This window comes from Thermocatellispora tengchongensis, assembly GCF_014202315.1.
Classification (GTDB): Bacteria; Actinomycetota; Actinomycetes; order Streptosporangiales; family Streptosporangiaceae; genus Thermocatellispora; species Thermocatellispora tengchongensis.
Genome location: NZ_JACHGN010000006.1, coordinates 516,868 through 568,882, shown reverse-complemented (window position 1 = coordinate 568,882; position 52,015 = coordinate 516,868). Strand labels below are relative to the sequence as shown.

The window sequence follows — 52,015 nt, the reverse complement described above, 5'->3', positions numbered from 1 at the left end:
GGAGGTCTCGGCCGACTACATCACGGTGATGAACGACGACGGCACCCGCACCACGTACCGGGTGGCCAAGTTCAAGCGCTCCAACCAGGGCACCTCGTTCAACCAGAAGCCCATCGTCTCCGAAGGTGACCGGGTCGAGGCCAACCAGGTCATCGCCGACGGCCCCTGCACCGACAACGGCGAGATGGCGCTGGGCAAGAACCTGCTGGTGGCGTTCATGCCGTGGGAGGGTCACAACTACGAGGACGCGATCATCCTGTCCCAGCGTCTGGTGCAGGACGACGTGCTCTCCTCGATCCACATCGAGGAGCACGAGGTCGACGCCCGTGACACGAAGCTGGGCCCGGAGGAGATCACCCGCGACATCCCGAACGTCTCGGAGGAGGTCCTGGCCGATCTCGATGAGCGTGGCATCATCCGGATCGGGGCGGAGGTCGTGCCGGGTGACATCCTGGTCGGCAAGGTCACCCCGAAGGGTGAGACCGAGCTGACGCCGGAGGAGCGGCTGCTGCGTGCGATCTTCGGTGAGAAGGCCCGTGAGGTGCGTGACACCTCGCTGAAGGTGCCGCACGGTGAGCAGGGCAAGGTCATCGGTGTGCGGGTGTTCTCCCGTGAGGAGGGCGATGAGCTGCCGCCGGGTGTGAACGAGCTGGTGCGCGTGTACGTCGCGCAGAAGCGGAAGATCACCGACGGTGACAAGCTGGCCGGCCGTCACGGCAACAAGGGTGTCATCTCCAAGATCCTGCCGGTGGAGGACATGCCGTTCCTGGAGGACGGCACTCCGGTGGACATCATCCTCAACCCGCTGGGCGTGCCCGGCCGGATGAACGTCGGCCAGGTGCTGGAGACACATCTGGGCTGGATCGCGGCCAGAGGCTGGGACATCTCCGGGGTTCAGGAGGCATGGGCCGAGCGACTGCGGGAGAAGGGCTTTGAGAAGGTCGAGCCCTTCACCAACGTCGCGACCCCGGTCTTCGACGGCGCCCACGAGGAGGAGATCGTCGGCCTGCTCGGCAACACCATCCCCAACCGCGATGGTGACCGGCTGGTGCAGCAGAGCGGCAAGGCCCGGCTGTTCGACGGCCGCTCCGGCGAGCCGTTCCCGTACCCGATCTCGGTCGGCTACATCTACATCCTCAAGCTGCTGCACCTGGTGGACGACAAGATCCACGCCCGGTCCACCGGCCCCTACTCCATGATCACCCAGCAGCCGCTCGGCGGTAAGGCCCAGTTCGGCGGCCAGCGCTTCGGTGAGATGGAGGTGTGGGCGCTGGAGGCCTACGGCGCCGCGTACGCGCTGCAGGAGCTGCTGACCATCAAGTCCGACGACGTGACCGGCCGCGTGAAGGTCTACGAGGCCATCGTCAAGGGCGAGAACATCCCCGAGCCGGGCATCCCGGAGTCCTTCAAGGTGCTGATCAAGGAAATGCAGTCGCTGTGCCTGAACGTCGAGGTTCTGTCCAGTGACGGCATGTCCATCGAGATGCGTGACACCGACGAGGACGTCTTCCGCGCGGCGGAGGAGCTCGGCATCGACCTGTCCCGGCGCGAGCCGAGCAGCGTAGAAGAGGTCTGACGGTCCCCTGCGCGACCTGCGGGCGCCGGTCCGCGCCGGAAGGAAGGCGATCACCTTCCGGTGCGGGCCGGCCGGGCTCGGTGCGGTGCGTTACCCCCCGCCGCGAGCCCGCCGCCAGCCCCCCACGGTCCCTACGCGGTCCGCCGCGGTCCCGGCCGCCGTCGCCCTCGCCTCGGCGCGCGATCAGCCGCGCCGCGGGGTGACGAGGCCGGATTCGTAGGCGAACACCACGAGCTGGGCGCGGTCCCTGGCGCCCAGTTTGGTCATCGCCCTGCTGACGTGCGTCTTCGCGGTGGTCGGGCTGATCACCATGTGGGCGGCGATCTCGTCGTTGGACAGGCCGCGGGCCACCAGCGCGGTGACCTCGCGCTCGCGGTTGGTCAGCACGTCCAGGCCCTCGGCCGCGGGCGCGGGGCGGCGGGCGACGTACTCGCCGATCAGGCGGCGGGTGATCGCGGGGGACAGCAGCGCGTCGCCGCGGGCCGCGACCCTGACGCCCTGCACCAGGTCGGCGGGCTCGGTGTCCTTGACCATGAAACCGCAGGCCCCGGCGCGCAGCGCGTTGAAGACGTACTCGTCGAGGCCGTAGTTGGTGAGGATCACGACGTGGACGCCGCTCAGCCGCTCGTCGGCGGCGATCAGCCGGGTCGCCTCGATGCCGTCCATCACCGGCATCTGGATGTCCACGAGGGCGACGTCGGGCCGGTGCTCACGGGCGAGCGCGACGCCCTGCTCGCCGTTCGCGGCCTCGGCCACCACCTCGATGTCGTCCTCGATCTCCAGCAGGGCCCGGAAGCCGCCGCGGATGAGCGCCTGGTCGTCCACGAGCAGCACGCGGATCACGATCGTTCTCCAAGGGGAAGCTCGGCGCGTACGGTGAAGCCGCCCTCGGGGCGGGGCTCGGCCTTCAGCCGGCCGCCGAGCGCCGCGACGCGCTCGCGCATGCCGAGAAGGCCCGTGCCGGGCACGGGCGGCGCGTCCGGGTCGGCCTTGCCGTCGTCGTCGATCTGGACGACCAGTTCCTCGTCCGCGTAGTCGATGCGGACCGCCGCCGCCGCGTCGCCGGCGTGCCTGGAGACGTTGGTGAGCGCCTCCTGGACGATCCGGTACGCGGCCCGGTCCACCTCGGCCGGCAGCTCCCGACGCGTGCCGGAGATCGTCACCGTCGCCGGCAGCCCGGTGGAGCGGGCCCGCTCCACCAGATCGTCGAGCCGGTCGAGCCCGCTGGCCGGAGCCTCGTCCTCGGAGTGGCCGGGGTCGCGCAGCACCTCCAGGGTGGCGCGCAGCTCGCGCATGGCGTCGCTGCTGGCCTCCTGGATGGCGAGCAGCGCGGGGGGCACCTCCTCGCCGCGCCTGCGTGCCAGGTGAACGGCCACCCCGGCCTGGACCTTGATGATCGAGATGCTGTGCGTGAGGGAGTCGTGCAGTTCCCTGGCGATGCGCAGCCGCTCCTCGCCCGCGCGGCGCCGGGCCACCTCCTCGCGGGTGCGCTCGGCCTCGGCGGCCCGCCGCTCGGCCTCCTCCAGGTACGCCTGCCGGTGCCGGGTCACCGTCGCGACCACGCCGGCCGCCACGAACCAGCCGACCAGCAGGGTGGTGTTCTGGAGAATCTGCCCGGCCCCGCCGGCGCCGGGCAGGTTCACCACCAGGTCGGCGCCCAGGAAGACCGCGCCCGCCAGCGCCGCGGCCGGCCAATGACCGGCCCTGACCGCGGCGAACACCGACACCAGCACGGGAGAGGCCGCCAGCGGGCCCGGCTGGATGCGCGCCGCGACCACGAGCATGCAGGCCGTGCTGACGAGCAACGACACCAGCGGCGCCCGCCGCCAGGCGACGAGCGCGAGCGAGCCGGCGAGGGCGGCCGCGAGATCCAGCGCGCCGGCGCCGGGCGTGGCGAACACGATGACCGACAGCAGGATGGCCGTCGCCACGGCGAGCAGGCCGTCCTGGGCGAGCGGCGGCAGCCGGTCCAAGAACCTCATTTCACGTAGGTTAGGGGCTTTTCCGCCGAGGGTCCTCCGCAGGATGTCGTAATAATCCACTACTCCCTGGGATGTAGTCGGGCCGCCGCTACTTCCCAGGTGCCAGGCGGAGGAGTCTTCCCGGGCACGATGACCGCCCGCCTGCCCGGACACCACGATGTCCGGCATGCACACCATCCGAGTCAAGGGCGGGTTCCGCCATGTGAGCCCGCAGAGCCGCCGGCCGTCACCCCCTCGCACCGGAACCCGGCACGAGCGGGTCGTCGGCCACGCGGAGCCGCAGAGGACTGAGCGGCGTTGACGAGCAGAGAGTCGGTGACCGGACGACCGGTCAGCGAGCCGGGTGCTCGGCCGGGGCTCATCCTCGCCGCGGTGGCCGTCGTGCAGTTCATGGTGTCGCTGGACCTGTCGGTCGTGAACGTCGGGCTCCCGCGGATCGCCGCCGGCCTCGGCTTCGGCGCGGCGGGCCTGACCTGGGTGATCCACGCCTACGCGCTCACCTTCGGCGGGCTGCTCCTCCTGGGCGGCAAGGCCGCCGACCGGTACGGCCGCAGGCGGGTCCTGCTGCTCGGGCTCGGCCTGTTCGGCCTCGCCTCGCTCGCCGGCGGCTTCGCCCAGGAACCCGGCCATCTCGTCGCGGCCCGCGCCGTGCAGGGCATCGGGGCCGCCGCACTGGCCCCGGCCGCGCTGGCGCTGCTGACCGCGACGTTCCCCGCGGGCAGGGCCCGCGTCCGGGCCTTCGGCGTATGGAGCGCGGTGAACGCCGCCGGGGGCGCCCTCGGCGTCCTGATCGGCGGCCTGCTCACCGAGTACGCGAGCTGGCGCTGGGTGATGTTCGTGAACGTGCCGATGGCCGTGTGCGCGCTGGCCCTGGCCTGGCGGGCCGTCGCCGCCGACCCGCCGCCGGTTCGCGGCGGCCGTCCGGACGTCCTCGGCGCCGTCCTGGCCACCTCTGGCATGACCCTGCTGGTGTTCGGTGTCGTGCGCACCGACCAGTACGCGTGGACCTCGCCGGTCACCCTGGCGACCCTGGCGGTCGCCGCCGCGCTGCTGGCCGCCTTCGTCCACGTCGAACGGACCACCACCCGCGAACCGCTCGTCCGGCTCGGCCTGTTCGCCAACCGCTCGGTCGCCGGCGCGAACGCCTTCATCCTCCTGGTCGGGGCGGCCATGGCCTCGGCGTTCTACTTCCTGTCGCTCTACCTGCAACAGGTCCTCGGCACGGGGCCGGCCCTGACCGGGATCATGTTCCTGCCGTTCGCCCTCGGGGTGATCGCCGGCTCCGCGCTCGCCGTGAAACTCGGCTACCGTCTCGCGCCGCGGACCCTTCTGGTCATCGGCGGGCTGCTGACCGCGACCGGGTTCGCCTGGTTCGGCCTGATCAGCCCGGACGGAGCCTTCACCACCGACGTCCTCGGGCCCTCGATCCTGGCGAGCACCGGGTTCGGGCTCTGCCTCGCACCGGTCGTCTCCGTCGCCACCGCCGGCGTCGCGCCCCACGAGACCGGCATCGCATCGGGCCTGCTCAACAGCTCACGCCAGATCGGCGCCTCGCTCGGGCTGGCCGCACTCGGCACCGCCGCCCACAACCGCACCGGCCGGACCGCCACGCCCGAGGCGCTCAACGACGGATACGCGCTCGGCCTGACCCTCGGCGCCGTGCTCCTGCTCGCCGCCGTCCTCATCGCCCTCGCCGTCCTGCGCCGGAGCAGCCCGCCGTCACGGGCCGGGCAGGCCGGCGAGCCCGATGCACACCCCACCCCGCCCGCGCCGGCGGCGACGAGCGACCCTCCGCCGATCCAGGCGGCCGGTGGTCCGGCCGGGGCAACGCGGCCACCGGCTCGGCCACGGGCCTGGTCGCGACGAGACTGACGAAAGACGGGAGAGCCATGACCACCACCGGCCTCGCCCAGGCGAGGAAGCCGTCCACACCACCAGCGGACGCCGATCCCGCGGCGGGACAGAGCATGGCGGGGCTGTTGCGCCCGCACATCGGGAGTTTCGCCGCCGTCGTCATCCTCCAGGTCATCGGCGCCATCGCGGGGCTGGCGCCGCTGCTGGCGGTCGTCGAACTGGGGCGTACCCTGCTGTCGCCCGGCCCGATCGATCACGGTCACGTCTGGACCGTCGTGATCGCGGGCGCGGCCGGCCTGCTCGTACGGCTGCTGTTCACGGCCGCGTCCTCCGGGATCGGGCATGTCCTCGACGGCCAGGTGCAACTGTCGTTCCGCAGGCGGCTGGCCGCGCGGCTGGGACGCGTGCCGATCGGCTGGTTCTCCCGGCGCCGTACCGGCGAGCTGGCGAAGGTGGTGGGCGAGGACGTCAGCGCCGTGCACCCGTTCATCGCCCACACCCCCGGCGAGCTCGTCGCCGCATTCGTGGTGCCGCTGGTGTCGCTGATCTACTTGTTCGGCATCGACTGGCGGCTCACGCTGATCACGTTGATCCCGGTGGCGCTGGCGGTGGCACTGGTCCCGCTGATGATGACCCCCTCCCGGCTGCGCGAGCAGGAGGAGTTCGACGCGGCCATGGGACGGATCGCGAGTTCCGTCGTCGAGTTCGTACAGGGGATCTCGGTGGTGAAGGCGTTCGGCGGGTCCGAGCGCGCCCACCGTAGGTTCCTGACGGCCGTGGACGATTTCGTGCGCGTCTTCTACCGGTGGGTGCGCGGTGTCTCCGTCATCGCCGCGGGGATGCAACTGGCGCTGTCGCCGCCGTTCGTGCTGCTGGTCGTGCTGATCGGCGGTGCGACCCTGATCACGTCGGGTGGCATGGCCCCGGCCGACCTGCTGCCCTTCCTGCTGCTGGGACTGGGGCTGACCGCTCCGGTGGCGGCCCTCGGCCACGGCTTCGACGACATGCAGGCCGCCCGGCGCGCGGTCGGACGGATCCGGGACGTGCTCGCGGTGCCGCCGCTGCCGGAGCCCGCGAACCCGGTCGCGCCGCGGGGGCACCGGGTGGAGCTGCGCGGCGTCCGCTTCGGTTACGAGCCCGGTCACGAGGTGCTGCGCGGGATCGACCTGGTGCTCGAACCGGGGACGGTCACCGCGATCGTCGGGCCGTCCGGAAGCGGGAAGTCCACGCTGGTTCGACTGCTGCCGCGGTTCTTCGACCCGGCCCACGGCTCGGTCCTCCTGGGCGGCGTCGATCTGCGCGAGCTCGGCAGCCGGGAGCTCTACCGGATGGTCTCCTTCGTCTTCCAGGACGTTCGGCTGCTGCGCGCGTCGGTCGCGGACAACATCGCCCTGGCGGTGCCGCATGCCGGCCGCGATGATGTGGTTCGCGCCGCCCGGCTGGCGAACATTCACGATCGGATCCTCGAACTGCCGCGCGGATACGAGACGGTGATCGGGGAGGACGCCGAACTGTCGGGCGGCGAGGCACAGCGGATCTCGCTCGCCCGCGCGCTGCTCGCCGACACGCCCGTTCTGGTGCTCGACGAGGCGACCTCCTTCGCCGACCCGCAGACCGAACAGGCGGTGCGCCGGGCACTGGCGACGCTGGGCGGCGATCGTACGATCCTGGTCATCGCCCACCGTCTGGAGACCCTCGCCGACGCCGACACCGTGGTGGTGCTGGAGAACGGGTCGATCGTCGAGCGGGGCGCTCCCGCCGAACTGCTGGAGCGGAACGGGAAGTTCGCCGCGTTCTGGCGATCCCACCGATCGGCGATCACCGCTGAGGCCGCGACCCGCGGTGGCGTACTGCAAGGAGACGAGCCCCGATGATTCGAATGCTGCTGCGCGTGCTCGGACACGAGTACGCCCGGCCGATGCGCCGCACCATGGCCCTGATGACGACGACCGCGATAGCCGAAGGTCTGCTCTACGCGCTGCTGGTGCCGGTGCTGCGGGCGCTGTTCGGGCCCGAGCCCGGAGATGCCCGGCCGTGGCTGGTCGCGTTCGGAGCCGCGGTCGCGGTCTACGCGGCGCTGCGCTACATCAGCGATCTGAACGGTTTCCGCGTCGGGACCACGATGTTGCGGGGGGTGTATCACCGCCTCGGCGACCACCTGGCCCGGCTGCCGATCGGCTGGTACGGCGCCGGCCGCGTCGGGGAGGTCTCCGTCCTGGCCAGTCGCGGCGTCCTTCAGGCGATGTCCGTGGTGGTGCATCTGCTGGCGCCGTTCATCTCCGCCTGTGCGACCCCCCTGACGATCGTCGCCGTGATGCTCGCCTTCAACTGGCGGATGGGGCTGGCCGCGTTGGCCGCCGCCCCGATCGTGGCGGCGATCCAGGTCTGGACCGCTCGCTCGACGGCCGCCGCCGACGCGGAGCGCCACGAACGCGACCATGAGGCGAGCGCGCGGGTCATCGAATATCTCCAGGCCCAGCCGGTGCTGCGGGCCGGCGGCCGGACCGCCGAACGCTTCCGGCTGCTCGACGACTCGCTGCGGCACGTCCAGCGCGCGTCCCGCCGTACCGTGCTGGCGACGCTGCCCGGCGTAGTGGGCCTGACGGTCACGGTGCAGGCGATGTTCACCGTGCTGCTCGTCCTGGGCGCCTACCTCGCGCTCGGCGGGAACATCGGCGCGGCGGAGGTCCTGGCGATCCTGGTGCTCGCCGCCCGCTGCGCCGATCCGCTGCTGTCGCTGGCGGACATCGGCGGCAAGCTCCGCGCCACGCGGTCCGAGCTGGCCAGGCTGGACACGCTGTTGCGCACCGAGCCGCTGCCGGAACCCCGTGAACCGATCCAGCCGGTACGCCATGACCTGGAGTTCGACTCCGTCACCTTCCGGCACGGCGACCGCACGGTGATCGACGACCTGTCGTTGTCCGTGCCGCAGGGACAGCGGCTCGCCATCGTCGGCCCGTCGGGTGCGGGCAAGAGCACCTTGCTGCAGTTGCTCGCGCGGTTCTACGACGTGGACGCGGGCGCGGTGCGCGTGGGCGGCGTGGACGTGCGCGCGATCGACACCGAGGTGCTGATGGCGCGGATCGCCGTGGTCTTCCAGGACGTCTATCTCTTCGACGGCACGATCGAGGAGAACATCCGCCTCGGCCGTCCCGGGGCCGGCGAAGCCGAGGTGCGGGCGGCGGCGACCGCGGCGCGGCTCGACGAGGTGATCGAGCGGCTGCCCGGCGGATGGCAGGCCGATGTCGGCGAGGGCGGCGCCCTGCTGTCGGGCGGTGAGCGCCAGCGTGTCTCGATCGCGCGAGCGCTGCTGAAGAACGCGCCCATCGTGCTGCTGGACGAGGTCACCTCCGCCCTGGACCCGGTGAACGAGGCGGCGGTCCACGAGGGCATCGAGCGCCTGATGGCGGGCCGGACGGTGGTGATGGTGGCGCACCGGATGCGAACCGTCCAACGCGCCGACCGCATCGTCTTCCTGGACGGCGGCCGGATCGTGGAGGAAGGCGGCCACGACGACCTGCTGCGCCGCGGCGGCCGCTACGCCGGCTACTGGAACATCTCCCTGACCCCGGCGGCGAGTGAATGAGTCGCCGCTTGAGCCGTCGCCGGCCGTCAGCGGACGCGGGACCGCCCCCGAACCCGCCGGACGGCCGGGGGGCCGTGTTGCCGGCATGGCCGCAGGTGGCCAGTATGCCCTTCGACGAAGGGCGGGACACAGATGGCGCGGCAGGACACCAGGCGGGCTACCGAGCATTCTGCCCGGCGCTTGTCCGCGCGCACCGCGCGGATCGCCGCCGCCGCCGGCTGCGTGTTCGCCTACCTTGTGATGGCCGCGTACGTGCTGGTGGCGGTGAACCTGCCACCGGAGGTGCGGCCTGCCGGGTACGGCGGGGCGGAGTTGCTGGCCCCTGGTCTGTGCGCGTTGCTGGGCATGCTGATCGTGTTCCGCCGGCCGCGGCTGCTCGTGGCCTGGCTGCTGCTCGCCTTCGGCGCCTGCTCCGCGCTGCGCTGGCTGATGGGCTCGCTGGCCGGATTGGTCGAGCTCGCCGGCGATCCGCCGTGGGCGCTCCAGGCGGTCACGACCGGTGGGGTGGTGAGCCGGACCGCCGGCTATCTGCTCTGGCTGCTCATCCCGCTGCTGTACCCGGACGTATCCCTGCGGCGATCGCGCTGGCGATGGGTGTGCCTCGCCCTCGCCGTGTGGTGCCTGGGGCAGATCGTGGTGCTGACCCTGGCCCCGGTGCCGTCCGGCGGGATGGGGCCGCCGCCTTGGGCCGTGCTGGAGCCCGGCCCCGCGCTGGCGGTGGTGCTCGACGTGATGCGCCAGGTCAACGTCGTGCTGCCGTGGCTGAGCCTGGTGCCGTTGCTCATCCGATTCCGGTACTCCGGCCCGGACGTACGCCGCCAGATCGGCTGGCTGCTGCTCGCCATGGCCATCGGGGCCGTGCCCACCTACGAGTCCGGCCACCTGTGGCCGACCGTGCTGAGCGAGGCGGCCGTGCCCGTCGCGATCGCGGTCGCGGTGCTGCGCTACCGCCTGTACGCGATCGACACCCTGGTCAGCCGGGCCGTGCTCGGCGCGGCGCTGCTGGGGTTCGTCGCCGTGGCGTACCTCCCCGCGAGCGCGCTGACCGGCGTCGTGCTCTCCGGGCGGGGCGAGGTGGTCGCCGCGGTCGCGGGCATCCTCGCCGGGCTGGCCTTCCGCCCGGTGCACGCCACGTTGCAGCGCGGTCTCGACCGCATGCTGTACGGCCGCAGCGGCGACCCGCGCACGCACGCGCGGGCGCTGCAACGACAGATCCAGCGGGCCGGCCCGGCCGAGGCCCTGGCCGCCGCCGTGCAGGCCGTGATGAACGGACTGGCGGTCACCGGCGCCACGGTGACGGCGGGCAGGCAGGTGGCCTGCGGGGAACTCGGCCCGTCGCCGCGTGAGATCCCCCTGGTCTGGCATGGCGAACAGGTCGGCACGCTGTTGATCGGCGCGCCCGGACGGCGGCGTTTCCCGCCCGCGTACGAGCGCCGGATGCTCGCCGTCCTGGTCCCGATCGTGGCCGACGTGGCCCATGCGGTCAGGCTGGCCGAGGACCTGCGACACCATCGGGAGCGCGCGGCCGTGGCGCGCGACGAGGAGCGCCGCCGCCTGCACCGCGATCTGCACGACGGCCTGGGCACGGCGCTCACCGCGATGGCCATGTCCCTGGACGCCGCCCGCCGCTCGCTGGACGACTCGCCGGAGCACGCCTACCGCCTGCTGACGGACCTGCGCCTGAGCATGAACAGCGTCACCGCCGAGATCCGCGCCCTGGTCTACGACCTGCACCCGCCGGGCCTGAAGGAGCTGCGCCTGGAGGCGGCGGTACGGTCGCTGGCGGCCGAGGCGGGACCACCCGCCGACGTGCGCGCCACGGGCGACCTGACCGCTCTGCCACCCGCGATCGAGACCGCCGCGTACCGCATCGTGCAGGAGGCCGTGACGAACGCCCGGCGCCACGCCGGAGCGAGCAGGATCACGGTGGAGCTGAGCGGCGACGCCGAGCGGGTGCGGGTCCGGATCGCGGACGACGGAACCGGCCTGCCGGAGCGCCCCGTCCTGGGCGCCGGCCTGACGTCGATGCGCGAGCGGGCGGCCGAACTGGGCGGCACCTGCCTGATCGCGCCGGGCGAGCAGGGCGGCACAGTGGTAGAAGCGGTCATCCCACTGCCTCCGGGCCGGCTCACCCCGCCCGACGATCGCACCGCCGCCCCTGACGTCCGCCGCGCGCCGCCTCCCATCCGAGACATCTCGTCACCCGAACTTCTCACTTCCGAATAACCGGACGGCCCTCTCCACTTACCCGGTTAGTGTGGTCCCGGCCGGAGGAAATGACGTCAGGGAGGGCGTATGGGTCTCGGTGTAGCGTTGACGAAGCGCGTGGTCGGTGGGTTCAACTCCTGGATGGTGGCTCTGCGCTCCTCTCCCCGGTGGGGCCGGTTGGTCAGCCGGCACCTCACCGTCATCACCTACACGGGCCGGCGGTCAGGACGGACCTTCAGCACCCCTGTCGCCTACCAGCGCGAGGGCGACATCGTCCGGATCCCCGTCGCCCTGCCCGACGTCAAGAAGTGGTGGCGCAACTTCACCGGCGCCGGTGGCCCGATCTCGCTGGAGCTGGGCGGAGCCCATCACGCGGGGCACGCCGTCGCCCGGCGTGATGACAGAGGCCGCGTCACCGTGACCGTGCGACTGGACGGCTGACCGGATCGCGCTCCCGGTCAGGCGAGCCTGCCGAGATCCTCCCGCCGCACCTGATGCAGCAGCGGCCGCCCGGTGAGATAGCGCTTCAGCTCGGCGACGACGAGAGCCCCGAGGCGCTGGGTCTCGGTGCCGAGCGATCCGCTGATGTGCGGCGTGAGCTGGACGTTGGGCAGCCCGAACAGCGGCGAGTCCGGCGGGAGCGGCTCCGGGTCGGTGACGTCGAGGATGGCGTGGAGGCGACCGGTGACCAGCTCGCGTACGAGGGCGTCGGTGTCCACCAGCCCGCCGCGGGCGGTGTTGATGAGGGTGGCGCCGTCGGGCATCAGGGCGAGACGACGGGCGTCGATCATGTGCCGGGTCTCGGGCAGCAGCGGGGCGTGGAGGGAGACGATGTCGCTGCGCCGTAGCAGCTCGTCCAGGCCGGCCAGGGTGAAGCCGGGAGCGGGGACGGCATAGGGATCGGCGACGAGCACCTCGAAGTCGAAGGGGCGCAGCAGTTCCAGGACCCGGGCCCCTACCCGCGACAGGCCGACGAGCCCGACGACGCGGCGGTGGTTGGAGGCCGAGGGCACATGGACGCGGCCTTCCCACGCCCGGCCGGGACAGGCGGCGTACGTGCGGGTGTACCAGGGGATGCGCTTGCCCGCGTACACGATCGACGCGAGGGTGAACTCCGCGACGGGTACGGCGTTGGCCGCGGCGGCGGACACGACGACGATGCCGCGGTCCCAGCAGGCGTCGGATATCAGGCCGCGGATCGAGCCGGCGCCGTGGAAGACGGCGCGGACCCGCGGGGCCGCGGCCACGTCCACGGGCGGGCTGCCCCACGTGGTGATCATGATCTCGGCCTCGCCGGGAGTCGCGACCAGGGTGGTCAGCGAGCGCAGGGTGGCGTAGGAACGCTCGTCGAAGAGGCGGCGCACGGTCACCTCGTTCATGGCGAGGAACGTCTTCACCCCTTCACCGCCCCGAGGAGCACGCCCTTGGCGAAGTGACGCTGCAGGAAGGGGTACACGAGCAGGATCGGCACGAGGCTGACGACGAGGATGGCCATCTGGAGGGCCTGCTGCGGCGGAGGCAGCTCGGCGGCGAGGTTGAGCTGGTCGGCTCCGAGCGCGGCGTTGTCCACCACGTAGGTCCGCAGCACGAGCTGCAACGGCCACTTGCTGGTGTCGTTGATGTAGAGCATCGCGGTGAAGAAGCTGTTCCAGTAGGCGACGGCGTAGAACAGGCCGACGACCGCGAGCACCGCCTTGGACAGGGGCACCACGACCCTGAGCATGATCTGCAGCTCCCCGGCGCCGTCGATGCGGGCCGAGTCGATCAGCTCCCGCGGCAGGTCCATGAAGAACGCCCGCATGACGACGACGTTGAAGCCGTTCACCAGCACGGGCAGGATCAGCGACCAGTAGGAGTCGAGCAGGCCGAGCTGCTTGACGATCAGGTAGCTCGGGATGATGCCCGGCGAGAAGAGCAGCGTGAAGAGCACCGTCAGCAGCAGCGGCCGGTGGGCGAAGCTGCCGGGCCGGGACAGCGAGTAGGCCAGGCAGGCCGTGGCCGTGAGCGACAGCAGCGAGCCGACGACGGTGATCCCGATCGAGACCAGCAGCGCCCGGGTGACCACTCCCCCGGCGAAGATGGCGCGGTAGGCGTCCAGGCTGGGCTGCCGCGGCCAGAGCACCAGGCCGCCCGCCTCGCTGATCTCCTGCTGGCCGGCCAGGCTCGTGGAGATCACCGACATGAAGGGCAGGATCACGACGGCGCAGCACACGAGCAGCACCACGCCCTTGAGCGCGCGTACCGGCAGCGAGGGCGGGACGATACCGGTGACGGCGGCGCGGCGGGATCGCCGCCCGGCAGCGAGGATGATGCTCATCGAGCCTCCTTGGAGTACACACCGCGCTCCCCGAGCATGTGCGCGATCTTGTTGGCGCCGAGCACCATGGCCACCCCCACGAGACCCTTGACCAGGCCCACCGCGGCGGAGACGCCCCAGTTCCCGCCCAGGACGCCGTTGGTGTAGACGTAGGTGTCCAGGACCTCAGAGGCTTCCAGGCCGACGGCCCGCTGCTGGAGGATGATCTGCTCGAAGCCGACGGTGAGCACGTCGCCCAGCTTGAGTATGAGCAGCAGCACGATGACGCCCCTGATGCCGGGCAGGGTGATGTGCCACAGTTGCCGCCCGCGCGAGGCGCCGTCCACGGCGGCGGCCTCGTACAGGTGCAGGTCCACCCGCGAGAGGGCGGCCAGGAAGAGGATCGTGCCCCACCCGGCGTCCTTCCAGATCACCTGTGAGGTGATCAGCGCCTTGAACAGCGACGGATCGCCGATGATCTGGAAGCCCTCCAGCCCGCGGGCCCGCAGCCAGGTGTTGAGCAGGCCCGCGTTGCCGAGCATCTGCTGGAAGACGGCCACGACGATCACCCAGGACATGAAGTGCGGCAGGTAGAGCACCGACTGCACGGCGCGCTTGAGCCGTTCCGACAGCAGCGAGTTCAGCAGCAGCGCCAGCGCGATCGGCACCGGGAACACCAGCACGACCTGGATGAAGGAGATGATCAGCGTGTTGGCCAGCGCGTTGAGGAAGTCCGGGTCGCCGTTGAAGATCACCCGGAAGTTCTCCAGCCCCACCCACGGCGATTCCAGGATGCCGATGAAGGGCTGGTAGTCCTTGAACGCGATGACGTTGCCGAGCAGCGGCACGTAGTGGAACAGCACGATCACCGCCAGGCCCGGCAGGCCGAGCCAGAGCAGGAAGCGATCCCTGCGCAACGCGCCGCGCCGCGGCATCCGGTGCGTGACGGACATCCAACCCTCCATCGTGAACGGTCAGCGGGCGTGCGAGCCCATGACGATCGCCTTGGCCGGCTCCACGATCCCGGCCGTGTCGATCGAGCGGTAGCCGACGACCGTGGCGTCGCCGGGGTTGATCGTGAGCCCGCCATCCGGTACTGCCTGCCAGCCCGAGCCCTGGCCGACGATGCGGTACTCGGTCCGGGCCACCGCCGCGCCGTTGTACGCCTCGGCGGTGAAGCGGACGTGATCGGCGCCGGTGACCACGGCCGTCGTCTCCGGCGGGCGCCGGGCCGGGTCGGGGCCGAGATCCACCAGCTCCGCCTGGTCGAGCAGGAAGGCGGTGGCGCTGTTGGCCCAGAAGCGGACGCTGATCCTGGCGGCGCCCGCCGGAGGCACGAACTCGAGCTGCCGGGTGGTGTACTGGCCGGTGGGCGACGCGTCCGCGATGATCTTGCTGCCGGCGTGGCCGTAGGCGTCATCGACGGCGTAGGTCCAGAAGCGGACCGAGCCCGGACCGTCCACGCGGAAGCGTGCCGTGAGCCTGTAGCGGTTCTCGTCGCTGATCGTGACCCACTCCTGGTCGACGCCCTTGCCCGCCGCCGGGCAGGACACCCGCTGAACGCCGCCGGCGAGCGTGACCGTCGCCTGGCTCCCCTTGCTCCACCCGTCGGCCAGGCCGTCGGCGTCGGCGTCCCTGGTGAAGTCTCCGTTGGCCAGGAGGCTGGGGGCGGGCAGGGCGGCGGGGTCGGGGAAGGCGTTGCGCGCGAGGTAGCCCTTGAGGATCAGCTCCCGGTCCGTGGGCTGCGTGGCCTTCGCGGCCAGCCGGTTGGCATCGCTGGTCATCTGCTCGGTGTACTCGACGTCCCAGCCGTGCCACTCGGTGAAGGCGTGGTAGGTCCAGCTCCAGCCGTACTCCTCGAACAGCTCCGTGAGGTCGTTGATGTAGCCGGCCGCGCCGGGGGCCCAGCGAATGGCGCTGTACTCGCCGACGTAGATCGGCACCCGGTACTTCGACTGGATCCTGCGTATCGGCTTGAGCAGTTCCCTGAGGCGGTCCTTGTCCCAGTGCGCGTCGCCGTAGGGCTCCTTGAGGAGGCCCGGGTACGTCCTTCTGTCGGGCCAGTCAGTGGCGGCCGGCGCCTTGTTGAAGGTGCTCAGGCCCTGGTGGGTGTAGGAGTGGGGGTCGTAGACGTGCGGGCTGTAGATGACCTTGGGGTCGTTCAGCAGCGGGAAGTCACCCTGGTACAGGACCGGGTAGCCGGGTCCGGCGTCGATCCACTCGTTCTCGATGAAACCCCGCGGCAGCGCTCCCGGTCCCGGTTCCAGCACGATGGGAGTGGCGGTGTCGCGGGTCCGGATGTCGTCCGTGATGGCCTGCGCCCAGGCGGGCCACTTGCTCGCGCCCAGGGGCAGTTCGGCGCGGTTGTGCGGCTCGTTGAGCAGGTCGTAGCCCCAGATGTAGGCGCGATACGGCGTGACGCGCTCGACGATGTCACGCCACGCGTTGACCAGGACGTCCAGGTTGGCGTCGTCGGCCCAGAACTCCGGCCGCTGCGCCGCGATCCGGTCGGGGTTGGGCGGCTCGTGCAGGTCGATGACGCTCCACAGGCCCTGCCGGGCCGCCTCCCGCACGGCCGACTCCAGCGAGTCCAACTGCGACTGCCATGCCTGTGCCACCGTGGTGCCACGCGATGTCGCCACCGACTGCGGGTTGAGGTAGTAGCGGACCGCGTTGACGCCGAACCGGTTCCTGGCCCGGCCGAACTCGCTGACGCGTACGCAGTTGACGCCGCGGATCCGGGGCGGGTGGAAGCCCTCGCGCAGCGGAGCCGCGTACGCGGTGCCGGTCTGGTGGGCGAGGGCACCGCCGACGGCGACGGCGCCGCTGAGCTGGAGGAAGCGCCGCCGGCTCGTGCCGGTCATCCGTTGGCCTCCTCATACGCCTTGGCGAACTCGGCCTTGATCTGGTCGCCGCCCCTGCTGCGCCACTCGCGGACCGCTTCGTCCCAGGCGGAGAAGGGCTTGCGTCCTGCGTAGATGTCGCGCAGCGTGTCGGTGTAGTGCTTGTCCAGTTGGGCGAGCTTGCTGTTGAGCGTCTCGGAGAACAGCCCGATCGAGGGGTCGGGTACGGCCAGCGCCACGAGCTGCTGCTGGAAGGCGTGCTGGGTCTTGGTGAGGGCCGGCATGCCGGGCGTGTAGAGCACCTGCGGCGAGTCGGTGAGGTAGTTGATCGGCACCGTGACCTCCGTCTTGCCCAGCTCGGTGAGCGTCAGATCGGAGCCGCTCGGCTCGTGGTGCACTCCCTGCACGCCGTACTTGCGGAACCTGTGCTCGGCCGTGCCGAACGGCGCCGCCAGCCAGTCGCAGATGCGCAGCAGTTCGGCGATCCGCTCCTTGCCGGCCTTGCGCAGGGAGATGAGGCCCAGCGCGCCGCCGCCCGCCCAGTGCACGCCCTGGCCGCCGTCGCGGCCGGGAGGCAGGATCGCGCCCACGTAGTTCTCCGGGTCGGTGACTCCCGCGGGCGCGTTGCTCGCCCACGCGGCGAAGCCGTCCCGGTTGACGGCGATGGAGCCGCCCTGGAGCCACTGCTTGACCTGGACGGTGTCGGAACCGATCGAGTCGGGGTGGAACACGCCGTCCTTGAACAGCGTGAGCATGTCGCTGATCGCCTGCTTGGCCTGCTCGGTCTCGTAGTGGTGGGTGAACGTGCCGTTCTCGACCTGCCACATGTTGGGCGCACCGCTCATCTGCTCCAGGAAGGGCAGCAGGGTGTCCGGCTGGCCGAGCGCCCAGCGGTTTCTCTTGGTGTCGGTGAGGGCCTTGCACAGCTCGCGGAACTCCTCGAAGCTCCCCGGCTGGCGCTGCAGCCCTTTCTCGCGGATGAGGTCGTCGCGGACGAACATGACCGTCCCGACGATGCCTCGCGGCACGGGGATGCCGTAGATCCCGCCGTTGAAGGTGACGTTGCGCCAGCTCGGTGTGGGGATGTTGGCCAGGAAGGGGTACTCCTTGACGGCGTCACCCCCCAAGAATTCCGACAAATCCTGAAATTTCGCGCGGAGGAGCGCCGGGAACTGCGGTGGCTTCAACGCGGCGAAGAAGAACACCATGTCCGGCAGGTCCCCTCCCGCCACCACCGTGGTCAGCTTGTTGGCGTAGTCCGCGTTGGGGACGATGTTGAGGTTCAGGGTGGCGCCCAGGCGCTTGTTGAGTTCCTGCCAGTAGGCGTTCTGGCCGACGGCCGGCGGCACGGCGCCGTAGGTGAGCGTCATGGCGGTGACGGTGCCGCCCCGGCCCGGCGGCTGCGTGATGGCCGCGGCCGGATCGGCCGGGTAGGTCAGATACCCGGCGTCCACGCCGTTCGTGGTGGGCGCCAGGTCCGGCTTGACCCCCGCGTACGGAAGGTGGGACGGCAACCTGACCTTGGCGTTCGAGGACGGCGCCGAGGTTCCGGCGGGCTGGGTGGAACAGGCGGCCAGCAGCGGGCCCGGCAGGGCCGCGAAGAGCGCGGCGCCACCCAGGCCCCGGATGAGGGAGCGGCGGGTCACGTGGGGGGACATGACGGGTTACCTCCTGGTGAGATCCCACGGGAAGCGGGTTCGGCCGAGCTCGGTGAGCGCGGCGCGGAAACGGTCATCGGTGGCGAACAGGACATGGCATTCGGCCGGCGGCGCCCCCTCGCCGCGGACGAGCTCGATGCGGATTTCGTTCCAGCCCTCGCGCAAGCCGACCGGCCCCGACGAGCCGGGCGTGCCGCGGTGGCAGGGCCGGATCTCCCGTGGGCCGGGCGCCTCGGCCACCAGCGCGCCGTTGGCCCACAGCCGTACGGCGCAGGTGGCCTCGACCGCGAGCCAGGCGTCCACGGCCCGCGGCGCGTGCGCGAAGGTCTGCAGATACCGCACGCCGGGATCCACCGGCACCGCGTTGCCGGTCGCGTACACCTCGCGCCAGCTCCGGTCCTGGCCGCTGACCCGGTAGGCGGAGGCGCCGAGCAGCACGATCGGCACGGCGGGAGGCTCCGGCCTGCCGGCCGGGGACAGGCTCAGGAAGAGCCGGTTGCTCACGTCGAGCACCGTCCGGTCCGGCGCCTCCACCTGCCAGGTCAGGGTCGCGCTCGCGCCGGCCGGCAGCTCCACCTCCTGCCGGCCGGGCGCCTTCCAGCCGTCGGGTACGGCGAGCGCCGCCCGGACGGTGATCGGCACGCGGCGCGTGTTGCGCACGACGGTGGTCAACTCCTTGACCTGGCCGGGGATCACTACCGGGCCGTCACCGTGGGCGACGGAGACGTGCACGTCGGGCCCGGAGTGCACGACGGTGGTCGGGCTGCGGTTCCACAGGTCGGCGATGGAGGAGTCGGCGTAGAGGTCGGCCTCCGGCGTCCGTACCACCTGGCCGTTCAGCCGCAGCGCGACGGCCCGGATCCGCTCGGTGAGCTCGGTCAGGGTGTCCGGAACGAGCCCGGCCAGGCCACGCACGCCGCCCCACGACTCGTTGGTGGCGATCTGCTCGCCGAGCGGCGCGGTCCACTTCTCGGGGAGTCCGGACCGTCCGGCCAGGATGCCCAGGAAGGCGCCGACCGCCGCGCCCGAGGAGTCGGTGTCGTAGCCGCAGTTGACCGTGGTGCACAGCGCGTCGCCGAAGTCGTCGCCGTACAGCAGGCCGATGACCTGGAAACCGAGGTTGATCGGGGAGTACTGGGCCACGTGGTGCGGCGCGGCGGCGATGACCCGCCGCCGGGTCTCCAGCCGATCCAGCCCCGCCTCGAAGCCCGCCACCGCCGCGCGGATGGCCGCCGCCGTCCTGCTGGACTCGGGCACGTAGGACAGGCCGATATCGACGAGCTTGCGTCTGTCGCCGACCACGAACGCGGCCGACTCCAGCGCGGCGTTGAACAGCTCGCCGTAGACCGACTCGCCCCCGGCGTGGTCCAGGATGGCGTCCTGGAAGGCGTAGCGGGCGGCGGTCCTGGGCGCGCCCGGCGCGACGCAGGCCCAGATCTCGGCGCGGATCGGGCAGCCCATGCAGTCGGCGAACCAGTTGTTGTGACTGCCGGTCAGCGGCGGCTCCAGGCCCAGCCTGAGGTTGGCCTTGGCCATGCCGTACTCGTCGAAGTTGTAGCCGACATGGTCGAGCCAGTAGCGGGCCAGGTCCCGAGCGGTGAGCGCGGGTCCCACCTCTTCCAGCGCCAGCAGCCAGATGAGCTGTAACTCCAGGTCGTCGTTGGGGATGCCGCCCTCGCGCAGCTCGGGATACCAGCGCACGTCCAGCGGTTCCGGCCGGCCGTACAGTTGCTCGACGGGCGCGCCGAGCGTGCCGCCGGCGTTCTTGCCGAGCCAGCATCCGTGCACCTTGTCGGCGTACAGGTCGCCGCGAAGGTCGATTTCCAGCATGGGACTCCTCAAGGGGTGCGGAAGGTCCAGGCCCCGGTGCCGAAGGCGACCGCCTCGCCGCCGGGGCGAGTGCGTGGTCCGAGGCTGGCCGGGCAGGGAGGGCTGGTCATGGGCCGGATCCCGTCTCAAGGAAGTTCACGCACCGGTAACCGTCATCACATTCCGGCGCAACACGGACAGTAGAAATAACCGCCTAACCTGTCAAGGCATCAGGCCATCAGGCAATGGCATCGCGAGCAGATAACCTGCTAACCTGTCGCCCATGACAGCGACCTCCCCTGGTGAAGGCCTGCCGCTGTATCGGCAGATCGTCAACGAACTGCACGCGGCGATCCTGCGGAACGAGTACGTGCCCGGTAAGCCGTTCATCTCGCAGCGCGAGGTGTGCGAGCGATTCGGCGTCAGCACCGCGACCGCCGTGCGCGCGCTGAACGAGATGGTCGGCCAGGGCATCCTGATCAGGCAGCGCGGCCGCGGCACGTTCGTCGCCGAGCGGGACGTCCGCGCCGCCGCGACGCCGGGCGAGCGCGAGACGGCCACCATCGCCTGCGTGCTGTTCGGCCTGGGCAGCGGTCATGTGAGCGGGATGCTCAGCGGGGTCGAGGCGATGTGCAAGGAGATGGGATACCGGCTCCTGCTGTCCAACTCCGAATGGTCGCCGGAACAGGAACTCCTCGCGCTGCGGCAGGCTCGGCAGGACGGAGTGTCGGGCATCGTCCTGTTCCCCGTCGAGGGGAGTTCCAACGCGCTGGCCATCGAGGAGATCCGCCAGTCGGGCATCCCCGTGGTCATGGTGGACCGCTACCTTCCCGAGATCGCCACCAGCGCGGTCACCGCCGACAACGTGGCCGTCGGCTACCGGGTCACCGAGAAGCTCATCGAGCAGGGGCACCGGCGCATCGCGACGCTCTGGGACGAGATCGACTGCACCAGCGTCCGCGACCGGCTCACCGGCCACAAGCAGGCGTTGGTGTCCTACAAGGTGCCGGAGGACCCCGAGCTCACCGTGCTCCGCTCCTACCAGAAGATGCCTGAGGCGACTCGGCGGCAGTACCTCGCCGGGCTGCTGGACGGCCCCGAACCCCCCACGGCGCTGCTGTGCGCGCACGGCTACGCCCTCGCCACCGCCATGCAGGACCTGCGCGACCTGGACCCCGCCCTGCTGGACCGGCTCGCCCTGGCGAGCATGGACGACGTCGCGCCGTTCGACATCGTGCCCTTCATCACCGCGGCCGCGGTCCTGCCGTCCAAGGAGATGGGCCGGGCAGCCGTCGAGCTGCTTCAGGAGGACGGGGCGCGGCACATCGTTCTGCCCATCGAGGTGCGCGAAGGCGCCCGCTGACCTCTCCCGCGAACGGAGGAACATGCACGACGACCGCAAGCTGATCGAAGGACGTCTCGAACGGGTCTTACGCGAACGCATCCGCCCAGCGGTCCACCGATCCCCCATCCCCATGGAGATCGCGCTGTGGACGTCGCCGGACGGGCCGGTCCCGGTCGCCGCGGGACTCTCGGCCCCCTACCGTCCCGCGTCCGCGGGCGAGCCCTGGGGCGCCCCCTGGGCGACCGCCTGGTTCCGTTTCACCGGGCTGGTGCCGGAATCCTGGCGCGACCGCACGGTGGAGGCCATCGTCGATCTCGGCTTCGCGATGGACCGGCCCGGTTTCTCCGCAGAAGGGCTCGCCTACCGGCCGGACGGGACACCGATCAAGGGGCTCAACCCGCGCAACACCTGGCTCAGAATACGGCCGGCGAGCGACGGGCGCGTGCGGTTCCACGTCGAAGCGGCCGCCAATCCGCTCATCGAGGGTCCGGTCACGCGTCTGGGCGACCCGCTGACCGCCGGTGACGAGCCTCTTTACCGCATCGTCCGCGCGGACCTGACGCTCTTCGACGAGACGGTCTGGCACCTCGTCCAGGACCTGGAGGTCCTCGGCCAGCTGATGCGCGAGCTCGACCTCGCCGATGCCCGGCGATGGACGATCCTGCGCGCCATCGGCGACGCCCTCGACGCCGTGGATCTGGACGACGTGCCCGGCACCGCGGTTCTCGCACGTCATCGGCTAGAGGGTGTGCTGTCGGCCCCGGCCCACGCGACCGCGCACCGGATCTCCGCGGTGGGTCACGCGCACATCGACTCCGCGTGGTTGTGGCCGGCCCGCGAGACGGTGCGCAAGGTGGCGCGCACCGCGGCGAACGTCACCGCGCTCATGGACGACCATCCCGAATTCGTCTTCGCGATGTCGCAGGCGCAGCAGTTGGCCTGGCTGCGGGAGCACCGGCCCGAGATCTACACGCACGTCAAGAAGAAGATCGCCTCCGGGCAGTTCGTCCCGGTCGGCGGCATGTGGGTGGAGTCCGACACCAACCTCCCCGGCGGCGAGGCCCTGGCCAGGCAGTTCGTGCACGGCAAGCGCTTCTTCCTGGAGGAGTTCGGCATCGAGACCCAGGAGGTCTGGCTGCCCGACTCCTTCGGCCTCTCGGGCGCCCTGCCGCAGCTCATCAAGCTCTCGGGGTCGCGCTGGTTCCTCAGCACCAAGCTGTCATGGAACACCACCAACCGCTTCCCCCACCACACGTTCCGCTGGGAGGGGATCGACGGGACCCGGGTCTTCGCCCACTTCCCCCCTGTCGACAACTACAACTCCGAGCTTTCCGGAGCGCAGGTGGCGCATGCCGCGCGCAACTTCGCCGACAAGGGCGTGGCCTCCCGGTCGCTGGCGCCCTTCGGCTGGGGCGACGGCGGAGGCGGGCCCACCCGGGAGATCCTGGCCCGAGCCGCGCGGCTGGCGGATCTGGAGGGCTCACCGCGCGTGACGGTCGAGAGCCCGGCGGCGTTCTTCGCCGCGGCCGAGGCCGAGCACCCGCAGGCACCGGTGTGGGTGGGTGAGCTGTACCTGGAGATCCACCGCGGCACCTACACGACCCAAGCCAAGATCAAACAGGCCGGCCGCCGCACCGAGCACCTTCTGCGCGAAGCGGAACTCTGGTCGGCGACCGCGGCCGTCCGCGCCGGTTTCGCCTACCCCTACGCCGCCCTGGACCGGCTGTGGAAGACACTGCTGCTCCACCACTTCCACGACATCCTGCCCGGGTCGTCCATCAGATGGGTGAACCGGGAGACCATGGAGCACCTCACCGCGGCCCAACAGGAGCTGGAGGGCATCATCGGTGACGCCCTGCGGGCGCTCGGCGCCGGACGCGGGCGGGTTCCCGTCGCCTTCAACGCCGCCCCGCATCCCAGGAACGGCGTCGCCGCGCTCGGCGCGTCCACCCCACGGGCCGGTGACCACGCCCAGGTGCGGGCGGAGAAGCCGCCCGGCGGCGGGTACGCGCTGGACAACGGGCTGGTCCGCGTCACCGTGGACCAGCGTGGGCTCATCGTGTCGATCGTGGACGCGGCCACCGGGCGGGATGCCGTGGCCCCGGGACAGGCGGCCAACCTCCTGCAGATCCACCCCGACCTGCCCAACGAGTGGGACGCCTGGGACATCGACGCCCACTACCGCAACGTCGGGCACGACATCACCCACGTCGCGTCCATGACGCTCCTCGATGACGCGCTGCGGGTGGAGCGGACGCACGGGGCCTCCGCCTTCACGCAGGTGATCTCGCTGCGCCCCGGGGAGCGGACCGTCTTCCTGGAGTGCGAGGTGGACTGGCACGAACGGGAGAAACTGCTCAAGGTCGCCTTCCCGTTCGACCTGCACGCCGAACGCTCGGCCGCGGAGACCCAGTACGGCCACATCCACCGCCCCACCCACACCAACACCTCCTGGGAGGCCGCCAAGTTCGAGATCTGCGCGCACCGGTGGATCCACGTCGGAGAGCCGGACTGGGGGGTGGCCGTGGTGAACGACTCCACCTACGGCCACGACGTCACCAGGGATCGTCGCGCTGACGAGGGGACGACCACGACGGTCCGGCTGTCCCTGCTCCGCGCCCCTCGCTTCCCGGATCCCGAGACCGACCAGGGGCGGCATCGCTTCCGCTACACGGTGGTCCCCGGCGCGGGCATCGGCGACGCGGTCCGCGAGGGCTACCGTCTCAACCTGCCGGCTCGTCATGTCCTGGGGACGGGAGAGGTCGAGCCGCTGGTGAGCGTCGGCCACGACGCCGTGATCGTCGAGGCCGTGAAGCTGGCCGACGACGGCTCGGGCGATCTGGTGGTGCGGGTGTACGAGGCCCACGGCACCCGGGCGCGCGCCCATCTCCACGTCTCGGCCGCGATCCGGTCGGCCGCCGAGACCGACCTGCTCGAACGCCCCATCGCGGATCTCGTTCACGACCGCGCGGGCATCCCGCTCACGCTGCGCCCGTTCCAGATCCGCACCCTGCGCATCAGGAGGGCGGCGTGAGCGAGGCGGCCGCCGTCATCCGGGCGCGGCTGCTGGCCGCGTTACGCCAGGAGGAGCCGGGAACACCGGTCACACCCCCCGCCGGCGACGGCACCTGGCCCGACATCGACTACACCGACCGGAGCGTGGCCACGTGGGCTCCCTTCGAGCACGTGACCAGGCTCGCCCACCTCGCGCGAGACCGGCCCGGCCAGGCGATGCGGGCCCTGGACGCCTGGCTGCGGCTCGACCCCGTCTGCCCCAACTGGTGGTACAACCAGCTCGGCGTCCCCCGTCGCCTGGGCGACGCCGCCCTGCTGCTCCATCCCCGTCTGACGGCCGCCCAGCGTGAACGGGTGGGCGAGCTGCTCGGCAGGGCGACCTGGGACCGGATGACGGGTCAGAACCTGCTGTGGACGGCCCAGGTCGCCATCCGCCGCAGTCTGCTCGCCGAAGACCTCGCCGGCCTGGCCGAAGCGTTCCGCCGCGCGGCGGGCCTCCTGGTCACCACGTGCGAGGAGGGCATCCAGCCCGACTACAGCTTCCACCAGCACGGCGCGCAGCTCTACTCCGGTGGGTACGGCCACACCTTCGCCATGGAGACGGCGGCCCTCGCCGCGCTGTGCGCCGGCACACCGCTGGCGTTCTCCGGCGAGGCGCTCGCCGTGCTGTCGGACTTCCTGCTCGACGGGCAGCGGTGGATGGTCCATGCCGGCCGCTACGACATCACCTGCATGGGGCGGGAGAGCTCGCGCGAGGGCAACGCGGCGCACGCCGCCCGGCTCGCCTCGGCGGCACGGGCGCTGGCCGACGCCGGCGCGCCCCGCGCGGACGAGCTGCGCGCCTTCGTGGAAGGCGGGCACCCGCCCACGGGCACGCGCGCCTTCTGGCGTTCCGACTACCTGGCCGTCCACCGTCCGGCCTGGTCGGCGGCGGTCAAGGTGTCCTCGTCCCGCACCGTGCTCTCCGAGGCCGGCAACGGCGAAGGGCTGGCCGGATGGCACCTGTGCGACGGTGTCTGCCACCTGTGGCGCACCGGCGAGGAGTACCACGAGCTCTGGCCGGTCCAGGACTGGCGGCACCTGCCGGGCGCCACCGTCGCCTACCGCGGCGGGCCGTTGCCCTTGAGCGACTTCGGCGACCACACCGGGGGCTCGGAGTTCGCGGGCGTGCTCTCCGACGGCCGGTACGGCATGGCCGCCATGCACCTGCGGCGCGACGGCGTGGAGGCGCGCAAGGCATGGTTCTTCTTCATGGAGGAGTTCGTGGCGCTCGGCACCGGGATCACCGGAACCGATGCCGGCACCCCCCTGCACACCACCATCGACCAGACGGCTCTGCACGGCGAGGTCCGCCACACTGCTCAGGCGATCCACCACAACGGCGTCGGCTACCGGTTCCCCGAGCCGGCCCCGGTGACGATCCGGGCCGGCCTGCGGTCGGGCAGTTGGGCCGGCATCAACCGCTCCCAGTCCGGCAGGCAGGTCTCCGCCCGGGTCCTGGAGATGTGGATCGACCACGGTCCCCGTCCCGACGGGGCCACGTACGCCTACCTCACGATCCCCGGCATCCCGCCGGAACGGATCGACGAGCCCAGGCCGGTGACCGTGCTCGCCAACACGCCAAGGGCGCAGGCCGTACGGCACGGCGGAGCGGACGTCACGCAGATCGTTTTCCACCGGCCGGGGACGCTCGGCCTGCCGGGCGGGGACGCGGTCACCGTCGATCGGCCGATCCTCCTCCAGTTCTCGGGAGCCTCGGACATCGCCGCCGCCTGCCCCATGGCCAGGGGCGGCGGCCTCGTCATCGACGCGCGCCGCGGCGGGAAGCGGCGAGAGGTCCGCCTCGACCTTCCCGACGGGCCCGGCGCGGGAGCCACGGTCCACGCCAGGTGGTGATCGCAGGAACATATCAGCGGATCGTGCAAAGATTCGTCGCACCGTCAATGGCCCTGCGCGGCGCCCGGACCCAGAATCCTGGTAACACCCACGTCTTCGGCACGTAACCAGTGAGCCATGACGGCGCTGGTCACGGCGCCGAATCCCGGTCTGAGATTGGAGTCCTGTGACCGTCAACACAGGCCAGCCGGCACCCGCGGGCATCGACGGCGATTCGTCGAATGCCGGCATCGCAGAGACCGAGCTCTGCGACCGCTACGAGCAACTGTTCACCGCCGCGGTCAACGACGTGCTGCGCGAGAAGGGCCTGCTCTGCCAGGCGCTGCCGCCGGCCATCCTGCCGCTGCGGCACGGCACCAAGGTCGCCGGCCTGGCCTTCACCGTCAAGGGCGCCAAGAGCCCGGTGCTCGATGACGAGATGCGGCAGCGGGCGGAGATGCTGGACGCCATCCCGCCCAACGCGGTGTGCGTCTGGGACACCGGCGGCGACGACACCTCGGCGCAGTGGGGCGAGGTCATGACGATGGCGTCGCGGCAGCACGGGTGCCGCGGCGCCGTGATCGACGGTGGGGTCCGCGACACCGACCGGGTCCTGGACATGGGATTCCCGATCTTCTGCCGCTACCGGACGTCCAACGGGATGCTCGGCCGCTTCCGGGTCACGGATTGGCAGATCCCGATCCGCATCGCCGGCGTCACCATCCACCCCGGCGACCTGATCTTCGGGGACGTGGACGGCGTCATCGTGGTCCCCCGGCGCCTCGCGGTGGACGTGCTGCTGACCGCCGAGCGGGTCAGGGCGAAGGAGGAGGAGATCAAGCAGCTCATCCTGGACGGGCTGTCCCCGTCCGAGGTCGTCGCTCGCGGCGGGTACTTCTAGGGGGGCGCGTGGTGGACGCACGTGACGGCACCACGTTGCGCGGGCGGCGCATCGTGGTCACCGGAGCCACCGGAGGCATCGGAACCGAGCTGTGCACGCTGCTGGCGCGGGCCGGTGCCCGGCTGGCCCTGACCGCTTCGTCTCCCGCCAGGCTCGCGGCCCTCGTTTCGGGGCTCGCGCGCGCCGAGCCGGCGGAAGCGCCAATCCATCGCGCCGCCGACATCACCGACGAGGCTGAGGTGTCGGCGTTCTTCAAGGAGGTCGGCGACCGTTGGGGCGGCGCCGACGCCCTGGTCAACCTGGCCGGCCGCGCCGATCCGGGCCGGATCGCCGACACCACCGCCGAGGCTTTCCACCGCGGCCTCGATGTCAACCTCGCCGGCACCTTCCTGTCCTGCAAGCACTTCGTCCCCCTCGTCCATCCCGGGACGGGCGGGCTCGTCGTGAACGTCGCCTCGATGGCCGCCAAGCGCGCCAACCCGGTCGCGCCGCTGTACTGCGCCGCCAAGGCGGCGGTGGCCATGTTCTCGGAGGCGTTCGCGCTTCAGGTCCGGGAGCGCGGCATCCGGGTCACCACCGTCAACCCGGGCGGGGTGGACACCGCGTTCTGGGGCGACCGGGCGGTGGATCGAACCCGCATGCTGGCCGCGGTCGATGTCGCGGAGGTGGTCGTCTTCGTGCTCACCCGGCCCCCGTACATGTCCGTGCACGACATCTCCTTCGAGTCCGCCGGGAGGCGCAGATGAAGCCGCTGGATGTCGCCTACGGCCTTTACGATCACTACGCGTCCCTCGCCGAGGTCAAGCACTATTACGGGCTGCTGGCGATATACGCCCTCGCCCGGGCCGCGCAGGCCGGCGAGGACGAGGCGTCGACGCGGCGGTGTGAGGCGATCCTCAGCCGCTTCCCCGATGAGATCACCCATCCCGTCTACAACTTCCCGAACTACACCATCGGCGGGATCCCGCAGGCGTTCCTGGTCGCCGAAGGCCGCATGCCGCACCGGATCGGGGTCGTGCGCGAGTACGCCGAGGAGATGCTCACCGCGCCGCGCGACCCTGCGGGGATCATGAAGCACCCCTGCGACAGGGACGCCGAGAAGATCTGGATCGATACAGCGATGGCCGTCTCTCCGTACCTGCTGTACGCGGGGCTCGCCCTCCGGGACGAGCGCTACCTCGCCGAGGCGGTGTGTCAGGCCGTCCGGCTGCATGACGAGTTGCTGGATCCGGAGTACGGCCTGCTGCACCAGTGCCGCGGCTTCGTGGCGCCGGGTGCGTATTCGCGGGATCATTGGTCGCGCGGCAACGGCTGGGGGTACTTCGCCCTCGCCGAACTGGCCCGTGGACTGCCCCCGGAGTCCGCGCACCGTGCGGAGGTGACGAAGCGGTTCACCGGCCTGTCCGCCGCGCTGCTGCCGCATCAGTCCCGGCGTGGCCTGTGGCGCCAGGAGATCCCGCAGCCGCTGTCGTATGAGGAGTCCTCCGGCACCGGTCTGATCCTTTACGGCATCGGGGTCGGCATCCGTCACGGCCTGCTCGACCCGGCCACCTACGCCCCGGCGTTCCGGCGCGGCGTCGAAGGGCTCGCGCGGGTGTGCGTCAACGACGACTTCTCCACCGAGCGCAGTTGCCCCGGGACGCTGTGCCCGGGCGAGGGAGACGAGAAGGGCACCGTCGCGGCGTACATGACCTTGTGCCTGCCCTACCGGGACGAGCCCCACGGCTGCGGCCCGCTGATGCTGGCGATGGTCGAAGCCCACCTGGCCGGCATCGCCGATGTGTCGCTGCGGGCCGCGGCCGAGGAGTCACGATGATCAGCCTCGTCACCGGCCAGGACGTGCAGCGCGTGCGCGACGAGGTGGCCCGCGGCGGCAAGGCCGCCGAAATCCGGCAGGCACTGCGCCGGCGCGCCGAACGGCTCGTCCGGCGGCCCGGGGTCGTCGCGCGCGATGAGCCGGCGGGCTGGTGGCACGTCGTCTCCCAGCGGCTGTGCGACGTCGCCTTCGCCCATCGCCTCAGCGAGGCCGAGGAGGAGCCCGAGGAGGCCGAGGCGTACGGGCGGTGGCTGCGCACCGAGGTCCTCGCGATCTGCGACCGGCCGGCCGATGACTGGATCGGCCCGGACTTCCGGCCGCGCACGTCACCGTCGCTGGGGACTCTGGAGACCGCCCACATCGGGCTGGCCGTCGCGGAAGCGGTCTCGCTCTGCCCGGACCTGTTCACCGCCGGCGAGCACGACCGAATCCGCCGCGTGCTGCGGGACAACTGCCAGGCGCCGTGCCGACGCGCCCTGGACCTCCGCGTGGCGGACCCGTGCAACTGGTTCATGGTGTTGCTCGACGGGTACGGCACCGTGTCGGCGTTCCTGGGCGACGCCGAAGCGGTGGCGCGGACCGTGGAGCGCCATGCGGTGGCGGCCGGGGCGTTCGAGGAGGACAGTTACGGCGAGTCGTTGCAGTACTGGAGCTATGCCGGCGCGCACCTGGCCCACCTGCGCGAGGTGCTGCTGCGGCACGACCCGTCGCTGCACGAGCGCCTGGACCTGTCGTGCTACACCCGCTGTGTCCCGTGGGCCGTGCACTCACTGCTGTACGTCAAGCCGCTGGCGGGCTGGGGTGAGGGACGGTACCCCAGGTCGCTGAACTTCGGCGACTCCAGCGCCCTCTTCCGGCCGAGCGCCGACCTGCTGCTGCACATCGCGGCACGGGCACGGCACTCCCACCCCCGCGAGGCGGGGCTGGCCCGGTGGTTGTTCGACGTCACCTATCACGACGTGGCGCTGGAGCCGCTCGACGGCGGTGGCTTCGGCTTCTTCAACCAGGTGCAGTGGCGAAGCCTGACGCTGCTGCCGGACGCGGCCGGCCCCGTCACTCCCGAGGAGGCGAAGGAGCCCACCACCCGCGGTTTCGCCTGCGGCACCGTCGCGATCCGCGACACCTGGCCGCAAGCCCTCACGGTCCTCGGCGTCCAAGGCGGTACGGGCCGGCTGCGGACCGCCATCCACCGGCACGCCGACGAAGCGAGCTTCATCCTCAGCCATCGGGGCGAGCGGTTCTTCGCCGATCCCGGCCACTGCTGCTACCGCCTCACCACCCAGGCGGTCTCCAGCACCTCCGCCATGCACAACACCTGGACGTTCCGGCTGCCGGACGCGACGACGCTCTGGCAGCACACCCGGCCACGCGGCCCCGGCCACCCGCCGTTGAACAGGCGCGTCCTGCTCGAACAGGACGGCGGCCTGACCGTGGTGCGCTGCGACGCCGCGGCCGCGTACGGACCGCCGATCCGGAGAGCGGAGCGCACCTGGATCGCCGTACTGCCACACGTCGTCGTGGTCGCCGACCGGATCGAAGCGGACGAGCCGGTGGCCGTGGACACCCATTTCGTGCTGAACGACCGCGACGGCGCACTTCGGACGCGATCCACCGCCGAGGGCGCGATGGCGTTCCGGCGCGGCGGCAGCGCGGTGACCCTGACCCGGTGTGCCGGTGACGCCCGGTACGAGCTGCTCCGGTCCTGGGGCTACATGCACGACGTGTACGATCCCCGGCCCAACCGGCGCGGGCAAGGCCGCGAAGGTTCCGCGGAGATCCATACCTTCGCGGGTGCCGGCCACGAGACACGTCATACCGCCCTGTACGCCATCGTGATGGACACCGAACCGGGGATCACGGCCTGGCAGGTGACCGCGAGGCCCGATGGCTGCCATGTGACCGGGCCCGGCGGGACCGCTCTGGCCGTGTCACTCACCGAAACGGGGATCGCGGTGGAAGGCGTGACCGATGCCACCATCAACCTCTGGTGAGCTCCGACGGATTGGTGCCGGTCACCTTCTTGAACAGCCGGCTGAAGTAGTACACATCGCGGAAGCCGGCCCGCAGCGCCGCCTCCGAGACGTTGCACTCGCCGCTGAGCAGCAGCTCCGTGGCCTTGCCTATCCTCACCCCCTGCTGGTACTCGACGACGGTCTGCCCGGTGAGCCGTTTGAACATCGCGCGGAAGTGCGACGGGCTCAACCCCGCGACGGCCGCGAGCTCGGCGACGGAGAAGGTCCGATGGTGGTTCTCCCTGATCATCTCCGTCACCGCCATGATGCGCCTGGTGTGCGGGTGGCGCAGGTGCGGCAGGCTGTGCGCGCGGATCAGGCCGTGCATGATGCCGGAGACGATGCCGCGGATCTGCACGAGGTAGCCGGGCGACCTGTCGTTCCACGCCGTGTGGAGCTCGGCGAAGGCCGCCGCAGCGCCGTGCGGCGACGCATCGCGGGTCACATGGGGAAGCGTGCCGAGCTGGGCCGTCACGTCGCCGGTGTCGCTGCGGACGTCGAACCCGACGGAGATGAATCGCCAGGGGTCGGCCGCGTCGCTCCGGCCGGTGTGCGGCAGGCCCTTGGGCATGAAGATGACGTCGCCCGGCCGGATCGCGTACGGCACCCCGCCGATCTCGTAGCCGGCCTTGCCGGTGACGGCGACGGCGAGGATGTGCAGGCGGGGATTGGCGAACGCGGTCACCCGCCAGCCGGGGTCGGGGGCGCGGTCGATGACATAACCGATGTCGGTGACCACGAAGTCGTAGAAATCCGCCGCGATCTCCACGGCCGAACCTTGTCCCATCGGCGGCAACGTAGCATTCCACACCCGATCTCTCCAGTGAGCCCGGCTCAACCGCGCTTCCCTCCTGTGAGCAGCCGCGACGAGGCCGGAGAAGACCCAGTGCCGGAGCGGGCATGACGACGCTGCGGGGACCCCGGGAAACTATGCCGGCCGCCGGTCCGGCGGCCGGGCGCCGCCGCGAGCCGGGGACGCGACGCCGGCTCCGCCGGGACGCGATGTCGCTGGTGCTCGTGGCGCCCGGCCTGCTGTACTTCCTGATCTTCCATTACGGCGCGCTCACGGGGTACGCGATCGCCTTCCAGGACTACGTGCCGTTTCTCGGCCTCACCGAATCGAAGTGGACGGGCTTGTCCCACTTCATCCGGCTGCTGGCCGATCCCGCGGTGTGGTCCGCGGTGGGCAACACCCTGGCGATATCGGCGCTGCAGCTGGTGTTCTACTTCCCCGCGCCGCTCGCGCTGGCCCTGCTGCTGCACAGCGTCACCCATGACGTGCTGCGCCGCTTCGTGCAGAGCGTCGTGTACCTGCCGCACTTCATCTCATGGGTGATCGTCGTCGCCCTGTTCCAGGAGATCCTCGGCGGCGCCGGTCTGCTCAACACCTGGCTCGCGGACAACGGCCTGCGCACCGTCGACATCATCGGCAATCCCGACGCGTTCAAGCCGCTCGTGGTGGCGCAGATCATCTGGAAGGACTGCGGCTGGGGGACCATCATCTTCCTGGCCGCGCTGCACACCGTGGACGAGCATCTCTACGAGGCGTCGGCCATCGACGGCGCCGGCTGGTGGCGCCGGCTGTGGCACGTCACACTGCCCGCCATCCGGCCCATCATCGTGTTGCTGTTCATCCTCAAGCTCGGCGACATCCTGTCGGTCGGCTTCGAGCAGATCTTCCTGCAGCGCAACGCGGTCGGGCCGGAGGCCGCCGAGGTGCTCGACACCTTCGTCTACTACGCCGGCGTGCTCGGCGGCGACTGGGGCTACGCGACAGCGGTCGGCCTGCTCAAAGGGATCGTGGGCGCGGTGCTGGTGTATGCCGCCAACCGGGTCGCCCACCGCATGGGAGAGCAAGGGGTGTACCGGTGAACACGACGATCAGGCGGACCTCACGGCCGGCGTGGATGCCGGCGCCCGGCCCGTTGGTGGTCGCGGCCAAGGCGGTCGCGCTGACCGTCATCACGGCGCTGGTGCTGTTCCCGTGCCTGGTAGTGGTCTCGACCAGCCTCGCTCCGCAGGAAGAGGTGCTCGACAAGGGCGGCTGGGTGGTGTGGCCGGACTCCATCACCTTCCAGGCGTACCAGGACATCCTCTCCGGCGGGGTGGTGACCCGGGCGACCCTGGTGAGCGCCGGCGTCACGTTGATCGGCACCGCCCTGTCGCTGACCTGCACGATCGCCATGGCCTACGCGCTGGCACGGCCCCGCCTGCCCGGCGGCAGGCCGATCCTGCTGATGGTCCTCCTCACGTTCCTGTTCACACCCGGGATGATCCCGTCCTATCTCGTCGTGCAGTCCCTGGGGCTGCTGGACACGTACGCCGCGCTCGTGCTGCCGGTGCTCGTCAACGCGTTCAACCTGATCGTGTTGCGGGGGTTCTTTCAGAACATCCCGGAAGATCTCTACGAGGCCGCGCGGATCGACGGCGCGGGCGAGCTGCGCATCCTGGTGCGCGTCATCGCGCCCCTGTCCAAGGCCGCCATCGCGGTGGTCGGCCTGTTCTACGCGGTCGCCTACTGGAACTCCTTCTTCCACGCGATCCTCTACCTCAACGACTCCACCATGTGGCCGATCCAGGTGGTGCTGCGGCAGTACGTCCTCGACGGAGCGCCCCTGGCCGGCTCCATCGCCTCGGCCGAGACACGGGTGAACGCGGAGAACTCCATTCAGATGGCGGTCCTGGTGCTCGCCATGCTGCCCATCGTGATCGTCTACCCGTTCATCCAGCGGCACTTCGTCAAGGGCGTCCTCACGGGAGCCATCAAGTCCTGATCAATCCCTCTCAAGCGGAACGAGGTTTCACCATGTCCGCAATCGATCGCCGCACCCTGCTCAGATTCGCGGGAATCGCGTCACTCGCCGCCTGGGGAGTGCCGTCGCTGACCGGGTGCGCGTCCGGCGGCACGGGTTCGGTGAGCAACACCGGCAGGGACCGCACGCCCTGGCCGGTCCACCGGCGACTGGAGGGCCCGGCCCCCGACCTCAAGGCCGGCGTGGACGGCGCGCTGGACGCGTTCTTCCGGTACCCGGCGACGCTCAGCCGGTCGGCGGACCAACCCGGCGACGGCTCCGACGTCACGGCCTTCATACCCACCTACGGCCCGCCGCCGGCGCCCGTGGAGAGCAACCGCCTCTGGCAGGCGATCAACCAGGCGTTGGGAGTGAACATCAAGCTCAACCTGGTGCCCATCTCCGAGTACAAGTCCAAGCTCACCACCTTGATGGCGTCGAACGACCTGCCCGACATCATCATGATCATGCCGGTGCCGCGAGTGCGCGAGTTCATCGCCGCCTCCTGCGCGGACATCTCCGACTACGTCGGCGGAAACCGCGTCGCCGACTATCCCAACCTGGCCAACCTCCCCACGGTGAGCTGGCAGTCGATGGGCCGCATCGGCGGGAAGATCTACGGCGTCCCGCTGAGCCGGGCGCGGGCCGGCAACGCGCTGCACATCAACCGCACCGCCTACGACGCCGCCGGCGCGCCCCTCCAGTGGACCGCCGAGCAGTTCTTCGAGTCCCTGAAGGCGGTCACCGGCGGCCGGATGTACGGATTCGGCGCGGTCAGCGAGGACCTCGGCATGCCGTACCACGCGGCGTCGCACAAGGCGCCGCAGCAGTGGAGGCTGGAAGGCGGCGCGTTCGTTCACATGAGCGCCACCGAGGAGTACCGCGCGGCGATCGAGTTCGCCGCGAAGTGCTTCCAGGCCGGCTACTACCACCCGTCCTCGAAGACCGGCACCCTCGCCGACATCATGAACCTGTACTACAGCCAGAACGTCGGCGCGGTCATGGGCAACTTCATGAACTACGCCAACGGCATCTACATCGATCGGGTCGGCGACCGCTTCACCACCGATCTCGCGCTGTCCTACGGTGACGGCCACTGGCTGGGCACCGGACTGTTCGGATACACGGTCTTCAAGAAGGCGTCGCCCGAGCGCGTCAAGATGCTGCTGCGCATCTGCGACTTCCTCGCCGCCCCGTTCGGCACCAAGGAACACGAGCTGGTCAACCACGGTGTCGAGGGCGTGCACTTCACCCGGGGCGACGGCCTGCTCCAGCCGACCGAGCCGGCCGCCGCCGAGAACCGCAACAGCCTGCCGATCGGCCGGTACATCTGCTGCGCGCCCGAATACATCTTCATTCCCGGTAAGGAACAGCAGGTTCGTCACGCCTTCGACATCCAGAACACCTTGCTGAGCAAGGGCATCGCCAACCCCGCCGACGGCCTGGCCTCGCCCACGATGGACGCCGACGGCGAACGGCTCACCCGGGAGCTGGCCGACGCGGTCAATGCGATCATCACCGGGCGAGCCGGCATGTCCACCTGGGACGCCGCGGCGCGCAGGTGGCGCGACGGTGGCGGCGCGAAGATCGCCGACGAGCTCGCGGCCGAGCACGCGGCCGGCAGATGAGCGGCCTACTTGACGGCGCCGCCGGTGATCCCGGAGATGATCCTGCAGACGTCGTTCCAGACATACAGGCAGATCAGGATGGTCGCGGTGGCCGACACCGGCCGCAGCAGGGGCCGGGCGGCAACACGATCAGGTTCGGCAACGCCTCGGCCGGCTTCGCCCCCGACCTGGACCGGATTCAGATCGCCGCGCCCCTCGGCTGACCCCGCACGCCCTGGCCGAACTCCTCGGCCGCCCCGCGGTGAGGGCGGGCGCCGTCCGTCCTCACCGCCGACGGGGTTTCTCAGACGCCGAGCTCGTCGCACAGGTCGACGTAGCGATCGAGGTGATCCGGGTTGTTCCGGAAGCCGCCGAGACCGATCACGTCGAACTCGTCCGCCGAAGCGGACGCCCGTACGCCGAGCGCGGCGAGCGCCTCGTTGATCGACGCCGTACCGGCCGTCAGTCGTCTTTCGCCGGCGAACGCCGCGGCCCACTGGTCGCCGATGCCGGCGAAGTAGTCCGTCTTGATGATCGCGAATCGCGGCTCGTCCGTGCCGGTCACCTCGCGTACGAGGTCGCGCAGTACGGCCTCGCCGGGAAATGTGGCGGGAAGGCCGTCCGGCAGGTCCAACCGTGCGCTGGTGCCCCGTTTCGCGGCCCAGTAGGCCGAGAAGTAGTGATCGATCGGGAACACCGTGATGTCGTCGTGCACGAGCCGCGCGTGCAGCCCCACCGAGGCGGCCTGCTCGGCGTCCACCGGACCGGCCACGACGAGAGCGCAGATGTGGTGACTCATGGCCGCACACTATCGGCGGCGGTGCTGGGCCTGGCCGCGAGATCGTTAAGGTGTGCCCAGCCGGTGAAAGGACCGCCTTGTCGCACTCCCTCCAGTTCTCCCGATCGGCGCTGCTGCCGTGGACGGCGGCCGCGGCCGTCGCCGCCTTCCCGACGTGGGAGGAGTGGCGCTCCCGGCTCCGTCCGGAGTGGCTTGAGACGCGCGCCTGCCTGGGCGGCTTCGGGCCGTGGGAGACGTCTCCGCTGGACCCGCTGCGAGGCGATCTCGCCCGAATCCTGGAGAACGTGGTGGCGTGGGGCGTCCCCGCACTGCTCGTCCTGGCGGGGTTCGCCGCCTGTATGGGCCGCCGGGAGCCGCGGAGGGCGGGGCGGCGCACCTCAGGCGTGCTCGTCCTGATCGCGCTCATCGAGCCGGCCACTCCCGTCTACGTCTCCGCCTCCGCGGAGGACTGCGGCAGCCGGCCCGAGAGGATCGCCTCATGAACGGGCACTGCTGCGAGTCGATGGCCCGCCAGATGGCGTGGCACTGCGACGATCACGAGGATGCGTTCGACTGTCCGGATGCCCTGGTGAGCTTCAACGCCCGATCCCAGGAGTACGGTCTGATCGTGCACGATGGCGGAACCTCGGTCATCGTCATCGACTTCTGCCCCTGGTGCGGGAGCCGCCTGTCTGTCTCTCAGCGTGGTCGGCGCTGACGGCGCGGCCGGCCGTCATGACCGCCACGACGGCGCCGAGAATCCCGCGCATGCGGAAAACCCGCAGCGTGTGGGCGAGGGGCGACTATATGGTGCGTCCGTGGACAATCTTGAGGGCCTCATCATCGCCAGGCGGCTGCGGGTTCCCGTCGGCGCTCCCGCGGAGTCCGGGCCGGGGTGGGGCGAGGTGGCCGCGCGGCAGCTCGACGCCGCGCTGCTGAGCGTCGGCTTCACCTGCTCGCCGGCTCTGCTCGAACGGCTGGCGACGTTGCCCGGCGAGAGCGTGGTGGATCTCGGCGTGCGGGTCCTGGCCGCCGTCCGCACGCTGGTGGGCGACCATGTCCGGCACAACGCGTACTTCATCGACTTCCCCGCCAACGTGCCCGACACGCTGGAGTTCTGGGCCGGGCTGCTGCGCGAGGCCATGCTCGACCCGGTCGCCGCGGCGGAGGTCCAGGGGCCCGCGCTCAACCTGCTGGCCCTGCCGCGCTACGGTCGCTACCAGCACTCCTACGCCGACCTGCTGGCCGCGCACGCGGAGCTGATCCCGCTGGCCGGCGACCGGGTGACCGTGCTCGACCTGGGCGGGAGCCTGGAGTCCGAGGCGCGCGAGCTGTACTTCTCGCTGGCGGGCTCGCAGACGCCCCTGGCGGCCGAGGATCTGGCGGCGCTGCGCACGCTGGCCGCATACTGCGCCGACCGGCCCGAGGACATCCCCGTGCGCGAGAACCGCGCGGTGGTGAACGAGGTGCGGCTGGCCGCGGGCCTGCCGCTGCTGGTCGACACGGTGACCGACGTGCTCCGGCTCGCCTGCGGCTGCTCCGGCGGCGACGTCACCCTGGCCACCCCGACCCGGCTGCGCTCCTTCCGCCGGGCCGAGCGCCGCGCCCTGTTGCAGGCCCTGGACGCGGTCGCCTCCCCGGCCAAGCTCGGCGACGTGACGCGCCACCGGGAGCAGTGGAAGCGGCTCGGCGAGCGGCTGCATCCGCACGAGTACCCGCAGTTCCCGCGTGCCGGCCACGTCTTCGAGGTGGCCAGGGGCGTGCGCCGGGCCCCGAGCCTGGACGGCCGGGTCGAGGCCGCCCTGGCGTCGGGCCGTACCGGCGAGGCCGTGGAGCTGTTGCGGGCCGCGCCCGGCGCGCTGCTGCGCCGCCTGGACCACCTGCTACGGACCGGGTCCGACGCGTCGGCCGTGCTGGAGGTCGCGGAACAGGCCGCGGCGGGCGCGTCCGGCCGGGTCCTGCTGTCGCTGCGCGAGCACCTGCAGAACCGGCTCGCCCCGGCCGCCGGCCGGGTGTTCACCAACCGGTACGGCCGCGCGTGGACGAGCCCCGACTTCCGCGCGCCGCTGGAGGAGAAGGTGCTGTCGCGGGCGCTGGCCATGCTGGATGAGGAGATCACCCGCCGCCTCCCCGACCCCGGTGAGCTGATAGTCGATCCCGAGGTGCTGGACGTCGCCCTGCCGCTGTCGGGCAAGGCCGTCGCGCCCGGCCTCGGCATGCTGCCCCGCGGCTCGGTGACCGCCGTGGAAGGGGACCTGCTGCGCTTCTTCGTCCACTGGCGGCAGGCGCAGCGGCGTACCGACTACGACCTGTCCGCGCTGATGCTCGACGCGGCCTACGGCAACGCCACGCACATCTCCTGGACGAACTACGCCAACGACTTCGCCTCGTACTCCGGCGACCTCACCGAGGCGTCCGAGGGCGCGTCGGAGTTCATCGACATCGACCTCGCCGCCGCCACCCAGCCGATCATCGTCCCCCAGGTGCACATCTACGCCGGGGAGAGGTTCGACGAGGCCGCCGAGGCGTTCTTCGGGTACATGACCAGGGACCCCGCGCAGGAGGGCATGCCGTTCGAGCCGCGGACCGTACGCATGAAGTCGGACCTGCGCGGCTCCGGCCGGGTCACCCTGCCGCTGGTCTTCCTCCGCGGCGAGGACGGCGGGTGGCGGGTGAAGTGGGTGCACCTGTACCTCAAGGGTCACCCCGCGTTCAACCAGGTGGAGGGCAACCGGCTCACCACCTCCGCGCTGGTGCGCTCGATCGTGGAACGCGACTACCTGCGCGTGCGCCACCTCGCCGGCCTGCTGCGCGCCAAGGCGTCGCAGACCGGGCACACCACCTACATCGGCCTGCGGCCCCCGGCCACCCTGCCCCCGGACGCGCGGGTGTTCACCCCGGCGACGCTGCACGAGCTGATCCCCGCCTGATACGATCCGGTCGGCGAGGCCATGGGAGGGCTTCCTTCTCAATTTTCCCAGAATTGAAATCCAGCCTTCCCGCCTTCCTCGCCCGTTCGTGAGGCCATTCGAGGGCTTCCTTCTCACCTGGTTCGAATCCAGGTGGGCCCGGCAGGGTCCACTGGCATCCAGCTTTCGAGCCTTCCTCACGACCGGCTCCGGCGTGCGCTCGCCGTCCGCTCACGCGGCTCGTCCCCCCGCTCACGTACGGCGACCGGGCACGCCCCCTCGGTGAAGCCCGCCTCTCAAGATGTTTGTGGCGATTTGGGGAGAAATGTCCAGCTTATACTGGGAGGCGGGTAGGCACTACTGATCGTGAAGAGGTGTCTCAGGAGCGACCTGGGTGGCACGTTTCCGGGGGGATGACACGGCACCCACCGAGCGCGTTTTCGAGCTGTTCCTCGAAGGTGAGCCGGTGGGCGAGCGCGTACGCCCTGCGATCCTGAGGTCGTGGCGGCGGTGCCGGTCCGCCGGGCTCGACCCGGAGAAGCTGGACTTCTCCGAGCCGGTCGAGGTGGACTTCGACAGCGTGCTCGTCCGTGCGGCCAGGCCGGTGTTCGAGCGCCTCCGGCCCGCCATCGCGGACGCGGACGTGACCATGGTGCTGCTGGACGAGCAGGCCAGGATGCTGCTGCGCTATGAGAGCGATCCGCAGTTGGCGAGGGTGCTGGACCGCACCCACGCCCTGCCCGGAGTGGGGTACGCCGAGGAGTCGCTCGGCACCACCGCGGGCGGCACTCCGCTGCTGGAGAAGCGGATGATCCACGTCTCGGGCTTCGAGCACCTGGCCCGGTGCGTGCAGCCGTTCTCCGCCACCGGGGTCCCGATCCTGGACCCGCTGACCGGGCACGCGCGCGGCGTGGTGACGATCGCCTGCCTGTACGGACGCGCGCATCCCGCGATGGACGTCCTGGCCCGTCAGGCCGCCGAGGCCATCGAGCGGCGGCTCCTGGAGCAGAGCACGGCGCGCGAGCGGGCCCTGTTCGAGGCGTTCCTGCGAGCCGGTGACGTCCCCTCTCTGCTGCCGTCCCGGAAGGCGGGCCCGCTGCTGGCGGATCTGGGCCGGGCCGACCGCCTGCTCCTGGAGGAGCGGGCCGCCGAGCTGATCGCCCACGGACAGCGGGCCGCCGTCGAGGTTCCGCTGTCCCGGGGCCGGGTGGCCACGTTGCGGTCGCTGCCCAGGACCGGCACCGTGGGCGTGGTCGGGGTCGTGGCCCAGGTCAGAATCCAGGACGGCCCGTGGGAACCGCTGGCCGAGGTCGCCGTCCCCCCGGCGCCCGCCCTGCTCCCGGGCCCTCCGGCCACACCTCGGACGGCACTGGACGCCGCGGCGGCGCGGGCCGCTGCGGCGGTGGCGGTCGGCGGCGCTCCGGCGGGCGGGGAGCGGGAGGCGTCGACCAGGACCGGTCCCGGCCCGGACCCTGGCCCGGATCAGGGGTTGTTCCTCCTGGGGGAGCCGGGGGTCGGCCGCATCGCCGCCTCCGCGCGCAAGAGGCTCAGGCTGCTGTGCGACGCCGCCCTGAGCATCGGCCGGACGCTGGACGTCGTACGGACGGCCGAGGAGCTCACCGAGGCCACGGTCCCGTTCGCCGACCTGGTCACGGTCGATCTGGACGACTGTGTGGTGCGCGGGGAGGAGTCCTGCCCCACGGCCGGCAGCCTGGACCTGCGGCGCGTCGCGGCCCTGGGCGTACACGGGAGCGTGAGCCCGGTGGCGGTGGGCGAGCCGGTCCACTACATCGCCTCCTCCCCGCAGGCGCGTTGCCTGAGCGACCAGCAGGCGCTTCTCTGGCGCGGCCCCGACATCGCCGGTGCCTCTGGCGGGCCATCGTCCGGCACGGGGTTCTCCTCGGGCATCGCCGTGCCGCTGCTCGCCCACGGCATGGCCATGGGCCTGGTGACCTTCACCCGTACGGCCTCCTCCGGCCCGTTCGAGGACGAGGATGCCTGGCTGGCGGAGGAGCTGGCCCGCCGCACGGCGCTATGCCTGGACAACGCCCGCCGCTTCACCCGCGAGCGCGCCATGGTGCGCGCCCTGCGGCGCAGCCTGCTGCCCTGGAACCTGCCGGAGCAGAACGCCGTCGAGGCCGCGCACTGCTACATGCCGGCCCGCTCCGGGACGAGTGGCGACTGGTACGACGTCATCCCCCTGTCGGGCGCTCGCGTCGCCCTCGTCGTGGGCGAGCAGTGCGGCCGGGGGCCGCACTCCACGGCCGCCATGGGCCGGCTGCGTACGACCGTCGGCAACTTCTCCGCACTCGACATGCCGCCCGGAGACATCCTCGGTTACCTGGACGACCTGGTACGCGGCCTCGACCGCGAGAGCGCCGGACGCGCCGCCCAGGCCGGCGGTGAGGCCGACGGTGGGACCGACGCGGGCGCGGACGACGGCGTCACCGGCACGACCTGCGTGTACGCCGTCTACGACCCGGCCTCTCAGCGCTGCACCATCGCCTCGGCCGGCCACCCGGCGCCCGCGCTCGTGCGGCCCGACGGCGCCGTGGAGTTCCTGGAGGTGCCCGCCGGGGAGCCGCTCGGGCGTGGCGGCCCGGTGTTCGAGACGGCCGAGGTGGACCTGCCCGAGGGCAGCACGATCGTGCTGTACACCAAGGGGCTGATCGGCGAGCACGCGCCGCCGGGCCAGGGCGGCGACAGGGAACGGCTGCGCAGGGCCCTGACCGGTGCCGGCCGCACCGCCGAGCAGACCTGCTCCGCGCTACTGGACGCCCTGCCGTCCGGCCGCATGCCCGGGGAGTTCACCGTGCTGGCCGCCCGCACCCGGGCCCTGCCGCGCCACTGCGTCGCCGAGTGGGAGGTGCCGCCGGACCCGGCGGCGGTGGGCCGCATCCGCGACGAGGTCGCCCGGCGCCTGGCCGAGTGGAATCTGGAGGAGCTGACCTTCAGCGCCGAACTGATCTTCAGCGAGCTGGTGACGAACGCGATCCGGTACGGCAGCGAGCCCCTCGGGGCGCGGCTCCTCCTGGACCGGAGCCTGATCTGCGAGGTCTCCGACGCCGGCGAGACCGCCCCGCGCCCCCGGCGGGCCGCGGACACCGACGAGGGCGGGCGCGGGCTGTATCTGGTCGCGCAGCTCGCCGAACGCTGGGGCACCCGCTACACGCGCCGCGGCAAGATCATCTGGGCGGAGCTGCCCCTGGGGGACGGCGGGTGCGAGCCGGGCGCCGTGCCCCGGCCCGGGTAGGAGCCGGTGCGCGGCCCCTGCCCGTCACCGGTCAGTGGAATGGGGTGATCCGCAGGAGGAGCACCGCTATGTCGTCGATGCGCTGGTCGGGGCCGCTCCGTTCGATGAGCGACTGCGCAAGGTCGCGCAGGGGCCGGCCGTGCGAGGGGGTGAAGCGGCGGGCGAGGTCGGCGATGGCCGTGCCCAGGTCGTGGCCGGGCTGTTCGATGAGGCCGTCGGTGTAGAGCGTCAGGATCGACCCGGCAGGCAGTGCCACCTGCGTGGTGGTGTAGTGGGCGTCGGGGTCGATGCCGAGCAGCAACCCGGGCGAGGTGTCGATGATCCGGGTCGGGTGGCCGGGGCGGGCGAGCAGCGGAGGCGGGTGCCCGGCGCTCGCCAGGCACGTGAGGCGCTGCTCCAGATCGAGGCTCAGGTACAGGCAGCTCGTGAAGCGGTCGGACGCCAGTTCGGCGAGCAGCCGGTTGGTGTGCGTGAGCACCTCGCCGGGGGTCGCCCCGGCGGTGGCGTGGGCGTGGATGGCCGTGCGCACCTGTCCCATGAGGGCGGCGGCGGTCATGTCGTGTCCCTGGACGTCGCCGATGACGGCGGCGGCCATCGTGTCGCCGAGGTGGATCAGGTCGTAGAAGTCGCCGCCGATGTCCATGCCGGGGGTGGCGGGGACGTACCTGGCGGCCAGGTCCAGGCCGGGGATCTGGGGCAGCTCGCGCGGCAGCAGGCTCTCCTGCAAGGACTCGGCGAGCCGGTGCTTCTTGTCGTACAGCCAGGCCCGCTCGAACGCCTGGGCGATCAGCCCGCCGAGCGCGGTGAACATCGCCCGCTCACTGTCGCTGAACCGATGGGGACGGTCGTAGGCCAGGACGCACGTCCCGATGGACTGTCCCGACGCGACCAGCGGCAGCAGAGCCCAGGCGCCCATGTCGTCGATGCGGTGGGCGTCCGGGAACGTCTCGCGGAACTCCTCCCATGTGGCGTAGAAGGACGGCTTGTCACGTTCGTAGCCGGGCGCCGACGGGGCGGCCTGGACCACCGGACGGCCGTTGAACCTCTCGATGCCCTGCCGGCTGTAGCCGCGCGAAGCGGCCACGCGCATCCGTCCGCTCTCCCAGCTCAGGATGGCCACCGCCTGGGCCTCGCAGACCGGCATGACGAAGTCGGCCACCAGATCGACCACGTCCTGCGCGGTGACCGCCCGCGCGAGGGAGACCGCCAGGTGCAGCATCTCGTGCAGCCCGATCGTCCGCGGATGCCGCTCGGCGTCACTGGGCGGGGCCTCGGGCGTGGAGGCGACCGGGGTGACCCGCATGGTGACGCCCGGGATGCCCGGGTAGCACTGGAACGACAGCTTCCGCCCGTCAGGGTGGCCGGCGATGAACCGGGTGGCCTGGTGGCTCACGATCGCGGCACGGTAGCGGTCTTCGTAGACGGGGTCGTCCAGCCAGGGCATGGCCTTGCACAGGCGTTTGCCGACCACCTCCGGCGGGTTCACGGCGAGCAGTTCCGCGGCCGGCGCGGTCATGAGGGTCACCCGTCCCTGCGCGTCCAGGCAGCAGTAGCCCTCCGGCAGGCGGTTGAACAACTCCAGCGCGATCAGCTCGGAGTGCGGATCAATGCTGTGGGCGGGATGCGGGTCCAGGACCCGGGGCTGGAGCCCCGAGGTGCTCGGCCGGCCGCGCTCGCGGGCCGGCCGGAGCAGGTCGCCCATCCGGGCGCAGGCGTCGTTGATCACGTCGATCCGGCGCGAGGTGAGCTCGGACGCACGCCCCGTGGGCCACATCAGGATGAACCCGCCCCAGACGGTGCCGCCGGAGTGGATGGGAAAGGCGGCCAGCGCGAAGTGGTACGGCAGTGCCAGCGCCATCGACGGGTACTCACGGGCCAGCGCTTCCCGGTCGCAGAGCCACACCAGCCGCTGCTCGCGCACCGCCACCGAGACCGGCATGGGGTCGCTCGTCCTGAGCCTGGCCCACGCCCTGGCGACCGTGGCGGGAAGGCCCATCGCGGTCTCCATGTGCAGGACCTGCCTGCTGTCGTCCAGGACGTACATCACGCCGACGTGGGCCTGTGTGTCGAAAACGGCGCCGATCAGCAGTTCGTCCAGGCGAGACGATTCATCCGCCGCGCTCGGGATCGACACACCGCCGTCCTGCACCGCTTCAGCGCACCTCGCCCGTGAACCGCGAGTACACCAAGCACCCAAAACCCCCCATACGGGCAGATTACCCCCATAGCATGAAAGAGCTGGTGATCCGGGGGGCACGCCTCCACCCGGATGTCCGCCGGCGGGCATGCCGGGAAGCGGGCTCGCCGGGCAGGCGGGCCGAGCGGGCGCCGCACGAAGGCGCCGCACGAAGGCGCCGCACGAAGGCGCCGCACGAAGGCGCCGCACGAAGGCGCCGGGCGCGTGCTAGCCGGAGAACCTCTTCGCGCGGTCCCGCGCCCATTGCGCGGCCTTGACCGCCTGGTCGCCGGCGACGGGGGCGCCGGGCATCCGGCTCAGGCGCTCCACCTGCTCGGCGAAGCGCAGGTGCTCCCGGTGAGCGTGTTCCCGGCAGGGGAGGCAGGTGACGCTCTCCGGGCGATGCGAGGTCATCGCATAGGGCACCTGGAGCCCGCACCCGGTGGTGACGACACTCGGCGCGTCGGGCGCCCGCCCCAACGACGACGCGATCACGTTACGGAAGCCGGCGCCGGCCTGCATCACCTTCTGCTCGACGTGGATGTGCGGATCGGTCTGGCTCATCTGCGTTCGCGCCTCCGTCCGGGTCGTCCCGAGATCAGGGTAATGCGTTGACCCACGGCCGGGAGATCGGTCAGGGGGCGGCCGCCCGGATGACCAGCAGGGCGATGTCGTCGTTGCGGGGTGCCATCCCCTCGGCGAGGAGGGTGTCGGCGCAGGCGTCCAGGGGCCGGTCCGGCGTCCGGGTGAGGCGGTCGGCCAGCTCGGCGGCGGCCTGCTCGATGTCGGCTCCGGGGGCTTCCACCAGGCCGTCGGTGTACAGCACGAGCATGCTGCCGGGCGGGAACGGGATCTCGGTCGTGGTGTAGTCCGCGGCGGGGTCGATGCCCAGCAGGAGTCCCGGGGGCAGGTGAAGGGGCTCGGCGTGGCCGCCGGGGTGGCGCAGGAGGGGCGGGGGGTGCCCGGCGGTGGCGAGGTGAGCGCGGTGGCGGGCGAGGTCGAGGGAGGCGTACAGGCAACTGGTGAACAGCCCGGGGTCGAGATCGGTGAGGAGGCGGTTGGTCCGGTCGAGGACCTCGCCGGGAGAGGCGCCGGCGGTGGCGTGGGCGTGGACCGCGGTGCGGACCTGTCCCATCAGGGCCGCGGCGGTGAGGTTGTGCCCCTGAACGTCGCCGATCGCCGCCGCGGCCGCGGCCGGGCCGCAGCGGATCAGGTCGTAGAAGTCGCCGCCGATGTCCATGCCGTGCCCGGCGGGCAGGTAGCGGGCGGCCACCTCCAGCCCGGGGATGCGCGGCAGGGTGCGGGGCAGCAGCCCGGTCTGCAGCGTGTGCGCCAGATGGTGCTTGGCGTCGTACAGGCGGGCGCGGTCCAGGGCCTGGGCGATCAGCCCGGCCACGGAGGTCAGCACGGCGCGTTCGGCCGGCGGGAACGGGCGGGGCCGGTCGAAGGCCAGGACGAGCGAGCCGACGACGCGGCCGGAGGCGATCAGGGGCAGGAACGCCCAGGAGCCCATGTCGTCCTGGTGCACCGCCGGCGGATAGAAGTCCTTCAGATCGGCGAAGGTGGCGAAGAACAGCGGGACGCCCGTGGTCAGGACATGGGACGCCGGGGCTCTGGAGACCAGGGGCTGGGCGTCGAACCTGGCCATGAGCTCGGCGCTGTAGCCGCGGTAGCCGATGATCCGCAACCGCCCCTCCTGCGCCGTCATCACGGCCATGGCCTGGGCGTCGACGGCCGGGATGAGCTGGTCCATGGTCCGCTCGACCACGTCCCCGACCCCTACGGCCTCGGCGAGGGTGCCGGCCAGGTGCATCAGGTGGTACAGCGCGCTCGCCTGGCTCGGCGCAGTGGTGTCCGCGGGCGTCTCCAGTCGTTCTGCGCGCGGGTCCTGGGGTGAGGCCGCGGGAGCGATCCGGACGCTGACGCCGGAGGCGTCCGGGTGGAACCAGAAGGTCAGCCACTGCTTCGGCGGGCGCAGCACCGTGCAGGAGGTGGGACCGCGGGCGACCAGGGCGGCCCGGTAGCGGTCTTCGACCATCGGGCCCTGCAACCACGGCAGCACCTCCCACGGCAGCGCCCCCAGCAGGTCGGGGACCTCGCTCCCGAGGAGAGCGGCCGCGGTGGTGGTGATGAAGGTGATGCGGCCGTCCAGGTCCAGTCCGCAGCACCCCTCCGGCAGGCGCTCGGCGAAGTCGGCGGCGGCCAGCGCCTCGGCCGGGCCGGGAGTGCGGGCGCGCGGCAGGGCCAGGGTCCGGGGCGCGGGCCCGGGGAGGATCGGGCGCCCCTGGTCGTGCGCGCGTTGCAGGAGCAGGCCCATGCGGCGGCAGGCGGAGGTGATCGCGCGGCGTTCGGCTCTGCTCGGCTGCGGCGGGTGGGAGCCGGGCCACAGCACCACCAGCCCGCCCCAGGCACGGCCGCCGGCGAGGATGGGGGCGGCGGCCAGGGTGAAGTCGTACGGGAGCACCAGCGCGGGCATCGGATAGCGGCGCGCCATGTCCTCCCGGCTGCCCACGCACACCAGGCGCCGCTCGCGTACGGCGTCGGCCACCGGGAGCAGCGAGTGCAGCGTCACCCGCGTCCAGGGGGTGGCGATCCGATGGGCGATCCCGGTCACCACCGTCAGCCGCAGCACCTGCTCATCCGCCGGCAGCAGGTACAGCAGGCCCACCGAGGCGCCGGCCTGGCGCATGACGTCGGCCAGCGCGGCGTCGATCTGGTCCTGGATCGCGCCTTCGACGACATCGGCGTCGGCCGGCCCGCGCATGCCCTCACCCTTCCCGGGCCGTGACGCGGAAGCGGCTGCGCGCGGCTTCGGCGGTGATGCCCGGTCCGGCCCCGATGGGCGCCCAGGCGGCTCCGGCGCGCCGCCGGCGGCCGGCGGTGACCGGCTCCGGCAGCCGGGCCCCGCACCAGCCAGACCGGATATCCCCCATATAGGCACAATACGCCGCTATGCTGTTACGGCACACTAACCTGTCCGCCGCCTGACCTGGGCATCCGCCGCCACGCCGCGCGGCGGTCAGCCGGGCCGAAGACGTCCGGCACGGCCTCCCCTCCGGCCCCATGCGCCCGGCGAGAACCGCGCCCGAACCGGGCGGACAGGCCGCGTGCGGGTGGTGGACGGCGTTCTTGAGCCCCCGGAGGTGGAGTGGCCGGGCTCGGGGGTGACCATGACCAACCCGCTCGGCATTCCGGCGACCCACCCCCTGTGGATGTGAGGCGAAGCGCCGGCCTCACAGATCGGTGTGCTGTCTCGTCGAACCGGTGAGGGCAGATGCGATCAAGGGAGTCGCCGGCACCATGAGCACCCGATCCGAGCCAGGACACGGCCGGCCCGACCCGGGCCTGAGCGCGATCATGAGCGAGCGGAGTCAGTTGATCAACCTCGCCTACCGGCTCCTCGGCTCCCTGGCCGATGCGGAGGACGTCGTCCAGGAGACCTACGCCCGCTGGTACGCCATGTCGCGGCAGCGGCAGGAGGCCATCGCGGCCCCCGGCGCCTGGCTGACGAAGGTCGCCAGTCGCATCTGCCTGGACCTGCTCGGCTCGGCACGGGCGCGGCGGGAGCGCTACGTGGGCGAATGGATCCCCGAGCCGCTGCCGGAACCGACGGAGTGGATCAACGGGCGGCCGGGCGGCACCACGGCCGACCCCGCCGACCGGGTCACCCTCGACGAGTCGGTCAACATGGCCTTCCTCGTCGTGCTCGAATCGATGACCCCGGCCGAGCGCGTCGCGTTCACCCTGCACGACGTCTTCCGCTACTCCTTCGCCGAGGTCGCCGAGATCACCGGCCGTACGCCCGCGGCCTGCCGCCAGTTGGCCTCATCGGCCCGCCGTCGCATTCGCGCCGCGCGGGTTCCCGCGACTCCGCCCGCCCGGCAGGCCGGCATCGTCAGGGACTTCAAGCGGGCATGGGAAGCCAGGGACATCGACGCCCTCATCGGCCTGCTCGACCCCGGCGCCACGGCGACCGCCGACGGCGGCGGCCTCGTCAGCGCCGCGCTCCACCCGGTCCGGGGCGCCGAGCAGATCGCGCGTTACTACATCGAGATCAGCGACAGGACACCCGACGACATGACCATCCTGGAGCGCACGGTCAACGGCCGGCCCGGTCTGGTGGCTCAGCAGGACGGCGTCACCGTGACGGTGTTCGCGTTCGACGTCGCGGGCGACCGGATCACGCACATCTGGGCAGTGCGCAACCCGGACAAGCTCCGGGCCTGGATGCCGGCCTGACGGCCGGTCCCGACCGGCCGGCGCTCACGGGCGGATCGGCCGTGATCCCCCACCGCCGTTCGCCCGTTCAGGCCGCGGCGAGGGCGAGCAGCACGTCGGCGAGTTCCTTGGGCGCGGTGACCATCGCCTCGTGGCCGGTGGCGAGGTGGTGCACCGGCCAGCCGCGGGCCTCGGCCCGCTCGGCGTGCGGCCGGAACACCCGCATCCAGCCGGTGCACTCGATGAACGCCGCCGGAACGGACTCCGCGCGCCCGGCCAGCCGCAGGGGCTCGGTGTAGGCGAGCCAGGGGTGCGGGGTCAGGCGCGGGGTCAGCCAGGCGAGATCGGCCTCCTCGGAGACGCCGAGGACGCTCAGCGAGCGGACGGGGATGAGCCAGCCGAATCCCGGCCCGGCCACCGACTCGCGGTAGTGACCCGCGACCGTCTCGGGCAGCAGGTCGATCGCGGCGTCACCGTCGTCGCCGACGAAGGCGTCGAGGTAGACGCGCTTGCCGGCACGGCCGGGAATCCGCTCCGCGACGCCGGTGACGACCTGCCCGGCGTAGCTGTGCCCGACCAGGACGACATCGCGCAGATCGTACGCCTCGATGAGCGCCACGATGTCCTGGACGTGGGTGCTCAGGCCGACGGACGGGGTGAGCAGGTGTGCGCGGTCGCTGAGCCCGGTCAGGGTCGGGGTGTGCACCTCGTGACCGGCGGCGCGCAGTGACGGGACCACACGCTGCCAGGCCCAGCCGCCGTGCCAGGCCCCATGGATCAGCACGAACGTAGTCATACCAGCCCCCTGTCCGGACCTGCATCGAAGATGATCATGGAACGCTCACCACGCGTCTGGTCTGGTGGTCTCGTGCCGCCCTGATCGTCTGCGCGAGCAGGGTGGCGATGGTCATGGGCCCGACGCCGCCGGGCACCGGGGTGATGTACGACGCCCGCTCGGCCGCCGCCGCGTACTCCACGTCGCCGGTGTTGCCGGCGTATCCGGCGTCGATCACGACGGCGCCGGGCTTGATCCACTCGCCGCGGATCAGTCCCGGACGGCCCGCGGCGGCGACCAGCACGTCGGCCTCGGCCACCCGGTCGGCGAGGCCGGCGGTGCGGGAGTGGCAGTAGGTGACGGTCGCGTCGCGGGCCAGCAGCAGCATGCCCACCGGCCTGCCGAGGATGGGGCTGCGGCCCACGACCACGGCGTGCCTGCCCGGCAGCGGCACGTCGTAGGCGTCCAGCAACGCCATGATCCCGCCGGGGGTCGCGGAGCGGAACCCGCCCTCGTCGAAGGCCATCATCGCGAAGGAGGCGCGGGTGACCCCGTCCACGTCCTTGGCCGGGTCGATCGCCTCGAACGCGGCACGCTCGTCGATGTGGCCGGGCACGGGATGCTGCAGGAGGATTCCATCGACATCGGGATCGGCCGACAGCTCCCGGATCCGGCCGACGAGCGTCTCGGTGCCGATGGCGGCGTCGAGCTCGATCCGGCGCGAGTGCATGCCGACCTGCGCACAGCGGTTGGCCTTCATGCGCACGTAGGTGTGGGATGCGGGATCGTCGCCCACGAGGACGGTCGCGAGGGTCGGAGTGCGGCCGTGCTCGCCGGTGAACTCCGCCACCTCGCGCCTGACCCGGTCGAGTATCGCCGCCGACACGGCTCGGCCGTCGAGTATCCGCGCGGTCACGTGTCCCCCCGGAGTCGGTGGCGGCGTGGCGTGCCCGGCTGGTAGCGGGCCATGCGCTCGGCTTGGAGGCTTTCGAATCCCATACAGTCAGTACAGCGGTCCCGGGCTCGCGTTTCGTCGGCAACAAGGCGGACTTTCATGCGACAAATGACCGAGGCGGGGAAGGTGAGCGGCCCTTGGCCGGGCGAGGGCGGAGGCGGGCGGCGTCGTGGCTGGGCGGCACGCCGAACCGGCGGCGGTATTCGCGGCTGAACTGGGAGGGGCTGTCGTAGCCGACGCGGTGGGCGACTCCGGTGATGTCGTGGGGGTGAGTGGCCAGTAGCAGCCGGGCTTCCTGCAGCCGGATCTGTTTCTGGAACCGGATGGGGCTCATCGCGGTCACCGTCTGGAAGTTGCGGTAGAACGCCGAGGCGCTCATGCCGGACAGCCGTGCCAGGTCCTCGACGCGGAACGGTTCGGCGTAGTGTTCGCGGGGGCCAGCACTGCCTGGTCGCGGGGCCGGTCGAGCAGGCGTACCAGGCGGATCGCGGCGTCGAGCAGGTCGGCGGTCATGTCGCCGACGGCGATGCCCGGCAGCGCTCCTCCCCTGGCGCGGGGCAGGTCCCCGGGGCCGCTCCAGCCGCCAGTACTCGGGCGAGCCCGGCGTGTGGACCCGGGAGACCAACGAGTTCGCCTGGCGGGCGCTCCTGGGCGATCTCGCCGACGACGAGGTCCCCGGCTACGTCTCACCCGCCGGAGCCGACGACCTGTCCGGCCTGCCGGCCACCTACATCGACGCCGGCTCCGCCGAGGTCTTCCGGGACGAGGACGTCGCCTACGCCGGCCGGATCTGGGCGGCGGGCGGCCAGGCCGAACTGCACGTCTGGGCCGGCGGCTTCCACGGCTTCGACGCGATCTTCCCCCAGGCCGGCCTGTCCGCCGCCGCCCGCCGGACGCGCACCGAGTGGCTCGCCCGCGTCCTGAAGCCCGCCCCGGAGCCGGGCTCCCGGTAGAGGCGCCGGGGCCAGGGCCCATACGGTCACCCGCCAGAGCGCCTCGAACAGGACACCGATGCTCATCTTGCTCGCGCCGGCCGTACGATCGACGAAGGTGATCGGGACCTCCGCCACCGTGAACCCGCGACGTACGGCTCGCCGGGTGAGATCCACCTGGAAGCAGTACCCCCGCGACTCCACGCCGCCCGGCAGGATCTTCTCCAGCGCGGCGGCCCGGTAGGCGCGGAACCCGGCCGTGGCGTCGGCGACGGGCAGGCCGAGCGCCAGCCGTACGTAACGGTTCGCCAGCCGTGACAGCAGCTCCCGTCTGCGCGGCCAGTTCGCCACCCGGCCGCCGGCCGCCCAGCGGGAGCCGATGACCAGGTCGGCGTGCTCGGCCGCGTGCAGCAGGGCGGGCAGCCGCTCGGGAGGATGCGAGCCGTCGGCGTCGATCTCCACCAGCACGTCGAACCCCCGGGCGAGCCCCCAGCGGAAGCCCGCCAGGTACGCGGCGCCCAGCCCTTCCTTGCGTTCCCGGTGCAGGACGTGCAGCCCGTCGAGCTCGGACGCGAGCCTGTCGGCGAGCAGGCCCGTCCCGTCGGGGCTGTTGTCGTCCACGACGAGAACGTGGGCGGCGGGTACGGCTGCGCGGATCCTGGCGACGATGCCGGGCAGGTTGTCTCGTTCGTCATAGGTCGGCGTGATGACCAGGACATCGCTCATGATCGTCCTCAGCTCGCGTGCTTGAAGTCCGGCCAGGCGGTCGTCCACGGAGCCCGTGGCCCCGAGCAGACCGTGATGGGCAGGCCCTGCTCCTCGTTGGCGACCCCGGTGCCGTGAT

General features: G+C 71.6%; 39 protein-coding genes and 2 pseudogenes (1 of these 41 cut by a window edge). 22 read left to right on the top strand and 19 right to left on the bottom strand.

What is annotated here, in order from left to right:
• On the top strand, positions 1-1,576 hold a 1,576-nt coding region (locus HNP84_RS17200; protein ID WP_446697327.1), incomplete at its 5' end, for a DNA-directed RNA polymerase subunit beta.
• Positions 1,577-1,759: 183 nt separating this feature from the next.
• Here the strand turns inward: HNP84_RS17200 and HNP84_RS17195 are convergent.
• The gene (locus HNP84_RS17195) at positions 1,760-2,419 is read right to left on the bottom strand and encodes a response regulator (RefSeq protein ID WP_185050714.1); all 660 of its coding nucleotides are present in this window, start codon (positions 2,417-2,419) and stop codon (positions 1,760-1,762) included.
• Entirely contained in the window at positions 2,416-3,558 is a 1,143-nt protein-coding gene (locus tag HNP84_RS17190; protein ID WP_185050713.1) for a sensor histidine kinase, read from the bottom strand. Before HNP84_RS17190 ends, HNP84_RS17195 begins: the two co-directional genes overlap by 4 nt.
• 315 nt (positions 3,559-3,873) lie before the next feature.
• Here HNP84_RS17190 and HNP84_RS17185 point away from each other — a divergent pair, with 315 nt between their 5' ends.
• The 5 genes from HNP84_RS17185 (at position 3,874) to HNP84_RS17165 (ending at position 11,647) form a co-directional block, all read left to right on the top strand.
• Positions 3,874-5,430 (top strand): MFS transporter, encoded by a 1,557-nt coding sequence (locus HNP84_RS17185; RefSeq protein ID WP_312925038.1) that lies wholly within the window; start codon positions 3,874-3,876, stop codon positions 5,428-5,430.
• Positions 5,431-5,447: 17 nt separating this feature from the next.
• Complete coding sequence (locus tag HNP84_RS17180) at positions 5,448-7,286, top strand: ABC transporter ATP-binding protein (RefSeq protein ID WP_185050712.1); 1,839 nt, start codon at positions 5,448-5,450, stop codon at positions 7,284-7,286.
• The gene (locus tag HNP84_RS17175; protein ID WP_185050711.1) at positions 7,283-8,998 is read left to right on the top strand and encodes an ABC transporter ATP-binding protein; all 1,716 of its coding nucleotides are present in this window, start codon (positions 7,283-7,285) and stop codon (positions 8,996-8,998) included. Before HNP84_RS17180 ends, HNP84_RS17175 begins: the two co-directional genes overlap by 4 nt.
• A gap of 180 nt (positions 8,999-9,178) precedes the next feature.
• Complete coding sequence (locus HNP84_RS17170; RefSeq protein ID WP_185050710.1) at positions 9,179-11,224, top strand: sensor histidine kinase; 2,046 nt, start codon at positions 9,179-9,181, stop codon at positions 11,222-11,224.
• A gap of 69 nt (positions 11,225-11,293) precedes the next feature.
• On the top strand, positions 11,294-11,647 hold the full coding sequence (locus HNP84_RS17165; protein WP_185050709.1) for a hypothetical protein: 354 nt from the start codon (positions 11,294-11,296) through the stop codon (positions 11,645-11,647).
• A 17-nt stretch (positions 11,648-11,664) separates the two neighbouring features.
• Here the strand turns inward: HNP84_RS17165 and HNP84_RS17160 are convergent, their stop codons facing one another.
• Genes HNP84_RS17160 through HNP84_RS17135 form a run of 6 tightly spaced genes read right to left on the bottom strand, consistent with a single transcriptional unit; the run spans position 11,665 to position 19,833 of the window.
• Positions 11,665-12,585 (bottom strand): hydroxyacid dehydrogenase, encoded by a 921-nt coding sequence (locus HNP84_RS17160; protein WP_185050708.1) that lies wholly within the window; start codon positions 12,583-12,585, stop codon positions 11,665-11,667.
• 14 nt (positions 12,586-12,599) lie between these two features.
• Positions 12,600-13,523, bottom strand: a complete 924-nt coding sequence (locus HNP84_RS17155; protein WP_185050707.1) for a carbohydrate ABC transporter permease — start codon at positions 13,521-13,523, stop codon at positions 12,600-12,602.
• The gene (locus HNP84_RS17150) at positions 13,520-14,455 is read right to left on the bottom strand and encodes an ABC transporter permease (RefSeq protein WP_246518218.1); all 936 of its coding nucleotides are present in this window, start codon (positions 14,453-14,455) and stop codon (positions 13,520-13,522) included. The genes HNP84_RS17155 and HNP84_RS17150 overlap by 4 nt, the downstream gene beginning before the upstream one ends.
• 21 nt (positions 14,456-14,476) lie before the next feature.
• Positions 14,477-16,366 carry a glycoside hydrolase family 5 protein gene (locus HNP84_RS17145; protein WP_185050706.1) on the bottom strand — a complete coding sequence of 630 codons (1,890 nt, stop codon included), beginning with the start codon at positions 16,364-16,366 and terminating at the stop codon, positions 14,477-14,479.
• The gene (locus HNP84_RS17140; protein WP_185050705.1) at positions 16,363-18,003 is read right to left on the bottom strand and encodes an extracellular solute-binding protein; all 1,641 of its coding nucleotides are present in this window, start codon (positions 18,001-18,003) and stop codon (positions 16,363-16,365) included. Before HNP84_RS17140 ends, HNP84_RS17145 begins: the two co-directional genes overlap by 4 nt.
• A gap of 6 nt (positions 18,004-18,009) precedes the next feature.
• The gene (locus HNP84_RS17135; RefSeq protein ID WP_185050704.1) at positions 18,010-19,833 is read right to left on the bottom strand and encodes an ADP-ribosylglycohydrolase family protein; all 1,824 of its coding nucleotides are present in this window, start codon (positions 19,831-19,833) and stop codon (positions 18,010-18,012) included.
• 262 nt (positions 19,834-20,095) lie between these two features.
• Between HNP84_RS17135 and HNP84_RS17130 the strand changes: the two genes are divergently transcribed.
• The 7 genes from HNP84_RS17130 to HNP84_RS17100 all read left to right on the top strand — a co-directional run bounded on the left by HNP84_RS17130 (position 20,096) and on the right by HNP84_RS17100 (position 30,755).
• The gene (locus HNP84_RS17130) at positions 20,096-21,175 is read left to right on the top strand and encodes a GntR family transcriptional regulator (protein WP_185050703.1); all 1,080 of its coding nucleotides are present in this window, start codon (positions 20,096-20,098) and stop codon (positions 21,173-21,175) included.
• A gap of 22 nt (positions 21,176-21,197) precedes the next feature.
• Positions 21,198-24,191, top strand: coding sequence for an alpha-mannosidase (locus HNP84_RS17125; protein ID WP_185050702.1), 2,994 nt, complete (start codon positions 21,198-21,200; stop codon positions 24,189-24,191).
• Positions 24,188-26,068, top strand: coding sequence for a polysaccharide lyase family 8 super-sandwich domain-containing protein (locus tag HNP84_RS17120; protein WP_185050701.1), 1,881 nt, complete (start codon positions 24,188-24,190; stop codon positions 26,066-26,068). The genes HNP84_RS17125 and HNP84_RS17120 overlap by 4 nt, the downstream gene beginning before the upstream one ends.
• 166 nt (positions 26,069-26,234) lie before the next feature.
• On the top strand, positions 26,235-26,948 hold the full coding sequence (locus tag HNP84_RS17115) for an RraA family protein (protein WP_221336333.1): 714 nt from the start codon (positions 26,235-26,237) through the stop codon (positions 26,946-26,948).
• An 8-nt stretch (positions 26,949-26,956) separates the two neighbouring features.
• Positions 26,957-27,694, top strand: coding sequence for an SDR family NAD(P)-dependent oxidoreductase (locus tag HNP84_RS17110; protein ID WP_185050700.1), 738 nt, complete (start codon positions 26,957-26,959; stop codon positions 27,692-27,694).
• Positions 27,691-28,764, top strand: coding sequence for a glycoside hydrolase family 88 protein (locus tag HNP84_RS17105; protein WP_185050699.1), 1,074 nt, complete (start codon positions 27,691-27,693; stop codon positions 28,762-28,764). The genes HNP84_RS17110 and HNP84_RS17105 overlap by 4 nt, the downstream gene beginning before the upstream one ends.
• The gene (locus HNP84_RS17100) at positions 28,761-30,755 is read left to right on the top strand and encodes a heparinase II/III domain-containing protein (protein WP_185050698.1); all 1,995 of its coding nucleotides are present in this window, start codon (positions 28,761-28,763) and stop codon (positions 30,753-30,755) included. The genes HNP84_RS17105 and HNP84_RS17100 overlap by 4 nt, the downstream gene beginning before the upstream one ends.
• On the opposite strand, the gene HNP84_RS17095 is transcribed toward HNP84_RS17100, so the two are convergent.
• On the bottom strand, positions 30,742-31,563 hold the full coding sequence (locus tag HNP84_RS17095) for an AraC family transcriptional regulator (protein ID WP_185050697.1): 822 nt from the start codon (positions 31,561-31,563) through the stop codon (positions 30,742-30,744). The genes HNP84_RS17100 and HNP84_RS17095 overlap by 14 nt on opposite strands.
• A 113-nt stretch (positions 31,564-31,676) precedes the next feature.
• On the opposite strand from HNP84_RS17095, the gene HNP84_RS17090 reads away from it, so the two are divergent.
• The 3 genes from HNP84_RS17090 to HNP84_RS17080 are packed head-to-tail and all read left to right on the top strand — an operon-like array spanning position 31,677 to position 35,196.
• Positions 31,677-32,648: an ABC transporter permease gene (locus HNP84_RS17090; protein WP_185050696.1), complete on the top strand. Its 972-nt coding sequence runs from the start codon at positions 31,677-31,679 to the stop codon at positions 32,646-32,648.
• The gene (locus HNP84_RS56090; protein WP_221336332.1) at positions 32,645-33,550 is read left to right on the top strand and encodes a carbohydrate ABC transporter permease; all 906 of its coding nucleotides are present in this window, start codon (positions 32,645-32,647) and stop codon (positions 33,548-33,550) included. Before HNP84_RS17090 ends, HNP84_RS56090 begins: the two co-directional genes overlap by 4 nt.
• Positions 33,551-33,582: 32 nt before the next feature.
• On the top strand, positions 33,583-35,196 hold the full coding sequence (locus HNP84_RS17080) for an extracellular solute-binding protein (protein WP_185050695.1): 1,614 nt from the start codon (positions 33,583-33,585) through the stop codon (positions 35,194-35,196).
• Between the two features lie 283 nt (positions 35,197-35,479).
• On the opposite strand, the gene HNP84_RS17075 is transcribed toward HNP84_RS17080, so the two are convergent.
• Positions 35,480-35,974, bottom strand: a complete 495-nt coding sequence (locus tag HNP84_RS17075; protein WP_185050694.1) for a hypothetical protein — start codon at positions 35,972-35,974, stop codon at positions 35,480-35,482.
• Positions 35,975-36,051: 77 nt separating this feature from the next.
• Here HNP84_RS17075 and HNP84_RS17070 point away from each other — a divergent pair, with 77 nt between their 5' ends.
• The 4 genes from HNP84_RS17070 (at position 36,052) to HNP84_RS56085 (ending at position 42,115) form a co-directional block, all read left to right on the top strand.
• Positions 36,052-36,456, top strand: a complete 405-nt coding sequence (locus HNP84_RS17070) for a hypothetical protein (RefSeq protein WP_185050693.1) — start codon at positions 36,052-36,054, stop codon at positions 36,454-36,456.
• Positions 36,453-36,671 carry a DUF6980 family protein gene (locus tag HNP84_RS17065; RefSeq protein ID WP_185050692.1) on the top strand — a complete coding sequence of 73 codons (219 nt, stop codon included), beginning with the start codon at positions 36,453-36,455 and terminating at the stop codon, positions 36,669-36,671. Before HNP84_RS17070 ends, HNP84_RS17065 begins: the two co-directional genes overlap by 4 nt.
• A 100-nt stretch (positions 36,672-36,771) precedes the next feature.
• Positions 36,772-38,883: a TerD family protein gene (locus tag HNP84_RS17060; RefSeq protein ID WP_185050691.1), complete on the top strand. Its 2,112-nt coding sequence runs from the start codon at positions 36,772-36,774 to the stop codon at positions 38,881-38,883.
• A gap of 373 nt (positions 38,884-39,256) precedes the next feature.
• Entirely contained in the window at positions 39,257-42,115 is a 2,859-nt protein-coding gene (locus HNP84_RS56085) for a SpoIIE family protein phosphatase (protein ID WP_185050690.1), read from the top strand.
• A 31-nt stretch (positions 42,116-42,146) separates the two neighbouring features.
• Here HNP84_RS56085 and HNP84_RS17050 read toward each other — a convergent pair whose 3' ends face one another.
• The 3 genes from HNP84_RS17050 to HNP84_RS17040 form a co-directional block, all read right to left on the bottom strand.
• Entirely contained in the window at positions 42,147-44,249 is a 2,103-nt protein-coding gene (locus HNP84_RS17050; protein WP_312925029.1) for a SpoIIE family protein phosphatase, read from the bottom strand.
• A gap of 270 nt (positions 44,250-44,519) precedes the next feature.
• Positions 44,520-44,855 (bottom strand): hypothetical protein, encoded by a 336-nt coding sequence (locus tag HNP84_RS17045; RefSeq protein WP_185050688.1) that lies wholly within the window; start codon positions 44,853-44,855, stop codon positions 44,520-44,522.
• Between the two features lie 70 nt (positions 44,856-44,925).
• On the bottom strand, positions 44,926-47,055 hold the full coding sequence (locus HNP84_RS17040; RefSeq protein ID WP_185050687.1) for a SpoIIE family protein phosphatase: 2,130 nt from the start codon (positions 47,053-47,055) through the stop codon (positions 44,926-44,928).
• Between the two features lie 536 nt (positions 47,056-47,591).
• Between HNP84_RS17040 and sigJ the strand changes: the two genes are divergently transcribed.
• Positions 47,592-48,530, top strand: coding sequence for an RNA polymerase sigma factor SigJ (gene sigJ, locus HNP84_RS17035; protein WP_185050686.1), 939 nt, complete (start codon positions 47,592-47,594; stop codon positions 48,528-48,530).
• A 67-nt stretch (positions 48,531-48,597) separates the two neighbouring features.
• Here sigJ and HNP84_RS17030 read toward each other — a convergent pair whose 3' ends face one another.
• The 4 genes from HNP84_RS17030 to HNP84_RS53040 all read right to left on the bottom strand — a co-directional run bounded on the left by HNP84_RS17030 (position 48,598) and on the right by HNP84_RS53040 (position 50,752).
• Positions 48,598-49,305 carry an alpha/beta hydrolase gene (locus HNP84_RS17030; protein WP_185050685.1) on the bottom strand — a complete coding sequence of 236 codons (708 nt, stop codon included), beginning with the start codon at positions 49,303-49,305 and terminating at the stop codon, positions 48,598-48,600.
• A gap of 34 nt (positions 49,306-49,339) precedes the next feature.
• Entirely contained in the window at positions 49,340-50,200 is an 861-nt protein-coding gene (locus tag HNP84_RS17025) for a bifunctional 5,10-methylenetetrahydrofolate dehydrogenase/5,10-methenyltetrahydrofolate cyclohydrolase (RefSeq protein WP_185050684.1), read from the bottom strand.
• Positions 50,201-50,336: 136 nt separating this feature from the next.
• Positions 50,337-50,618, bottom strand: a complete 282-nt coding sequence (locus HNP84_RS53045) for a helix-turn-helix transcriptional regulator (protein ID WP_246518216.1) — start codon at positions 50,616-50,618, stop codon at positions 50,337-50,339.
• Positions 50,615-50,752, bottom strand: coding sequence for an AraC family transcriptional regulator N-terminal domain-containing protein (locus HNP84_RS53040; RefSeq protein WP_246518215.1), 138 nt, complete (start codon positions 50,750-50,752; stop codon positions 50,615-50,617). The genes HNP84_RS53045 and HNP84_RS53040 overlap by 4 nt, the downstream gene beginning before the upstream one ends.
• 83 nt (positions 50,753-50,835) lie before the next feature.
• Between HNP84_RS53040 and HNP84_RS53035 the strand changes: the two are divergent.
• Positions 50,836-51,192: pseudogene (locus HNP84_RS53035) on the top strand (alpha/beta hydrolase); the annotation flags it as partial.
• A 207-nt stretch (positions 51,193-51,399) separates the two neighbouring features.
• Here HNP84_RS53035 and HNP84_RS53030 read toward each other — a convergent pair.
• Together HNP84_RS53030 and HNP84_RS17005 are read right to left on the bottom strand one after the other, a co-directional pair.
• Positions 51,400-51,897: pseudogene (locus HNP84_RS53030) on the bottom strand (glycosyltransferase); the annotation flags it as partial.
• An 8-nt stretch (positions 51,898-51,905) separates the two neighbouring features.
• Positions 51,906-52,015 carry the end of an ArnT family glycosyltransferase gene (locus tag HNP84_RS17005; protein WP_185050683.1) on the bottom strand. It continues 1,369 nt past the right edge of the window, so only the last 110 of its 1,479 coding nucleotides appear in the window; the start codon falls outside the window, past its right edge; it ends in the stop codon at positions 51,906-51,908.

Coding starts and splice junctions, on each gene's coding strand:
- HNP84_RS17190 (WP_185050713.1), bottom strand. CDS start 3,558: ATGAGGTTCTTGGACCGGCTGCCGCCGCTCGCCCAGGACGGCCTGCTC.
- HNP84_RS17180 (WP_185050712.1), top strand. CDS start 5,448: ATGACCACCACCGGCCTCGCCCAGGCGAGGAAGCCGTCCACACCACCA.
- HNP84_RS17175 (WP_185050711.1), top strand. CDS start 7,283: ATGATTCGAATGCTGCTGCGCGTGCTCGGACACGAGTACGCCCGGCCG.
- HNP84_RS17165 (WP_185050709.1), top strand. CDS start 11,294: ATGGGTCTCGGTGTAGCGTTGACGAAGCGCGTGGTCGGTGGGTTCAAC.
- HNP84_RS17160 (WP_185050708.1), bottom strand. CDS start 12,585: ATGAACGAGGTGACCGTGCGCCGCCTCTTCGACGAGCGTTCCTACGCC.
- HNP84_RS17155 (WP_185050707.1), bottom strand. CDS start 13,523: ATGAGCATCATCCTCGCTGCCGGGCGGCGATCCCGCCGCGCCGCCGTC.
- HNP84_RS17150 (WP_246518218.1), bottom strand. CDS start 14,455: ATGTCCGTCACGCACCGGATGCCGCGGCGCGGCGCGTTGCGCAGGGAT.
- HNP84_RS17145 (WP_185050706.1), bottom strand. CDS start 16,366: ATGACCGGCACGAGCCGGCGGCGCTTCCTCCAGCTCAGCGGCGCCGTC.
- HNP84_RS17140 (WP_185050705.1), bottom strand. CDS start 18,003: ATGTCCCCCCACGTGACCCGCCGCTCCCTCATCCGGGGCCTGGGTGGC.
- HNP84_RS17135 (WP_185050704.1), bottom strand. CDS start 19,833: ATGCTGGAAATCGACCTTCGCGGCGACCTGTACGCCGACAAGGTGCAC.
- HNP84_RS17130 (WP_185050703.1), top strand. CDS start 20,096: ATGACAGCGACCTCCCCTGGTGAAGGCCTGCCGCTGTATCGGCAGATC.
- HNP84_RS17125 (WP_185050702.1), top strand. CDS start 21,198: ATGCACGACGACCGCAAGCTGATCGAAGGACGTCTCGAACGGGTCTTA.
- HNP84_RS17105 (WP_185050699.1), top strand. CDS start 27,691: ATGAAGCCGCTGGATGTCGCCTACGGCCTTTACGATCACTACGCGTCC.
- HNP84_RS17100 (WP_185050698.1), top strand. CDS start 28,761: ATGATCAGCCTCGTCACCGGCCAGGACGTGCAGCGCGTGCGCGACGAG.
- HNP84_RS17095 (WP_185050697.1), bottom strand. CDS start 31,563: ATGGGACAAGGTTCGGCCGTGGAGATCGCGGCGGATTTCTACGACTTC.
- HNP84_RS17090 (WP_185050696.1), top strand. CDS start 31,677: ATGACGACGCTGCGGGGACCCCGGGAAACTATGCCGGCCGCCGGTCCG.
- HNP84_RS17080 (WP_185050695.1), top strand. CDS start 33,583: ATGTCCGCAATCGATCGCCGCACCCTGCTCAGATTCGCGGGAATCGCG.
- HNP84_RS17075 (WP_185050694.1), bottom strand. CDS start 35,974: ATGAGTCACCACATCTGCGCTCTCGTCGTGGCCGGTCCGGTGGACGCC.
- HNP84_RS17065 (WP_185050692.1), top strand. CDS start 36,453: ATGAACGGGCACTGCTGCGAGTCGATGGCCCGCCAGATGGCGTGGCAC.
- HNP84_RS17045 (WP_185050688.1), bottom strand. CDS start 44,855: ATGAGCCAGACCGATCCGCACATCCACGTCGAGCAGAAGGTGATGCAG.
- HNP84_RS17040 (WP_185050687.1), bottom strand. CDS start 47,055: ATGCGCGGGCCGGCCGACGCCGATGTCGTCGAAGGCGCGATCCAGGAC.
- sigJ (WP_185050686.1), top strand. CDS start 47,592: ATGAGCACCCGATCCGAGCCAGGACACGGCCGGCCCGACCCGGGCCTG.
- HNP84_RS17030 (WP_185050685.1), bottom strand. CDS start 49,305: ATGACTACGTTCGTGCTGATCCATGGGGCCTGGCACGGCGGCTGGGCC.
- HNP84_RS53045 (WP_246518216.1), bottom strand. CDS start 50,618: ATGAGCGCCTCGGCGTTCTACCGCAACTTCCAGACGGTGACCGCGATG.
- HNP84_RS53040 (WP_246518215.1), bottom strand. CDS start 50,752: ATGACCGCCGACCTGCTCGACGCCGCGATCCGCCTGGTACGCCTGCTC.